This window comes from Clostridium sp., from assembly GCF_050717635.1.
In the GTDB taxonomy this organism is placed as follows: Bacteria; Bacillota; Clostridia; order Clostridiales; family Clostridiaceae; genus Clostridium_AD.
The window spans coordinates 173015-230685 of the sequence record NZ_JBOITO010000003.1 but is presented as its reverse complement, the minus strand read 5'-3'; the positions used below and the strand labels follow the sequence as shown (position 1 = coordinate 230685).

Genomic DNA, 57671 nt, shown 5'->3' with positions numbered 1-57671 from the left:
AGAGAGAAATGTGATAGCCCTAGCAACTTCCGATGCGAGATGGATTTACAAAGTTACTTAAAGCAAAATCATATTATAGGCCTTGAAGGAATTGATACTAGTGCTTTAACTAAAACACTTAGCATTAAGTCTTGGCGGAACCACCGAAAAATTGAAGTTTGGTCACAGAGGCTCAAATCACCCCGTAAAAGATATAGAAGAAAACAAAATATACATAACTCTACAAAATCACGGTTATGTAGTAAAAGATTTACCAATAAATACGATTAAAACTCATATTAGTGTGAATGAGTAAGTAAATAGTTAAGATAAAAAGTCTACTTTCCTTAAATATTTTTTAAGAAAGGTAGACTTTTTAATGTGTTATATTTAAATTTATTCTATTTCTAAAATAGTGTTTAAGGTAATATTATTCTGCTGATATAAGTAGGTCTTTCTTTAATATATGGTTAATCAACCAATCATTTAAAAAAGATAATATTCCCATTATAGCCTCATCTTGATTTTCATCCACTTTATTCAAATCAACTTCATCTAGTTTTTTAATAAAATATATATGGTCCATTTTTTGAGTAAATAATCTTTTGTAATTTATACTTTCCATATAGTCTTCTTCATCTTTAAAATGATAACTTGTATACTCTTTTAATTCCTCAATTACATCTACTATTTTATCATATTTATCAATTTCATATGAATTTTTAAGTAATTGATATGCTCTTTCACCTATTTCAAAAAGTTTTTCATGCTCTGCATCAATATGTTTAATTCCTGTTCTATATTTATCTATCATCTCAAACATTTATTAGTCTCCCCCTCGTTAAATCATACCATTTTATAATAACACTAAATTACAAAAACAAAAAGCCTGGAGATTTACATCTTTAGGCTTTTCGTTTTCTATTTAACTCAGTAAATTCTAATATAAGTTGCTATAAATAGCTATCATTTCATCTCTTGAAAGTGGAACGTAATTATTTGCAAGCAATCTTTGTTGTCCTACTATTACATTGTCTGTAAATGTCTCTTTTTCTTCTGATTTCATTCCATACTCTCTAAGTGGCTTTCTAGATAATAATTTGTCTAGAACAGTTGATAATGATTCATATACATTAGCAGTATCACAGCCTAATATATCTGATAATACTTTATTAATGTCTTTAATTTTACCATTTGGATTTTTCTTATAATACATTTTAAATACCTCAATAAACATTTGATAATTTGCTTCGCCATGAGGCACATGATATTTTCCTCCTAGAGGATAAGAAAGTGCATGTACAGCTCCTACTCCTGTATTTGCAAATGCAATGCCTGTGTAGTTACTTCCGACTACGAAATTTTCAATAATTTCTTTTCTATAGTCTTCACCTTTTTTAACTATTTCCATATATCCTTTTAGTATTAGTTCTATTCCTTTAACACTGAATAGTTCAGTATATATGTTAGATTTTGGCGATACATAAGATTCAATTCCATGAATTAATGCATCTATAGAACTTGTTACGAAGAATTTATAAGGTAGTCCTTTTACAAGTTCAGGGATAAGAACTGCATAGTCTGCATATAACTCATCCACAGCTAGACCCATCTTAGTTTGTTTTTCTTTTATTTCAGCTATAGATATATTTGTAACTTCAGAACCAGTTCCACAAGTTGTAGGAACTATAATAAGTTCTCTACCTTTCACAATAGGAATCCTCTTTTCAAATAAATCAAGAGCATTTTTTGCATCTTTTATAGAAAGTAATTTAGCTATATCAATAACAGTTCCGCCACCGATAGCAATTATTCTCTTATAGTTTTTGCCTTCCATATCTTTCATAATGGCATTTATCATTTCATCAGATGGTTCACCCGTTCCATATTTCTCTTGGAACAACACGTCTGCTTTTAAGTTAAGTTCTCCCATAGCTGGTGTGTATATAAAATCATTTGTTAAAACAAAATCGCCTTCTCCTATATTGAAGAACTCTGCAAACTCTTTGCAAGTTTCAAATTTATGAACCTGTGGCTTTACTTGAAGTAATTTCATAATTTACACTCTCCTATTTATTAGAATTATATTGCTTTAATAAATTCCATAGAGATTAATACCTCTATGGAATTTGTTATATATATATCTAAATTACAAACTTGTTTTATCCCCAGATTTCCGCATCTGTTGGAACTTTGGCATCTTTATTAAATAATCCAATTCTTGATACATTAATTAAATGTTCATAGTTCAAGTTTTCAGATATACTATTGTTTCCCCATGAACCGCATCCAAGTGTTGTAGATGGTGAGAATCCGTTAAAGAAACTTCCGCCTGCTCCTGTAGAACATGCTTGGTTTACTACTAGTCTGCTTATTGGTAGTATTTCTCCTGCATATTCAATGTGTTTTCTGTCGTTAGAATGAATAGCAACTGTATGTCCTGCACCTTCAAATAAAAGATTTGTCTTTGCAATATTCACAGCCTCTTCAAAAGTTTCATATTTAAGTGCAATCATACAAGGACACATTTTTTCTTTACAAAGAACATCTTCTGCACCCAGGCCTTTTGCCTTGAAAAGTATAACTTTTGTTTCCTTTGGAACAGCAACACCTGCAAGATCTGCTATAAATTGAACAGATTGACCTACAACTTTACCGTTAGTTACTCCATTTATAAATAATACGTTTCTGAATTTATCTAGTGTAGCTTCATCTTCAATATAGAATGCTCCATTAGTAACCATTGCTTTTATAACTTCATCATATTTTTCTGATGGTGCAATTACTGATTGTTCTCCAGAACAAATAATTCCATTGTCAAACTTTCTTCCTGCAATGATTTTTTTCGTTGCTTCAACATAATCAACGTCTCTATCAAGTATAACTTGAACGTTTCCTGGTCCAACACCATAAGCTGGTTTTCCACTTGCATAAGCAGCTTTAACCATACCCATACCGCCAGTAGCAAGAACAACATCTACTGCTCCCATAAGTAATTGGGTTAATTCAACAGATGGTTCTGCAATTATTTGAATTAAATTGTCTGGTCCACCTAATTTTTTTATTTCTGCATTCATTAAAGATACTGCATGTGCAGAACATTTTTTTGATCTTGGATGTGGTGCAACGATAACTGAATTTCTTCCTTTTATAGCAAACATTGAGTTACACATAGGTGTAACAATAGGATTTGTAGTTGGAGTAATTGTTGCAATAACACCCTTTGGTTTTGCAACAAAAATCAATCCTTTTTCTTTATCTTCGCCAATTATATCTACTGATTTTTTTCCTTTAAGGCTATTCCATATTGTTTTTGCTTTTCCCATGTTTTTTGCTACCTTATCTTCATAAACGCCCATTCTTGTTTCATCTACAGCTTCTCTAGCAAGTATTTCAGCATTGTCATGAATAACTTTTCCTATAGCCCTTACGAGTGCATCTACCTGTTCTTGTGAATACTCTGCTACCACTTGTTGTGCAGCTTTTGCTTTTGCCATTAAATCTTCTATAATTTGTTTGTTTTCCATTTGTAAATTCCTCCTAAAATATGTTGCTTTATTTGTTTGCTATTTTTTCTTTCATAGAGCCAGTAGCTAAAAATCTACTATGCCATCCCAAAGATTTCTCAAGGTTATGTGGTGTATGTTTTGCTCCAGTAAGCTGCGCATCTTCAAAATATTTCATAAGTTCTTCTTTATAATCTGGATGTGCACAATTATTAATAATTGCCACTGCTCTTTTTCTAGGGCATAATCCTCTTAAATCTGCTACACCTTGCTCTGTTACAATAACCATAACATCATGCTCTGTGTGATCTACATGAGATACCATTGGTACAATCGAAGATATATCTCCATTTTTAGCAATAGACTCTGTTGTGAATATTGTTAAATATGCATTTCTTGCAAAATCTCCAGATCCACCAATACCATTCATCATTTTACTACCCATTATGTGTGTTGAGTTTACATTACCATAAATATCTGCTTCTATAGCGGTATTCATAGCAATAACACCTATTCTTCTTGCAATCTCAGGATTATTACTTATATCCTGAGGTCTTAGAACAATTTTTTCTTTGTATAAATCTATTTCTTCTTTAAATTTAACCATTCTTTCTGGAGAAAGACTTATAGCCGTGGAAGATAACATTTCTGCCTTCCCACATTTTAATAAATCTAACATAGAATCTTGAATTACCTCTGTATAACAAGTTAAATTCTTAAAACTCGACTCACAAAGCCCTCCAAGTACAGCATTGGCAACACTACCTACACCAGATTGCAGTGGTAATAAATTCTCTGGAAGTCTACCTTTTTCTACTTCATTCTCTAAAAAGCTAATTAAATTTTTAGAAATTTTCTTTGAGGCTTCGTTAATTGCTGCAAATGGCCTTGTCTTATCCACTAAGTCTGTCATAACAATTGCTGCTATTTTTTCAATTCCACAGGGTATGCAGGTTGTTCCAATTCTATCTCTTGGATGCATTAGTGGAATTGGTTTTCTATTAGGTGGTTTTTCTAGCATATATATATCTGCCATTCCCTCTAATTGAATAGGTTGATTTTCATTAACTTCTACAATTACAAAATCTGCATTTTTTATATAAGATGCTGCATTTCCAATAGCGGTAGAAGGTACAATGCATCCATCTTCTGTAATTGCAACAGCTTCAATAATTGCTACATTTACTTTTGGAATCATTCCAAAGTCTACGTATTGACTACTATGACTTAAATGCATGTCTATATAATCAATATCACCTTTATTGATGCTATTCCTTAGTTCAGTGTTAGTTTGGTATGGCAGTCTTTTAGATATAATTCCTGCCTCAACCCATGCACCATCAATTTCAGGTCCAACGGAAGCACCGGAATATAAAGTTAATTTCATTTTCTCACCAGTAGCTTTTACTCTAGCGGCTAGTGCGAGTGGAACTGCCTTTGGATAACCAGATGGCGTAAAACCACTTACGCCAACAACCATTTTATCTTTTATAAGTTTTGCAGCTTCTTTCGCGCTCATTATTTTATTTTCTAAACAGGCATTTCTTATTCTCTCAGTATTCATTCTAGCACCTCCTATTTAAAATTGTTTTTTGAACCTAAATTCCCACTGTTTTATAAGTTCAGGTCTAAAATCCGGATGAGCAATCCCAATTAAGGCTCTGCCTCTATCACTTAGAGTTTTACCTTTAAGTTCTGCAATTCCATATTCTGTAACTACATAGTGTACATCATTTCTAAGTGTTGTAACGGCGGCTCCTTCATCAAGCATTGATGCTATTCTAGAAATCTTTCCTCTGCCTGCTGTAGAAGGCATAGCAATGATAGACTTACCATCCTTTGCCATTGATGCACCTCTAATAAAGTCAACTTGTCCACCAGTTCCACTAAACTGCGTTAATCCTATAGTTTCTGCGTTGACCTGGCCCATTAAATCTACTTGAATTGCTGAATTTATACAAACCATTTTATGATTTTTAGCAATTGTAATAGGATTATTTACATAATCTACAGAATACATTTCAACCATTGGATTATTATCAACAAAATCATAAAGTCTTTTAGTTCCCATAAGGAAAGTTACAACTATTTTTCCTGGATGAATTGTTTTTTCCTTATTTGTTATAACTCCTGATTCAACTAGGTCTATTACACCATCTGAAATCATTTCTGAATGAATACCTAAGTCCACTTTATCTTTCAAAAATAAAAGCACTGCATCTGGTATAGCTCCTATTCCAAGTTGAAGTGTAGAACCATTTTCAACTAAAGAGGCACAATGCTCTCCAATAGCTTTCTCAATATTTCCAATTTTAGGAGGTTGAAGCTCTATTATTTCATGATTTGCCTCTACAATATAATCTATATCAGAAATATGTATAAAGGCGTCTCCCATAGTTCTTGGCATTTTAGCATTTACTTCCGCAATTACAAGTTTTGCAGATTTTGCTGCTGGCTTTGTATAATCAACAGATACACCTAAACTACAATATCCATATTTATCAGGTGTGGAAACTTGAATAAGTGCTACATCTACTGGTAAACTTCCATTTTTAAATAGCTCTGGAACACCAGAAAAAAAACAAGGCGTAAAATCTGCTCTTCCTGAACTTATTGCTTCTCTTACACTTCCGCCTACAAATAATGAGTTGTGTCTAAAATGCTTTTCCATGCCGACCTTCGCATACTCACTACCACTCATTGCCACCATATGCACTATTTCAACATTTTCATAAGCTTCACTATTAGCTACCATTGCAGCTATAAGTTCTGATGGTTCTGCACAAGCATGTCCAGTAACTACTCTGTTTCCAGACTTTATTTTCGAAACAGCTTGCTTAGCTGTAATAACCTTTGATTTATAAATTTTATCTATATTAATGATTATCACTCCCCTAAGTTACAAATCTTTTATTTTGTCTATAATATTGAGCAATTTAATATAATCACTTTCACTACTTACAAATATCTTTTCATATTTGGCTTCAAGGTTATGGTGATTTGCACAAGCACTTGTACATCCGCTTAAAACAACAACTACATCGTAAATAATTTCTTGTTTTGCGGTTTCAATAGTGTGTCCATCACCAATATATTCTTTTAACTTTGAAACTAAATCAGCTCTATCATACCTTGGATTACATCCTCCACAATATTTAATACCGATTCTCACTATCTTTTACTTTTACTTAAAATTTTTCTTGCTTGATCTAATAGATCTTCACTTACTTCATTTTTAAGTATCACCTTTTTAATACCAGGTATTGCTTCTTTAAGTGGAGTTTCAACTAAATCTTCAACGGTATATTTTGCGGATATACATCCACTACATTCACCTAAAAGCTTAACTTGAACTATTCCATCATTATCAACGCTAACAAGTTCAATATTCCCATTGTGCTCTGCTAATTTTGGCCTAACAATCAATTCAAGGATTTTTTCAATCTCAGCAAATATAACGTTTTTAGCAATCATTTCACCACTCCATTCTTTTAAACATATGTGGGTTTCTATGCCCACATATGTTCTGGTATTTTTATATTGTGAAAAATATTAATTTGATAAACTATTCTTTTATTCTTGCAATAACTTTTGCTAAAGCTTTTTTATGACCTAAATTACTTTGTCTTGCTATCATTATTCTTTGAGCTTGTGGTGAACCTGCACCATGCATTGATTCTGTTCTATAACCAACTGCAGCTGTTCCAAGAGACATATTTTCTATTAATCTTAATACTCTCATTCTATTTTCAGTAGAAACAGATGCAACACCTTTTAAGTACTTTTCACAGTAAGGTCCAGTAAATTCTCCTGTAAAGTCTTTACCTGAAGGCATAGTTACCATAAGTCCTCCAGCAATATCTTCAGCAAGTCTTACAATTTCATATGGGAATCTTGTAACATTTTGCTTACATACATTAGCAAGTAACAAATCTATTATGAAGTTGCCGGCCTCTGTTTTATGACCTTCTGCAGAACATGCAATTCCACAAGCATATAGTGTTTCATTTAAATGTGTCATTTCTATTATCTTGTCTTTAATGTGTGATACTTTTGCAGTTCCATTATATTCTGCAGCAAGTGCTGTAGCTCCAATAAGCACATCACCTACACCAGTTTTACATCCACCATAACTTTGTCTATGATATCCAGCAAATCTCTCAACAAGCATTCCTGCAAATTCAGTTTCTCCGTTTAAGAATATTCTATCATTTGGTACGAATACATCATCAAATATAGTTAAGGCTTCTACTCCACCAAAATTATAATTTCCAACGTCTAGATCTGCTCCTTCTTCACTTTTTCTTGTATCGCAAGATTGACGTCCAAGAATCATAATAATACCTTTTGTATCTGTTGGTACTGAAAATGACACCGCATAGTCCTTATCTTCTGGTCTCATAGCCATAGTTGGCATAACTAATACTTCATGAGAATTACATATACCAGTTTGATGAGCCTTTGCTCCTCTAACTATAATACCATCAGCTCTTCTTTCAACTACGTGAAGAAACATATCTGGATCTTCTTGTTTTGATGGAGATAAACCTCTATCGCCTTTTGGATCTGTCATTGCTCCATCTACGATTAAATCATTATCATGAACATATGTTAAAAACTTTTTGAATCTCTCATGATAATTAGTTCCATGTTCTTTATCAGTTTCATAAGTAGTACTAAATTCAGAGTTAAACGCATCCATACCAACACATCTCTGAAAACATGAAGCAGTTTTTTGTCCACATAATCTTTGCATTTTAACTTTTTTAATTAGATCATCAGTGTTTTGGTGAAGATTACCAAATCTATTGATTTTTTTACCTGTAAGACTTGATGTAACAACCATTAAATCTTCGTATTCAGGCATTTGTGCCAAATCATAAGTCATTTTAACTGAGTTCATTGAAGGACGTATTATTGGGTTGTCCACTACGTTCTCTACCTTCTCACCAAACATATAAACATTTAATTTTAATTTTCTAAGACTTTCTTCATATTGTTCTCCAGTCATCATTCCCATTAAAAACAGCTCCTTTATATTTTAAATTTAGTTAATTTATTTTTTAGTTTCATAATTATACATAGCAATTTTCATGCCAACTTCATAAATTGCGTGTCTTCAGGTAGCGGCCGTTATGTACTGGCTAGAACATACATTAGTTAGGTGCAATTCTACACCACTATTAATGTATTTAATCAATGAAAAGCATTACTTACGCATTGATTGTAAATTGTTTAACTAGAAAACCTATACCAATAAAATTATAAATGTAATAGTGCAACGTGTTGCACTATTACAACACGTTGCGCTAATACAATTTAGTTAACAAATTATATGTTCTCTTTTACACTATTTCTGATATTTCTTTCTCTCTGTTTCATAAAGATTATTTCCTTTAGAATCTATTACAACTACAGCCGGAAAATCTTTTACTGTAAGTTTACGAACAGCTTCAGGTCCTAATTCTGTATAAGCAATAATTTCACATTCTGTTATTGAACTGGCAATGAGCGCTCCTGCGCCACCTGTTGCGGCAAAATATACAGCACCATTCTTTATCATTGAGTCTATTACTGTTTGACTTCTATATCCTTTTCCAATCATTCCAGTAAGTCCTAATTCAAGAAGTGGCACAGTCAAATCATCCATCCTGTAGCTTGTAGTAGGTCCAGCAGACCCTATGATATTCCCTGGTTTAGTTGGAGCAGGTCCTACATAGTATACAATGGAATCTTTTGGATCAAAGGGTAATGATTCGCCATTATTAATTGCATCTACTAGTTTCTGATGGGCTGCATCTCTTCCAGTGTACATGGTTCCTGATATTAAAACAGCATCTCCTGATTTTAAATCCTTAACTTTCTCCTGTGTTAAAGGAGTAGATATGTGTTTGATTTCCATCTTTTCCCCTCCTTATATTATTGTTACTGCATGTCTTGCCACATGACAGTTAATATTTACAGCTACAGGAAGTCCTGCAATATGTGTTGCAAAAGCTTCCACATTCACAGCAAGGGCTGTAGTATTTCCCCCTAGTCCTTGAGGTCCTATTCCTAGTGCATTAATTTTTTCTAGCAAAGTTAATTCAATTTCTTTTAAATGCTCTGTTTCATTATGGCTACCAATATTTCTTGTTAATGCTTTTTTCGCAAGATACATTGCTTTATCTGATGTACCGCCTATACCAACACCTACAACAATAGGTGGGCATGGATTTGGACCTGCAAGTGAAACTGCTTCTACAACAAAATCAAGTACTCCATTTAACCCATCTGATGGTTTAAGCATTTTTAATCTACTCATGTTTTCAGAACCAAAACCTTTTGGTGCTAGTGTTACTTTCACTTTATCACCTGGTACAATATCATAATAGATAACAGCAGGGGTATTATCCCCTGTATTTTTTCTAAGTAAAGGGTCTTCCACAACGGATTTTCTTAAATATCCTTCTTTATATCCACGTCGTACTCCTTCGTTAATGGCGTCTGTAATATTCCCCCCAATTAACTCAACTTCTTGACCTAGTTCTACAAATACCACCGCCATTCCTGTATCCTGACAAATTGGTACTTGGTCAGTTTTAGCAATATCCGCATTTTTAATTAAATTAGCTATAATCTCTTTTCCTACTGGTGATGTTTCTGTTTTTAGTGATTTATCAAAGGCACATAATACGTCTTCTCCCACATAAAAATTCGTCTTTATACTCATGTCACTTAAAGCATTTACTATTTCTTTTACATCTACTTTACGCATTAACCCATAACTCCTTCCATTTGTTTTCTATTTCTAACACTTCTTTATAATTATATTCTAGCTACTCCAGATTTTCTAGCAGCTTCTTTTACAGCTTCAGCCACAGTTTTCCCAACTCTTGGATCAAATGCAAATGGAATAACAAAATCTTCATTTAATTCTTCATCACTAACTAATGATGCCAAGGCTACTGCTGCAGCAATCTTCATCTCATTATTTATGTCGCTTGCTCTAACATCCAATGTTCCTCTGAATATTCCAGGGAATGCCAATACATTGTTGATTTGGTTTGGAAAATCTGATCTTCCAGTACCAACTACTCTTGCACCGGCTTCCTTAGCTAAAGACGGTAGAATTTCTGGGTTTGGATTTGCCATAGCGAATATAATAGCATCCTTTGCCATACTTCTTACCATATCTTGGCTTACTAGGTTAGCATCTGATACTCCTAAGAAAACGTCGGCTCCAACGATTACTTCCTTCAAACTCCCCTTAACCTTATCATGATTAGTATTTTTTGCCATTAAATCTTTTTCTCCACCAAGATTTTCTCTACCTTCATAGATGGCACCCTTTCTATCACACATAATGACTTCAGCTACTCCCATAGTCATTAGTAATTTTGTTACAGCAACCCCAGCAGCACCTGCACCATTTACTACTACCTTAATATCTTTAATATCTTTATTTACTATTTTGAGAGAGTTAATTATTCCCGCAAGAACTACAATAGCTGTTCCATGTTGATCATCGTGGAAAATTGGAATATCGCATACTTCTTTTAGTCTTCTTTCGATTTCAAAGCATCTAGGTCCACTTATATCCTCTAAATTAATTCCACCAAAGCTACCTTGAAGTAACTCAACTGTCCTTACAATTTCATCTACATCTTTAGAACGTATACATAGAGGGAAAGCATCAACATCACCAAAAGTTTTGAATAATACACATTTCCCTTCCATTACCGGCATCCCTGCCTCTGGTCCAATATCACCCAGGCCTAAAACAGCAGTACCATCTGTTACAACGGCTACAAGATTCCATCTTCTTGTAAGTTCATAAGATAAATTTATGTCTTTTTGAATTGCAAGACAAGGCTCTGCAACCCCCGGTGTATAAGCTATAGAAAGATCCTTACTATCTTTTACAGGTACTGTAGAAACTACTTCAATTTTACCTCTCCATTCTTTATGAGCTTGCATTGCTTGTTCTTTAATATCCATTTTTCTCATTCCCCTTTTTATTTTATTTTATTTTATTTTTATTATGTAAGTAACAAATTAATATTGTTACTTACATAATTTTGTACAATTTTATGAAGAATTATATTAATTATATACTATTATTAATAATACCATTAACTCTCAACCTATTGTGAAAGTTAATAGTATAAATATTAAAGTATAGTACTATTTATCATTTTCGCTTCCATGAGTATAATGAGGTAGTAACATAGGTGAAATTTTATCTGTAATTACATCATTTTCTTCTAGGCTCTTATGGTATGCTTTAACATGGTCTAGGCTTAGTTCTTTCACTTTAACATCTTTACAGTTTTCACCTGCATGGGATCCTGCCCTACGTCCGAAAACAATAATATCTAAAAGTGAATTACCCATGAGTCTGTTTCTACCATGAATTCCGCCTGAAGCTTCTCCTGCCACATAAAGGTTTTCTACCTTGGTTTTACCATTTTCATCTATTAGTAGTCCTCCATTTTGGTAATGAAGAGTTGGATAAACGATAATTGGGTCTATTCTCATATCAATACCAAATTTTAAATACATTCTCAGCATAGCAGGGAGTCTCTTCTCAAGAGTTCCTTCTCCATTAATAATATCAATTAAAGGAGTATCAAGCCATACACCCTTTTCACCATCAGCTGTGTCAATGCCGTTATTTCTTATATGACATTCTCTAATTAATGCAGATGTTTCTACATCTCTAGTTTCAAGATGATAAGTAAATTGCTCACCATGAATATTTAAAGGTGTTGCCCCTAAACTACGTACTTTCTCTGTAACAAGTGCTCCAAACATTTGAGGAGGAAATGCTACCCCAGTAGGGTGATACTGCACAGCATCTGCAAATGCAAGTTCTGCTCCGGCTCTGTAACCTAGTACTAGTCCATCTGCTGTAGCTCCATAATGATTAGATGTTGGAAAACCCTGATAATGAAGCCTTCCAGCACCACCTGTAGCAATTATAACAGTTTTAGCCCTTGCAATTAAATACTCCTCTGTTTCAAGATTGAATAATATCGCTCCAGCAGCTTTGCCATCCTTGTCCATGATTATTTCCACTGCAGGGGAAAATTCCACCACCTCAATTCCCTTGTTTAGTACCTCATCCCTAAGCACACGCATGATCTCAGCGCCTGAATAATCAGCTGCAGCGTGCATTCTTTTTCTTGCGGTTCCACCTCCGTGGGTAGTAACCATAGTACCATCTTCTTCTTTATCAAACATTACTCCAAGTTCATTTAGCCATTTGATTGACCCAGGAGCATCCATTACTAGAGCATTAACAAGTTCTGGTGAATTGGTGAAATGTCCACCGCCCATTACATCCAGATAATGTTTTGCGGGAGAATCATCAGGTTTATCTGCCGCCTGGATTCCTCCTTCAGCCATCATTGTATTTGCATCTCCAAAACGCAATTTAGTAGTAATCAATACGTTAGCACCTTTTTTATGAGCCTCTAGAGCTGCTGAAGCTCCAGATCCTCCTCCACCAATTATTAAAACATCAACGTCATAGTCTGGTTTAGTTAAATCCATATCCAAATTTTGAAGTCTACTTCTGCCTTCAAGAAGCTCTGCAAGTTCTAATGGAGCTTTTGATCCTTTATTGGGTCCTACTCTTAAGTTTTTAAATTGCTCCTCTTTATAATCAGGATAATTCTGTTCTAATATATCTACCTTCTCCTTGGCACTCATCCTTGGAAACTGAACTCCCAGTCTTTCGGGACGGGTAGCTTCTACTTTCTTTATTAGCTCCCTCATTTCTGCTGTATACATTTGAATACCTCCCTGATATTGCTATATTTTTATGTGATTTTGGGGTAATCCTTACTTTGTAATATCCCTTGTATTATACATTTCTTTTAATTCATCAATGCTTTTAATCATTAATTTTTTCATTGAATCGTCATACACGCCTTCCTCAATTTCTTTTACCCTTTGTGTTAAATCTAAAGTTTCATGAGCAATATATTTACCTGTAAGCCTACGTGCAAGTACACCTACTTGGTAATGAGTTATATTGGCAGGGCATCTTGAAGCACAGATTCCACACATAACACAGTCAAAGGATTCATGAGCACATTTCTCAATGTCTCCTCTTTGTGCATATGCAATATATTGCATAACATTAAGGTCTTGTGGGCACCCCTTTGTACAAGAATTACATCCAATGCAGCTATATATTTCAGGATAAAGTTTCATCATTGTATCAGCAGTTGGTTCTAATTCATTCATATCATATAATTTTTTATCACCAGGGAAGAATGGTAATTGTGTTAGATACATACCCTCTTCTACTTTGGTTTGGCATGCTAAGCATACCTTTAATTCTTTCTTACCTTTAATTCTATATATTGTAGCACAGGCACCGCAAAAACCACCCCTGCATCCACATCCTCTAACTAATTGGTACCCCGCATACTCCATGGAATCCATTATTGTAAGGCTTGAAGGTACAGTGTATTTTTTATTTAATATAAATATATCTACCATTTCTTTGCTTAACATTTTATATGCCTCCTTTATCCCTGATTTCTAAATTTTGTTTATATTAATATTCATCGGGAAGCTCATCAATTTCATCGCATCTAAATACTGGACCATCTTTACACACATATTTATCTCCTATGTTACAACGTCCACATTTACCTACCCCACATTTCATTTTTAATTCTAATGTAGTGTAAACTTGCTCCTTCTTAAATCCTATTTCCATTAATGTTTGAAGAGTATATTTAATCATAATTGGAGGACCACATAACAAAGCTACTTTATTTGTATCAAATCCAATTTCTTTAACATAAGAAGGAACAAATCCTACATGACCTTCCCATCCTTCAGCTTCTCTATCAACCGTTAAATGAACATCTGTATTAGGCTTTGAGGGCCAATTTTCAAATATATCGTTTTGAAATACAAGGTCTCCAGGAGTTCTTGATCCATATAGAATATCTACTTTCCCGTAATTTTCTCTATTATCCATTACATAGTTTATAACGGAACGAATAGGTGCTAGACCTATACCGCCACCAATAAAAAGAAGATCTTTACCTTTTAGTACACCATCTACAGGAAAGTTATTTCCATAGGGTCCTCTGATACCTATTTCACACCCTACTTCTAGGCTGTGTAAATATTCTGTCACCGCGCCACATCTTTTTACGCTAAATTCCATATAATCACTCTGAGTTGGAGAAGATGTTATTGAAAAAATAGCTTCTCCTAGTGGCGGTACAGAAATCATAGCACATTGTCCTGGCATATGTTCAAATGCTTTTCCACCGCCTGGTTTTGTAACTCTAAAAGTAGTTACATCCTCTGTATCTTTTCTTATCTCATTTATAACTACGATTTCAGGAATTAGTGGATTTACATGTTCATTACAGTCGCAACCCATTATTCTTCACCACCTAATTTTTTAATTACTTTGACAATATCCAAGTGAACTGGACACTTTTCGATGCATCTTCCACATCCAACGCAAGCATATTCGCCTTCATGATTGTTAGGATAATATACAAGTTTATGCATAAACCTCTGTCTAAATCTTTCCTTTTGAGTCTTTCTAATGTTTCCATGAGCCATCAGAGTGAAATCTGAAAACATACATGAATCCCAACAACGAAATCTTTCTCCAGATGAGTCGCCTTTAAAGTCAGAAATATCATAACAATGACAGGTAGGACATACATAAGTACATGATCCACAACCTAAACAGCGTTCGCTAAATTCCGCCCAAATTTCAGCTTCAAATAAATCATTAAGATCTCCAGTTATCTTTTTAGGGTTTATATTTACTAGAGGTAGTTCTTTAAATTTCTTCACTGCGGCCTCTTGTAATTTTTTTAGTTCCTTTGTGTCCTGCTGTGTTACATCTTCTAAAACATCTTTTAATTTGTCCGTTAAGTTTTCGCCCTTTTGGGTTTGAGATTGCCAAAGCACGCTATCCCCTATATCCCATGTTGCAACATCAACATCACGAGGAGCTGTTTCTGGCTCTATTCCAAATGATGTACAAAAGCAAGTTTCCTCTGGGTTAAAACAGGCCATAGAAACAATAGTTCCCATATCTCTTCTTTCCTCGTATAATCTATCTACAGGCTCTTCAAGAAATACATTATCAAGTAGGTGAAAGCTTTTTACATCACAGTGTCTTACACCAAAGAGAACATATTCCTCTTTTTTGCCGCCTACATTGTCAAGCTCAAGTTTCTTACCATCTCTTTTAAACTTTAAATAAGTTTCACTTTGGGGAAATATAAATTTTTTAGGTGAAATGCTGGTTTTTAGGTTTTGGACGTTAACTGTCTCACCTTCTTGCCACATATCGAAGTTTACTTTCCCATCCTTCTCAATTGGTAAAAATAGTTCATAGGACTTATCAATGGTACTAAAAAGCTGAGAAAACTTGCTTTTTAATATTTTCTTCATCATTTTTTTCCACCTCCGCGCTCAATAAATGAATCTCTATCATCTAATTTATAAGTACCAATAGGGGCTTCTATAGATATATCTATTCCTGCATCATATTCACCATAAAGTTCATTTATATCTTTTATGATTTTACTGTTTAGTTTATGAAGAGGTATCCCTGCTGGGCATACTCTGCTGCACTCTCCACATTCTACGCAACGTCCCGCTACATGGTAAGCTCTAATAATATGAAAAAACTGCTCTTCACTAGCTACATTTGCCTTGCCAGATACTTCTGCTTTATCATTATCAAAAATACATTTTACGCAACTGCATGCAGGGCATATGTTACGACAAGCATTACAGCGTATACATTTTGAAAATTGATCATCCCAGTAATCAGATCGTTCCTGTGTAGATAGAGCTTCAAGGTCGTCGACGTCTTTAAATCGCTCTAGAGGGTCTATTTCTCTAGTTACAAACTCAGACATTAACTGATCATATACTACTGGATTTGGATATCTACATTTAATGCATTTGTCATATTCAAAATCTCCTGCTAAAACTTTCTTTTCACCATCTTTTTTTACAAATATAAGGTCATCTCCAGATCTCTTTATACTTAAAAGACCTTTATGTAATGCCTCTTTTTTTACTTTCTCTGGGTCAATCATACCAGGACAACTTACTCCATAAACCACAACCTTATCACGGTCTATTCTGTTGTCCTTTACCATTTGGTTAAAAGCACGTGAATCGCATCCTTTTAAAAATACGCCAACTTTTTCATTGTCTTTCAATTGCTGAATCAAATATTTACTTAGGTTGTTAACACAAAAGCAGTCCCATATTAAAGAATCTGCATCCTTCACATCCGTAATAAATACTGGATATGAATCGTCAAAGGTATCTCCCTTTTTCCAACCTATTATTTTTTCTACTTCCCCATTTTCTAGGGCCAATTTTGCAGTAGCTCTCATTTTTTCAGTTATCTTTTCCATCTATCATCCCTCAACTTTCTGTTAGGACCAAGGTTATGAATTTTCTCTAATGCTTCATTCATAACGCTTGCAAATTTATGTCCTTCTGCTGCTGAAATCCAATCCACTGTAAGTCGCTCTTTTTCTATTCCCATATATTCAAGAAAATTTGTTAAAATCGAAAAACGTCTTCTTGTGTGATAATTTCCACTTGTATAATGACAATCCCCTGGATGACAACCAGCAATTACTACGCCGTCAGCCCCACGTTGAAAAGCACGGAGTATAAAGTTTTCACTTACCCTACATGAGCATGGAACCCTAATAATTTTCACATTAGCAGGATAAGTGAGTCTACTAGTCCCAGCTAAATCCGCTCCTGCATAACTGCACCAGTTACAACAAAATGCTACTATTAAAGGTTCAAATTTATCTTTATCTTTATTTATATTCTCTATTTCTTTAGCTTCTATTGACATAAGGCATCCACCTCCGCTAAAATCTGTCTATTTGTAAATCCTTTAAGGTCAATTGCACCAGGACGACAAGCCACAGTACATCCACCACATCCTTGGCAAAGTGCCTCATTTACACTTGCAACTATTTTCGTAATTGTTTTCCCATTCTCTTTAACCTCAATTGTTTTTGAAGAAATTGCATCATAAGGACATATATTTATGCACGCAAGACATCCACTACAAATCGATTCATCAACTTCTGAAACACAAGGACTGCTAATTAGTTTTGTCTTACTTAGCACATCAATTACTTTTGCGGCTGCTGCGCTTGCCTGTCCAACTGTTTCCGGAATATCCTTTGGCCCTTGGCAGGCTCCAGCTAGGTATATACCAGCAGAATGTGTTTCCACCGGACGAAGCTTTGCATGTGCTTCCGTAAAGAAATTGTTTGCATCCGTACTGATGCTTAATGTTCTTTTAATTATACTTGCATCATCTTGTGCCTTAGTAGCCGCTGCTAGTACTACTATATCTGCATCAATTACAACGGTATCTCCAGTCATTGTATCTACACCATGAACTTGAAGCTTTTCGCCATCTGGAAAAACTTTACCAACCATCCCTTTTATATAGTGAACACCATATTCTTCAACCGCTCTTCTTTGAAACTCTTCAAAGTTTTTTCCTGCGGTACGAACATCTATATAGAAAACATAGGCTTCCATATCAGGATAATGATCCTTAAGTAGCATAGCGTGTTTTGCTGTATACATACAACAAATTTTAGAACAATAAGTTTTACCCCTAGGCGACTTGTCCCTTGAACCCACACATTGTATAAACACTACTTTTTCAGGAACTCTGTGGTCTGATGGACATAAAAGCTTACCTGCTGTAGGGCCTGCTGCGTTTGTCAATCTTTCAAACTCAAGAGATGTTATTACATCAGGATGGTTTCCATACTGATATTCTCCAAATTTATCTAATTTTATAATATCGTAGCCTGTAGCCACTACTATAGTTCCATATTTTTTTGTTATGCTAGTGTCCTCCTGTGAAAACTCAATAGCACCGGATGGACATACTTTTTCACAAATACCACATTTTCCAGTTTTAAACTTGATACATTCTTCCCTGTCTATAACAGGTACATTTGGCACTGCTTGTGCGAAAGGTGAATATATAGCCGCTCTATTTGTTAGTCCTTCGTTAAATTCGCTTTTAGCTTTTTTTGAAGGACATTTTTCTGTACAAATACCACAGCCAGTACACTTTTCTAGGTTAACGCTTCGTGCCTTTTGTTTAATAATGGCTTCAAAGTTACCTACATACCCACTAACCGACGCTACTTCACTGTATGTGTATAGAGTAATATTAGGATGAGAAGAGGCCTCCACCATTTTAGGAGTTAATATACAAGCTGCGCAATCTAGCGTAGGAAATGTTTTATCTATTTGTGCCATTTTGCCACCAATACTTGGCGACTTCTCAACTATGTCTACTTCATAACCTGCATTAGCAATGTCAATAGCCGCTTGTATTCCTGCAATTCCTCCCCCAATAACAAGGGTTCTATGTGTAACACCTATTTCACCAGATATCAGCCCAGTATTTAATGCTACTTTAGCTACTGCAGCTCTAACAAGAGCGATGGCCTTAGGAGTTCCTTCCTCTTTGGTCTTATGTATCCATGAACAATGCTCGCGAATATTAGCAACTTCTAATAAATACGGATTCATTCCCGCTTCATTTGCTGCATTGCGAAATGTTGCCTCATGCATTCTAGGAGAGCATGACGCTACTACTACTCTATCTAGATTTTGTTCTTTTATTGCATCTTTAATTAAATTTTGGCCTACTTCTGAACACATATATTGATAGTCTTTAGCATGTACAACTCCAGGTATTTTTTTAGCTGCTTCTATAACTTTATCGATGTCTACAGTAGCTGCTATATTGCTTCCACACCAACAAACAAAAACTCCAATTCTCTGCAACACAATCCCTCCTTCAAAAATAACAGTATCTTTATCATTATTTAAAAATTATTTATTATACTTTCGAAATGCACTCACAATTGCTTGCTGAGGCATTTTATCATCTATTTTTCCAAAGATATCATCAGCCGTTAGCCTACTTTCACCTGTACGTCTAATGATGGTAAGTCTAACCGCCTCTAAAACCTTTGCAATATCTATATCCCTAGGACACCTCTGAGCACAAGTGAAACAAGAAGCACAGCTCCAAATGGTTTTGCTCTCTATAACCTTATCCAATTGTCCTGTCTGAAGTAATCTTATAACCTTATGAGGTAATATATCCATACCTTCACTTGCAGGACAACCTGCTGAACATTTCCCACATTGGATACAGTCCCGTATTCTTTGTCCACTTATTTCAGAAATTTGATCTATCTCTTTCGTTTTCTTACCAGAAAATATTTCAACTCTTTTCATTGCATTATACCTCCTAACTTATTTGACACCTAAAGCTTCAGCTAAAAGCTCGGTAAAATAACTAATAGATAGTTTATCTTCTGCTCCGCCGGAGCTACGTTCTAGATTATATTTGCAAAGTGGGCACGCTGTAACAATTTCCTCTGCATCATGTTGCACCGCTGATTCAACGATATTGTTTGTCATTTTATTTACAAGATCCTTTTGATCTAGGCAAAGATAGCCTCCACAACACTCAGTTCGATATGGATACTTTATAGGAGTAGCTCCAATAGCTTTTATAAAATCTTCTATAATCGAAGGATTCTCTGGATCATCAAAATTCATTGTTCCGCTAGGACGAAGAAGTAGACACCCATAATAAGCTCCAATTTTCCTGCCTGTAAGAGGATTTGTTACTTTTTTAGCTAGATTATCAAATCCTATTTCGTCTCTAAGTACTTCAAGATAGTGAAGAACCTGAGTCTCTCCTGAGTAATCTTTTTCTAACTCCAAATAGTTGTTAACCTTTGTTCTTATGTCATCTTTATTTTCCATATCGTCATTAACTCTTTTTATTACATGATGGCATGCAGCACATAAAGTTACTAGTTTTTCATTTTTGTCCCTTGCGCTAGCTAGGCTTCTTACAGCCGATAATTTAGTGGCTATCTCATCAGTGGCTAATGGGTATACAGCACCACAACATTGCCATTCCTTTTGCTCCACCAGTTCAAAACCCAAGACCTTTGCAGAATCTAGTGCATACTTTTCTAATTCCTGAGCTTTCGTCTTTAACGTACAACCTGGATAATAACTATATTTCATCTTTATTCATCTAGACTTTTTGAAAAACAAGTCTAGATTTACACCTCCCTTCGATTTGTTAATATTTTAACACTTATTTGTAAAAAATATCTCTTTATTCTTTTTAGTATTTATGTATTAAAAAACCAGTGGATATTTATTTAACTTGTTGGTAAAACTAACCACGGTTATTGATAAAATTATAACACATATTGTTATAAAATAAAAATGATATTTCCCTTAAATATAATCTCAAAAATTATATTTAAGGGGAATATGTCATAGAATTAGGCTGTTACAGTATTACGCCCTTATAAATTTTGTTAATATTTTAACATTTTTATTTTTTAATTATATGCAATTTTACGAATTTTCTAAAAATATAACATGTCTTTAGGTAATCATATGAAGTATGATTACAAATATAACAGTACATAAGAGCCCAAAGGGATAGGTTGCTCCATAACCAGCAGCAACTTCATCAGTCTTTGTAGCGTCAATTGCAGCTCCAAGACCTGGGGTGCTTGTCATACCTCCACATATAGCGCCTGCAATGATAATCCAGTTCATTTTAAATATATATCTTGCTACAAGGAATCCAGCTAATAATGCACCTAGACCGGCTCCAAAAGAAATTACTGCAAGTGCAGCACCACTTCCACCAAGCGCAGCTATGGTTTCATAGCCATATTGTAATCCTACTATAGCTAGAAACAGTGAGAGTGTTAAATCTCTTATTGCAGAAAGTACAGCAGTATTCATTCTAAAGGTGAGTGGTCCTATTTTACCAATATGACCAAGCAATAATGATATTATAAGTACTCCTCCAGTTGATCCTAAACTAAACCATTTTATAAGTGGTAGATAAATATTTATTAAACCAACAAAGTACCCAACCAAACACACTACAAGAAATGATACTATATCAAAACCCACTTCTTTGATGTGTTTTTCTTTTACTTCCTTGTTCTCAAAGGTTCCCATTTCTGCCCTATATCTTAATTTTTCTTTTTCCAAATCCATTTTAAATATAACCGGGAAAAAATTCATAGCAAGAATCACTACTAAAACTCCCGGTGCGTATCCAATAGCATGTCCAAGTCCAACTTGGGCTTGTGCCTCTATACCATATTTAGCAGTGGATTCTAAAGCTGCTGCAAGAGCTGGTGAGCTAGTTAGTGCTCCTGTATAAACCCCAGCAACAGCAAAATTGTTCTGCCCGGTAAATATAAGCGTTGCAAGATAAGTAAGTATTGCTGCGGTGCCAGTTATAACTGCACCAAGCACTATAAATTTAGCTCCGTATTTCCTAATAATTTTTCCTAAATCTTTTGCTGCTAGTAGTCCAACTGCTGCAATAAATAGAATTAGTGTAAATGTAAATAGTTCTTTACTAATCACTCCATTAGCTAGGTAATTAGCCGCATATTTGGGAGCCCCTTCAATTAAACCTTTTGTATGGTCACTAGGATCTAACATAAATGGGACACAGTATTTGGAATAAAGCAACCACCCCAACAATATTCCAGTAAATAAACCTCCTGATTGTCCCAAATTAAATTTTCCAATTCTAATCCTACCTATAAGTAGACCAGTAACTGTTGCTAAAAACAATGGCACAAACGGATTTGTTAAAAAAGCGATTAAATCAAATTTCATTTTTATTCCTCCTTAGTCTAAATAGTCTAAATGTTGATTGATCTATAAATACACAAATTACATGCTTATGCAATTTACGATTGTTAACTATTTAACAATTAAGATAAGTTTCGTTAACTTATCTTACCACATTTGTACTAATATAGTCTTGCTTAAGTAAAACTTTTTTAAAAATATTTTACGTTTTCACATTAGTGAGTATAAAATATTGCCCCAAACCACCTAAATAACTATGTTTACATAAATTAATATATCTAAAAAAAAGAGTAAGTTGCATTTTAGCAACTTACTCTTCATATACTCATTGTTAAATTCTTGACAAAACACACAAGTAATACTAAAAAGGTAATAATGCAGTTTTACACCATATTGCATCATTATATTTTTAAGAAGGTTTTGTATATTTTTGCCGTTTCCGTACAAAGGTAGAAGCGTCAATGCCTAGAGACTTGGCCGCCCCTCTAACATTTTTATATTTTGAAAAAGCTTCATTTAGCTTTTGTTCTTCTACCTGCTCTAAAACTTCCTTTAAAGTTTTCGTTTCATAATTATTAACACAACTTTGATCAGAAATATTTGCTATATCTTCTGGCAAATCATCAGTTGTTATTTTATCAGTTTGACTCATTATTATTACTCGTTCTATAATATTCTTAAGTTGCCTAACATTCCCGGGCCAATTGTATTCATACATTTTACAAATTGCTTCTTCACTAAAGATTTTATTGCAATTAAATCTTTTGTTTAATTCTTTTAAAAAATAAGTAATCAATGCTAATATATCTTGTTTCCTATACCTTAATGGTGGAATCGTTAAGGGCACCACATTTAATCTATAGTATAAATCTTCTCTAAATTGTTTATTTCTTACCATTTTTTCTAAATCTCTATTTGTAACAGCAATTACTCTAACATCAATTTTTATAGGCTTTATACCACCTATTCTTTCAATTTCTCTTTCTTGGAGGACTCCCAAGAGTTTAACTTGAATATCTAAGGGAAGTTCACCCACTTCGTCTAAAAAAATTGTCCCGCCTGATGCCAATTCAAAGAGTCCTATTTTCCCCTCTTTATTTGCACCAGTAAAAGCTCCTCGTTCATAACCAAATAATTCTGATTCTATTAGGTTAAGCGGAATGGCCCCACAATTAATTTTTATAAATTGTTTTTTGGCCCTAGAACTGTTTTTATGAATATACTTTGCGATTTCTTCTTTTCCAACCCCAGTTTCACCTAATATAAGTACAGTTGTATTCACTTCTGCAACACGTTTTGCAATTTGTATTGTGTTAAGCATATCCTCATCTGCTACAATCATATCCGATAAACCTAAAGATTGAGCCCTAAGTTCTGCAATCTCCGTATAGTATTTCTCAGCAAGAATTTTGTTTTTCTCTAGTTCTTCTTTAAATTCATAAAGTTGTGTAACATCCCTAACGTTTGTTACAACCATTATAATCTTTCCATCTTTGTTAAATATAGGACTTGATGATGACATTACCTTCATTCCACTTGGAAACCCCTGCACAATAGTTTCTGTTTTTTTGCTTTTTAAAACAAGTAAAGTAGCCGATTGAGAAATCTCTTGTTTTTTTACAAATTCCCTCATGTTTTTTCCTATCATGTCTTCTCGTTTTAATCCCGTTATTTTTTCATATGCCTTATTAATTTTTAATATATTGGCTTTTCCATCTGTAACAAAAATACCATCATAAGAATTTTCAATTACTAAATTTAATTCCGTTTCTTTAAGTAATATAATATCACCATTCAATTTTTTCAACTCCAATTTCTATAATATAAGCTAAACATACAATCATTTAGATTAAATCATCATCTGCGATACTATTATGTTTCCTGTATTATTGTATAAAAATTCATCTCCGAATTGGCGTTTTATTTCTTCAGCTGCTTTTTCTCCCGTACAATGGGATACCCCTATGATTTTTATATCTTTTTCCTTTAAAAAATCAATTGTTTTATTTAGTCTTTGCTCATCTGCTTCTACTAAATGTGTCCCACCAACTATACCATAGATTGGGAGACCTGTACGTTCTATAATGGTCTCTAAAATATTAACTATCCCTACATGTGAACATCCTACAACAACAAATAAACCACGCTTATCCTTTAATACTAATACTATTTCATCAGAAAAATCATCTAAAAGATACTTTTCATCTTGTTTAATTTGAAATCTTTTATTTGGCAATTCAAAATCATTATTCCTTTTAAAATTAGTAAATACCATTACATTTTCAGTAATATAAAATATATCTTGTTTAATATATTTTATTGCAATATTATTTTTATGAATATATCCCTCTTCAAAAGAATTACCAAGATACTTGTAATTATTTCCTTCTATTGCTCCATACTTTTTATTAAAAAAACCTTCTCCTACAATTAATTTATATAAATTTGAAGTTTTATCAACAAGCTTTCTAAATCCTCCACTATGGTCATAGTGTCCATGACTTATCATAACGTAATCTAATGTATTTAAATCCATATTTAATGTTTCAGCATTTTTAATAAAATCCCCACTCTTACCAGTATCAAATAAAATTTTTATCTCATCAATTTCTATATAAAGAGATAATCCATGTTCATTGTATAATCTTGCGTCATCACTTGGATTATCTTCAATTAGAGTTGTTATTTTTGTGTTCATTTTGTGCACCTACTTTTATATTATTTCAAAGATGACTTACCCTTTGTTGTTTCTACCATGCCTGTGTCTATGACAAATACAATTCTCACAACTTTCTCTGTCATCAAAATCACTGCATAGCTTATAATCACCCCCTTCAATCTTTAATATTTTACCATTTACTAAAGTATCTGCTATTTTTTTTCGAGCATCATCATATGTTCTTTGTAATGTAGAACGGGCAACTCCCATTACACTTGCACTTTGCTCTTGATTTAAACCTTCTAAATCTATTAGCCTTATAGTTTCATATTCCTCTACTGTCATAATTATTGATTCATTTACTGTTTCTACTAAATCAATAGGACCAAATTTAACAATTTCAGGCAATGTACAAACTCTTCTCCATTTTTTAGGTCTTGCCATTATTTAATCTCCTTCGTATTATTTTTTCTATTGTAAAAATCACATTCCTAAATGCTTGTGTTAGAAGTTGAATCTAATACAACCTTATCAATGAATAAAATACCATTAAGATGATCAATTTCATGACAAAAAGCCCTAGCTAAAAGTCCTGAAGCTTCAATTTCTACATTTTCACTATTTTCATTCATAGCTTTAACCTTTACTTTATATGGGCGATCAACAACCCCTTTTACTCCCGGAATGCTTAAACATCCTTCTGTATCTTGTTGTTCACCTTCTATTTCTACTATTTCAGGATTTATAAGTTTTATAGGTCCATCTCCTATGTCAACAACAATTATTCTTTTTAATATTCCTACCTGTGGTGCAGCAAGCCCAATGCCATTTTCTTTATACATCGTTTCAACCATATCACCTATTAATTGCAATATTTTTTTATCGATCTTTTCAACGTATTTTGATTTTTTCCTTAATATAACATCTTTTTTGTAATTAGTAATATTTCTTATTGCCATATTTCATTCTCCTTCTATAATAATATTTTGTAATTATTTATAAGTAGCTTATTTAGTATCAATAATATATAGGTAGTTAAACTCCACCCTTATAATTAGTATACTCTATTTTGGGTATATATTAATATCTATTACAAAAAATAAAAGCGCCGAAACTTTATTCTAAGCGCTTTAAATTCTTAAGTACAATCTTTGCACCATTTTTTACAAACCTTTGCTTTCTTGACACAAACAACTTTATCCGAACCACAATCTGGACAAACGTGTTTATCTTGTTCATAATTTATCTCATATAAGCTATGGCAATTAGAACATTTAAATTTACAAAATATGGTCCTGTAATTACCGCCACTTATCCTTATAGCTTTTCCTTCAGTTAACGCAATAGCCACCTTTTTTCTTGCACTATCTATAATGTTTTGAAACGTTTGCCTAGATACTTGCATTTTTTCTCCACATTCTTCTTGATTCAATTCTTCAATGTCCTTAAGCCTCATTGCCTCAAGTTCCTCTACTTTTAAAGATATTTCTTCGATCTGACATTTAGGCTTACCCCAGGGTACAAAATAAGTGTCCTCAGGAAAAAACTCTACTCTTCTAAATTTTATTGGTCTTGGCATTTTAATTCCTCCCGTATTTACTACTTTTATTTTAAACCATCTGAAGCATAAATAATTTTTAAAATTTCTTTTCCTTTTTATTATTTCTATAATATTGTAATGCAATAGCATATTCAACTCTTTTGCTTTGCATTTTACATCCAATTTCATAAGGTGTTTTTATATTACCAGTTGAATTAAAATTATTAGCTTGACAACCTCCACTACAATAAAATCTAGCCCAACATTTTTTACAGTCTGGTTTGTTGTATATATTAGCTCGTCTAAAAACGCTTGGCATTTCTTTGTTTTTAATACCCTCAAACACATTACCCATAAGATAGTTTGCATTACCTACAAACTGATGACAAGGATATAAATCTCCTTCAGGTGTTACTGCTATATATTCAAAACCAGCACCACAACCTGATATTCTTTTATAAATACATGCTCCTCCATTAATATCTATATTATAATGGTAAAATATTACATCATCATGTAATAATAGTTCATCAAAAATTTTATCATATTCATCATATATTTGTTCTAAATGTTCTTCTTTAATAGAAAGCACATCACCAGCTGGAAGTACTACTGGCTCTATTGAAATTTCTTTAAAACCAAGATCTATAAAATGTTTTATATCTTTAGAAAAATCCAAATTCTCTGCTGTAAAGGTTCCTCTTATATAATATTGTTTTTTAGATTTATGTCTCATTTTAACCATAGTTTTAATTTTAGGAAGAATATCATCATAAGTTCCATCGCCATTAATTTTCACCCTAATATTATCTTGTATTTCTTTTCTACCATCAATACTAAGTACAATATTTATCATGTTCTTATCTAAATATTCCATAATATCAGGAGTTAATAACGTTGCATTTGTTGTAATTGTAAATCTAAAGTTTTTATTATGTTGTTTTTCTAGTCCTCTTGCATAATCAACAGTTTTTTTAACAACATCCATATTTAAAAGAGGCTCTCCACCAAAAAAATCCACTTCAATATTCTTTCTTGGACCTGAATTTTGTATTAAAAAATCAATACTTCTTTTAGCAACGTCAAAGCTCATGAGTATCTTTTGCTTATCATAACCTTCCCCATCAGCAAAACAGTATTTACACCTTAAATTACAATCGTGAGCTATATTAAGACATACAGCTTTTATATAATCAGGTTCCTCTTCAAATTTTTTAGCAATAGACTCATATACATCCTCAGAGTACAATTTATCATCTTTTATAAGTTCTTCTATTTCATCATAACATTCGTTTAAATCATTCTCATCATATTTTCCGCTATACTTATTTATAACATCACTTCTACTTCCCACACCCTCATCAGCAAGTATATCATAAATAATATCATCTACCACATGGATAGAACCTGAACTTACATCTAAAATAAAATTATCACCTTTGCATTTAAATTTATGTATATTTCTCATTTGAATAATTCCTTCTTTCATTTACAATAATATTTATTAAAAATCAATAATAAATAAGAGGTAGATTACTACCTCTTATTTATTATTCGATTATTTTTTTTTACTATTAGGATTGTTTGTTTTACCTAGTCCCCTTTTAGTTCCAAGGCCCATTTTAAGTCCCAATCCTCCAACTACAGTTGCAACTTTAGCTACGTTGCATAATCCTAATCCTCTGCCTGTTTTAGGTCCCATTCCTGTTGGACCCGTACCGTCTCTTCTTGACATAACATCATCTCCTTTTGATCTTGAACATATGCCCTTTATAATTACCATTATACTCTATTTTGGGTATATGTCAATAACTATTATGATAATGTTATATAAGTTCTATTTTAGAATAATCGATATGACCCTTATCATCAACTACATTTCTGTCAGTATGCATATATTCAATTTTACCTACAAACATTTCATGTGAACCAGTAAGTATAGAATCTACTACCGTACATTCTATATTTATAGGACAATCTGCTAATAGTGGAGCATTGACCTTTACTGCTTCTTCAACACTTATATCAAGTTTTGCAAATTTATCTTCATCTCTACCACTAGTGCTACCCAAATAATCAAACATTTCTTTCTGATCTTTAGCAGCTATATTTACTACAAAACAACCTGTTTCTTTCACGATTTTATGAGAATATCTTGATGGAACAATACCTACCATAATCATTGGTGGATCGTAACTACAATTACAGCAATAAGCTACTACTAATGCATTATTTTTACCATCAAGTCCTCTACACGAAACTATTACTTTTGGCATTGGTTGTAGACAAGATTTCATATCCGCTTGAATTTTTACCATTTTAATTCCCCCATTTTGTATAATTTGTTTATAAAATTATCGGCACCTACTGTATATGTTCATGACAAACAGTACCCGTTGATGTTAATTCACCACTTATATATTTTTGTACTGCATCATCACTTAATCCCTGTGCACCAACTACTACCTCAATACCATTTTCATTGAATAAGTTTTGTGCTGTTTCTCCCATTCCACCTGCAATAATAATATTTACATTCAATTCCTTCAAGAATACTGGAAGATATCCAGGCTTATGTCCTGGATTTGCAGTAAAACTCTTACTTACTGTTTTACCTTCCTCTACTTCATATATTTTAAAACCATCACAATACCCAAAATGTCCACTTACTTTACTTTCTTCACTTGCCACTGCTATTCTCATTAATAATTCCTCCTTATATTTTAAATTAATTAATTTCATATATTTTTTTAAAGTTTAAATAAATCTTTAATATTACTCCACATATCTTCAATAGCTATTTCGGCTATACTATCTTTGTAACAAGTAATTGGTTTTAAATCATTTATAGATTTCATAACAACATCATCATATGGAATTTTACCAACTATTTCCAAGCCTTTATCATGAACAAAGTCTTCTATTTCTTTAGCTACTTCTTCATTGATGTCATATTTATTTATACAAACTATTGTAATAACTCCAAAATGTTCACATAATTCTACTACTCTCTTTAAATCTCCAAGACCTGATTTTGTAGGTTCTGTAACAGCGAGTACTGCATCACTTCCTGTTATTGATGCTATAACAGGACATCCAATACCTGGTGAGCCATCTAATATAGTTAATTTCTTATTGTCACTAAATTTTTTACCGTTTTTCCTAAGAAGCGTTACTAGAAGTCCTGAACCATCACTGCCTATATCCATTTCTGCTCTTGAAATTATACCTTTATCTAACTTAGTAATAAATGTTTCTGCTGTTTTTTCTGATTTTAATTTTATAGCATTATGTGGACATATAAGTGTGCAAGCTCCACACCCTTCGCAAGCAAATAAATTTATCTTGCAATTTTCTATAGCTTCAAATTTACACGCGATCTCACATTTACCACACTTAGTACAAAGAGATTCATCTATTACTGCTTTTTTACCACCTACAAAATCATTTTTGTAAATATTATGTCCTTTGTAAAACATATAAAGATTAGGTGCATCTACATCACAATCGATTCTTGTTACATCTTTAGCAAGTTCAGCTAATGCTGTTGCAATTGTAGTTTTACCCGTTCCACCTTTACCACTTAAAATTACTAGTTCCATGATATCACATCCTTTACTTCCTTTGAAAGTTCATCAAATAGTAGTTTATGATGTGGATCATCATATAATATTTCTCCCTTAGAATAAAGTACTGCTGTATTTTTGCTATAAGGAATAGTTCCTAATAACTTTATTTTTTCTTCCCTGCAATATCTTTTTATTATATTATCACTTTCATCGTCTTTATTTATAACAATACCAAAAGGTATATTATACATTTTTACAACTCCTACTGCCATTTTCAAATCATGAAGTCCAAATTCTGAAGGTTCTGTTACAAGTATTGCAGCATTTGCATATTTTAATGCATTTACTACACTACAAGAAGTACCTGGAGGACAATCAATTAAATTAACTCCCCCTGATATATTTTTAAGTAATTGCCTAATAACAGGAACTGCCATAGGTTCTTTTACATTTAAAATTCCTCTACTACAATCTATGTCTCTTACTTTTCCACTTTCAATTTTACCTGTCTGTCTTTTTTTATAAGTTATAGCATTATGTTTACATGCTATTTTACAAGCCCCACATCCATGACATAACTTTTCAAAAAGTAAAATTTCATCTTTCACTTTTGCAAGAGCATTAAATTGGCATGCATTTACACAATCTCCACATGAAACACAGTTAGCTTTATCTATAATTGGATACTCTACCATAACCTTTTCTGTTTTATCTACTTCAGGTTTTAAAAACAAGAATCCATTTGGTTCTTCAACATCACAATCAATATAATTCGCCTTTAATGCAAGAGCAAGATTAGTTGAAATCGTAGTTTTACCTGTTCCTCCTTTTCCACTAAGAACTGCTATATTCATTCCCATTTTATTTACCTCCACCATGATATGCAGGACCAGACATCTGTATTTGTTCTAGTTCGCCTTTATTATATTTTAAAAGTGCTGAGCTTATAACAATACTTTCACACTTATATGCTTTAATTTCTGCTTTTTCAATAAGTTCGAAAGCATTAGGACCAAGATTCCCTGTAATAATAACATCTATATTTTCATCAATTATTTGGTTTGATGCAAGAATCCCTGCTCCACCGCTGGCATTTTGACCCTTGTTTTCTATAACTTTAACTTCTCCACTTTCAGTATCATGAATTTGAAAATATCCACATCTTCCAAACCTAGTATTTAATAAATCTTCAGTAGTTTTACCTGTTGATGAAATCGCTATTCTCATTATTTTACCTCCAATATTTTTATTATATTCGTTAGTATACAGTTACAAATCAGTTTATTATATTTAAGAATCCGTGACTACATGTACATGTAGTCTACTTTATCATTAAACCGACCTATGTATATTGGCATTTGCCACTTTCATCTTTTATAATACCCCTAATATTAGTTATTGTCAAATGCCAATTGATTCTTTATAAAAAAAACAGTAAAGTTTAAAACAAATTTAAACTTTACCATTATATATAATTATATAATCTTATTATAATGTATGTGGCTTAACTTTCTTCTTTAGCAATTTAGATGACATAAAAAATATAATATAAGTACTCACTGCTACAATTATTATAGAAGCTCCAGAAGCAATATGAAGCTTATATGATATATAAAGTCCTAATAGCGAAAATACCACACCAAATAAAATTGAAAGAAGCATGATTTTTCTTAAATCAAAAGTAAATAATTTAGAAATAGCGGGTGGAACTGTTAAAAGTGCTATTATAAGTATTATTCCAACTACCCTTATAAGTACTACTACGCTAAATGCTATAAGTATAAATACCACATACTCCATTAGTTTAACATTAATGCCAACTACCTTAGAAAATTCCTCATCAAATAGATAAGCTTTTATATTATTAAAAAGTGCTATTACTATAAAAATAACAATAGCATCCAATCCAACCATTATATAAAGATCTAATTTTGAGATCGTAAGTATATCCCCAAAAAGATAAGATGATATATCTGGAGGATACCCAGGAGTAAGCGAGATAAATATAATCCCAAGTGCCATACCTAATGACCAAAACATACCTATAATAGTATCAGTATTCACTTTTGATTTTCTATTTATCTCAACTATTCCAAAAGAAGATATTACAGCAAATATTAGAGCACCTATTATAGGTTCTATGTTTAAAAAATAACCCATGCCTACTCCACCAAATGCAGCATGCGCAATACCTCCGCTCATCATCACAAGCTTTTTTTCAACAACTATTGTTCCGATAATACCACATATTATACTTGCAAGCACTGCTCCAATTATTGCATTCTGCAAAAACGTATATTTAAATATTGCATCTATCATTAATTCCCCTCCTTATGACTTCTAAGTACTCTATGAGGTATATTACCATGAGATATAGCATCTACTGGGCACCCATAAACACTGTCCATTGTATCTTTATCAAGTTCAGGTTCTCCATGATAAAATAGCTTCTGATTTAAACAAGCTATTTTATCTACATAAGAAAAAACAAACCCTGTATCATGAGTAACTACAACTATAGTCATATTCTTATTAATATTTTTAAGCAATGAATAAATACTAGTTTTTGATTGCACATCGAGACTTGCAGTTGGCTCATCCAAAAGTAAAAGTTTAGGTTCTGTACAAAGTGCCCTTGCAATTAATACCTTTTGCATCTGTCCACCAGAAAGTTGCCCTATCTGCCTGTTTCTAAGTTCATATATCTCTAACATATTCATTATATTTTCTGCATATTTCATATCTTCTTTAGAATATTTGCGTAAAAAATTCATACCAAATTTCAACCTTCCCATAAGTACTACATCAACCACATTTATCGGGAAGGTTTTTTCAAAACTAGAAAATTGTGGTACATACCCTATAGTATTTCTTTTATTATGTGGATTTTCACCATACACTTTTACCTGCCCTGACGTAGGTTTAATTAATCCTAATATCACTTTTAAAAGTGTTGACTTCCCTCCGCCATTAGGGCCTAAAATCGCAACAAATTCCTTATCTTTAATAGTTAAATTCACATCTTTTAGTGCATTTAAATTTTCATAATCCATACTTAAATTTTTTATTTCAACTGCATTCATTTTAATCCCTCTCCATTACTTCTTTAAAAGTTTTAGCCATTTTTTCTAAATTATTTATATAATCTGCAGAAAGTGGCTCTACCATTTCAGCCTTTCCATCTATTTCTAAAGCAAAAGTTTCAGATTGTTTGCTATCTATTTCTGCTTGATAAAATATAACATTTATATATTCTTTTTTAGCAAAATCTATTGTGTTTTGTAAATCCTGAATTGTTGCTTCTTTTCCTTCCTTTTCAAGTGATACCATCTCAAGTCCATATTCATCCGCAAAATATCCCAAAGCTGGATGGTAGCATATAAATGCCTTTTTCTTAAGTGACAACAATGAATCTTTTGTATCTATATCAAGTTTTTCAAGTTTTTTTATATAATTTTCACCGTTTGTTTCATAAAAACTCTTATTAGTAGGATCTTTTATTGAAAGTTCACTTACTATTTCCTTTACCATAACCATTGCTCTTTTAGGTGAAAGCCATATATGAGGATCTCTCTCCCCCGATTCAAATTTTCTATCAGGATAAACATTTGAAACTACTTCCGCCATATTAACTATCTTTATATCTTTATTAAAATCTTTTATTTTAGGCAGTACATTTGCGTTTTCAGTCGGAACACCTATAGTGAAATATATAGAAGCGGTACTGAGTCTTTCCATTATTTCAGGGTTAGGCGCAAAATTCTCAGGACTTTTCCCTGGTGGTATCATTGTAATTACATCGACCTTATCTCCACCGACTGCTTTTACAAAAGTTTCCTGTGGAACTATAGACACAGCAACATTAATTTTTTCTTTTATATTTGCATCATTAGTTGTTTTGTTAGCCCCACAGGCAGAAAAAAATAGAGCAGAAAAAACAATAGAAAATAGCAACATTTTTTTACTTGTTTTCAACATTTATATAGCCTCCTATACTATGTAAATACAAACTATTCGCATTTACATTTAACTATATTATAACATTTTGCTAAGATTAGTCAATATTAAAAACTTGATTTTACAAATATTTCAAAATTGACATTAACATTACAATATGCTAATAATATATTCAGACAAAGCAATTAAACATTTAGCGCATTAAAATTGAATATACCCATTACTTTAAAATCAATTAATGGAGGAAAAAAATATGAAAACAATATTAACTTTAGTAAGGCATGGCGAAACCAAGTGGAATGCTTTAGGAAAATTCCAAGGTTGTAAAGATATAATTCTATCAGAAGAAGGTGTCCTACAAGCTAATTATCTAAAAATAAGATTTGAAAATAAATATGATTATATCTATACAAGCCCTCTAAAAAGAGCTATTCAAACAGCAGAAATCATATCTGAGAACAATAAAATCAAACCTATAATTGAATTAAAATTAAGAGAAATAAATTTTGGTGATTGGGAAGGCCTTACTGTAAAAGAAATTGAAACTACTTATCCGGAAAAATTTATTCAATGGAAAACTGATGAACTTAACGCACCTATATGTGGTGGCGATTTGAGTCTTAAATTGGCAAGTATCCGCGCTACAGAAGCAATCTTAAAAATTGTAAAAAAGCATCAAGGAAAAAATATTATCATAGTAGCTCATGGAGGGATTATTAAAGCTGGTCTAATAGGTATGTTCAATTTGAAAATGACCATGTATCATAAGATGGTTTTAGGCAATACTGCTATTAGTAAAACAGCATTTGATCATAGTTTAAACCCTACATTAATTACATTAAATGATACAAGCCATCTTCCTAATAGCTATAATATAAAATCTTATGTTTAATCTATTTAATATCTTAAAAATATGTAAATTTATTATTATTTAAATAAAACAACAGACTGTACAATTATTTTTATAAAATAATTGTACAGTCTGCTCAGTATTAAACCATATGAATTTAAGTTATTTATTTGTCATCCTGAGTAGTATTCAATTGGTTATTTATTAAATTAAGTCTATTTTCAAGAATAGCTTTTTCCTCTGAAAGTAAATCACTTTGATTTACAGGACTCGTATTATTAAAACTATTCCATCCAAAACCTCCTCTGCAACCAAGTCCCATGCCACGTCCCATTCCTAAGCCTCTATTTACACCATTTACTCCTAAGCCGTTAGTAGTATTACAAAATCCCATTCCTCTTCCTGTGTTTGATCCCATTACCATTGGACCTGTTCCATCTCTTCTAGCCATGAAAACATCTCCTCTTTTTTATTTTGGTCATATGCCCCTTACAACTACTATTATACTCTATTTTGGGCATATGTCAATAACTTATGGTATAAATTTTATAAATAAGTAAACCATACTATTATTTATGCATATAACAGTATGGTTATTGTTAAAAATATGTACTTATATTAATTTTACTATTATTTATATAATTTATTTTTATATTAACCATTTTAAAAATACAACGCGCCAATAGGATTACACATAGCACAAGTATAAATTAGCTCACCTCAACCTTTCTTTTATAAAATATTAATCATAATTTTTCATTGTTTTTTCTGAGTCATAAAATAATTCTGGAGCAATGTCACTCATATTCATATCTTTCCAAAATGACATTTTTTCATGATCAGAAAAGTATTTCATAGGAATTGGATGTGTTCCAACTACAACTGATACCTTATAATGAGTCTCAATAAACTCTTTGAATTTTAAAATATATGGACATGGTGGATATCCAACTACAAGGCCTGTAGCTAAATGAATTACTTCCGCTCCATTTTTAATCATTTCTTCTGGAACATATTCTATATTCCCACCTGGGCATCCACCACAATATGAATATCCAACGACTTCAACTTGTTCCTCAGCATGGTATATAGAAAAGCCTCCTAGACGTTCTCTCAAAGCTCTAAAACATTTTCCCCCACCACAGTTCTGATAACGTCCACAAATAATAATTCCTATTTTTTTCATAATGATTACCCCCGTCAAATATTCGTTAGCATTTATATAGATTTTTAAATCTTGTTTAATTCTACATATAAACATTCATGAAAAACCATATTCAGTTCATTTTTTTTACCTTTATTTAAAACTTGTGGATCATAAGAACCCGGTTGAAACCATACATTTTCTATATTACATTCCATAATATCATCTAAAGCTTTTAAAGATAGTGTAGGATTCACAATAACATTTACTGCATCTACCTTCTCTGGCAATTCCTTTAATGAATGATAAATCTTAACTCCATTTATCTCATCATATTTAGGATTTATACCATATACTGTATACCCTTTTTCTTTAAGTTGCATTAATATTTTATATCCAAACTTACTTTCATTTGGCGATGCTCCGATTAACGCCCATTTCTTCATTTTAACCATTTCATCTCTTAATATTTTTATATCTTTCATATATAATTCCTCCTATATTTTTTTATTTACACCCAAGGCTCCAATCCCTGTTTAACTCTATAATTATTTATTGCAGCATGTATAACTTCCTCTGCTAAAACCGAGCAATGCATTTTAATTGCTGGAAGCCCGTCTAATGAATCCGCAACATTTTTATTCGTTATTTTCCAAGCTTCTTCAAGAGTTTCTCCCTTAATAATCTCCGTTGCCATGCTACTAGATGCTACAGCAGATCCACATCCAAAAATCATAAATTTTGCATCTACTATTAGATTATTTTCGACTTTAATAAATATTCTCATGATATCGCCACACTGTGCATTCCCAACTTCGCCTATACCATCAGCGTCTTTAATTACCCCAACATTTCTAGGGTTCATAAAATGTTCCATTACCTTATCACTATACATATTGCAGCCTCCATTATGTAAAAATTTCATATAATATAAGTTCATTTTCTGTTGTATATATTAGCATTTGATAATTTCATATTACTACCATACGCAGTTATTGTCAAATGCTAATATAGACGATGTCTACATTTCAGTATCCTCTTTTCTACAAACTATAAAATTACATACCTATGTTTTTTACTATAAAAATATTCACTCTACAATTATAAATGCATATATTCTGTTTTTATATCCATACTAGTATTGAAAATTATAATTTAGGAGGTATTCTTTATGCAAGGAAAAGCTAAACAAAATGTAGACCAAAGTATGTCGACTTTACAGAGCACAGTTACATCATTACAACAAGCACTTACTTCAGCAGAAAAAGCAGATAATAAAGCTAAGATTAAATCAGCTATTGATTCTCTTAATTCTGCATCTCAACAATTATCTAACTATAAAGATTAAATTGAAAAAGAAATCCTATGACTATTTAAATCATAGGATTTTTTTTTGTTATTTATGATTTTACTTTTGTATATATTATTGCATTGTATATTTGAAACTAGAATTACCTATTTTTCATCTAAATAATCTTCTTTTTTTAAATTACTATTCAGTTTTCCTATTATTTCATTAGCATTAAATTTATATTTTTCTACTATATATTCAATTGATTCAAATAAATTATTACACAGCACGCATTCTCCTGCAACAGTATCATATTCATGAAAAACAACGTCAGTTTCAGGATATTCTTCAACTATATCTAATAATATCATCTTTTGCGTAATCATTTGGTCACCTACCTTACTAAATCTAAACAAATCTGAACAAGTCAGTATATTGTTGATTTGTCGTTATACATTTAAACATTATTCATTCATGTTAATTCTACATTCTTTTTCAAATTTCTTTCACTAAATATTTTATTTGTTAATTTTACATACCATGCAGCTGATTGCACTTGTATTACGTATGCTAATGATATAATTATTACGGCTTCAGTTCCTTGTTCCTTGAAAGCAATCATAGCTATTGCTAAACAAACTGAAAGATTCCTCATAACTGTTCCATACACAAGTGCTATACCATCTTCTTTATTAAACATCATTCTTGCAACTAGTGTGCTAAAAACAAAATTAAATATATATAAAAGTGTTAATGGAAATAAAATTTTCAATATTAGCATTGGATTGCCCAATAAAACGTGCGCCTTTAATGCCATGGCAACAAATACTATTGCTACAACTCCTAATGTAGATATCAAAGGAAATTTTAATTTATAGTCTTTTTCATACTTTTCCTTACCAAATTTTTTTATAATAAACTGCTGAGTAATATAACCTGCCATCATAGGTAATAAAATAACCATTATGATTTGGTTGAATATATCAGCTAATGGTATAGCTATTGCAGTTCCCAAGAATAGCTTGAGGTAAATAGGTGTTAAAATTGCTCCTAATATCAATCCTATAACTGTCATTTTTATTGCTTCTTGCATATTACCTTTAGCCATTCCGGTCCATGAAATTGTCATACCAGAAGTTGGTAATAAAGAAGTTAATAGTAATCCTAATATAAGATATGGATTGTTTCCAAAGAAAAGTTTTGCTATTATATATCCAACAACCGGCATTACTATAAAATTGATTAGTTGAGTTACTATTTGTAATTTATTATTTGATCGTTTAAATAAATTTTTTATATTCAAAGTAACCATCATAGGGTATACCATAATGAATGTAAGAGGCATTATCCATTGTTTTAAAAATGCAACATTAAATATACTTCCTACTGTTATTCCAAGTATCATAAATATTGGTATACTTATTATTAATTTTTTTTGCATTAAACCTAGTAGTCTCCAAAATTGTTTCATTAATTTTCCTCCAAACTTATATAATATATATAACTATTTTATTTTTATTAAAGCATCTAATGCTGCTGCATTTATTGGATATGCCATAGGTGAAGCTGTAAGTAGTGGATGAGTTGCAACTTGAAAAGTATTAAGTTCATTTGCTGTTAAGCTTTTCTGTATTGCTAAACTTAATATATTAATCATTTCACCAACACTCTCCCCTCCAGATATTTGTGCGCCTATGAGTACTCCAGAAGTTTTTACAAATATTAAAGATAAGTCTATTTTACTTGTTCTCGGAAGTGAACCTGGATGCTTGTCCATAGTTGTAAACTTTCCTACAGTTACTTCAAACCCTTCATCTTTTGCTCTTCTTTCTGTAAGTCCAGCAGCAGCAAAAGATTTCTTGAATATTTTTGTTGAAAATGCACTAATTGTTCCTTTATTTTCTCTTACATATCTTAATCCATATAGATTAGAAGCTGCAACTTTTGCTTCCATAGCAGCAGTGGATGCTAGAAGTATTGGAACACTTTTATTGGTAAAGAAACATCTCTTTTCAGCACAATCTCCTACTGCAAACACATCTTTTTCGCTTGTCCTCATATATTCATCTACTAATATTGCACCTTTCTCATTTACTTTAATACCTGCTTCTTTTGCAATATTTGAATTAGGAACTACACCCATACCTAAAATAACTGCATCTGCCTTTACTTTTTCTCCATTTTCTAGTTCAACCTCTTCAACTTTTTCAGTTCCTAATATGCTTTTTACTTTAATTCCTGTTTTTAAATTAATACCATTTTCTTTCATTTCTTCTTCAGCAATTCCACAAATTTTATCATCAAAAGCCTGCCATAAACATTTTTCAGCTATTTCAATAATGGTTACATTTTTACCATCTATTCTTAGTTGTTCAGCAAATTCTACTCCAATAAAGCCTCCACCTATAACTACTATATCTTGCATTTTCTCTAATTTAATTAAAAAATTATTTAAATACTCTTCATCTTTTAAAGCTGTAAACACATTATCCAAATCATACCCCACAATAAATTTAGGTACAATTGGAAATGACCCTGTTGCAATTACGAGTTTATTATATTCTATCTCTTGATTATTTGCTAAAGTTGCAATTTTATGTTCCTTATCAATTTTTGTAACCTCATTTATTATAAGTTCCACCCCTGCATTTAAAAGCATTTCATCTGGTACTCTGTTTTTACTTGCATCTTTTAATGTACCAAATATGTAAGGTATTCCACAAGGAACCATAACTGTTTTTCTTTTTCTTACAAGTACCACTTTTTTATTTTCATACACCTGTTTTGCTGTTGTAGCAGTAAGTATTCCACCTGCACTACCACCAATTACTAATAAATCTGTTTTAATCATTATTATTCCTCCAATTTTTTTATTGTATTTTTTACTATTTAATAAATAATTACTATAAGACGTTCATTTACACTTTAAGATCCAAGGTTAATTAGATATATTATTTTAAATTTAAAACATATACCTATACCACCCTAAAGTATAATACCTATACCGCCTTTAGGTACATTATAGCATATGCTAATTACATGTCAATAGGAAATTCATTTTTGCAAATAAATACCAATGCATTATTCTAATCAAATAAAAAAAGCCTATCTCATAGATTTCTCTATTAAATAAGCATTTGCAGTTACCAATATTTATTTTTAATTAGTTTATATATCTAATATGATCAACACAATACAATAAGCCTATTACAAATATACTATATCTGCATTCAAATATTCTATTTCAGCTTTCACGTGTGTAACAATTACTATTAATTTTTCTTTTGATAGCTTAATTATTTGGTCCATTATCTGATTTTTAAGTTCTTCCTCGAGTCCTTTAAATGGTTCATCCATCAGCATAATTCTTTTCTCATAAGCTAGCGCCCTTGCAATTGCTACTCTACGCTTCATCCCACCACTTAACTCTGCTGGTCTCTTATTCTTAATATCAGTTAATTGCATATCATTCATATATTCTTTGGCCATCTTAAGTCCTAGTTGTCTATCCTTCAAAACCAAACTAATATTCTCAATTGCCGAAAGCCATGGAACCAACCTATCTTCCTGAAATACCATTGAAATATCCTCTGTAATTTTAACTTCACCTTCATCTGGGTAAGTAAGCCCCGCTATCAAATTAAAAACAGTAGTTTTCCCTATTCCTGATGGGCCAAATATACACACTATTCCCTTTTGCGGGAATTTTATAGTCTTCTTCTCGATAACTACTTCCCCATTAAAGCTTTTACTTACACCCTTAAAGATAATCATACATAATACCTGCCTTTTTAAACAAGAAATTAATTACTTTTACAAACCCCTTTTCAAATAATAGGCTAAGTATTATTACCACTACAGTCCAAGCGAAAATATCAACAGTTTCTAGATAGATTTTAGCATTGTATAGATTTCTTCCTATAGTTCCTTTAGACAGTCCGATTACCTCAGCCGCAATTCCGGCCTTCCAAGCAAAACCTATACCAACATTACAAGCCGCAGCAAAATATGGCATAATGCTTGGAATATAAACCGTCTTTAACACTCTTGTTTTAGGTATATTGAAAACCTTTGTCATTTCTAAAAGCTTGATATCAGTGTTTTTAATTCCTTCCGACACATTTTCCCATACCATAGGTAATACCATTAGAAATGCTATAAAAGCTGATATTCTATAAGATTTTAACCATATTAAAGCAAGTATAATAAATGATGCCACAGGCGTTGATTTTATAATATTTAACACTGGCTTAAAAAAATAATTAAGTATTTTAAACTTAGTTGTAATAACAGCTAGTATAGTTCCCGATACTAACGCCAGTATTAAGCCAACAAATATTCTCATAAATGATGTTCCTATTGATTGCCAAAATAATGTTGTAAAAGATAACTCAATTATACGTATAAAAATATTTATTGGAGATGATATTAAAAGCTCTTGATTGACAAACAGATAAACTAATTGCCATATAAGTAGCCAAATTGATAATACTCCTGCCTTCATTACAAATTCACTTGTTTTATTTTTTACCCTGGTAGTAAAAATCTTCATCAGGTAATTCTCCCCCTACAGATTTTGGATTTGCTTTAAATAGCACCTCTAAAAACCCACTAGTCATTGCCTTCATTTCACTTCCATCAACATAAGTAATACTAGATTTAGGAATAGCGATCTTTGCTGGTGCTGCTTTCATTATATCAAATTTTTCAATTAATGCGGCACTTTTATCAATATTATTATTAACATATTCTGTCGAAGTAGCGTACTCTTTTAAAAATGAATCTACAACAGCTTTATTCTTCTCTAAGAATTCTGTTCGAACAATAATGCTTCCCATTACTAGAGCACTTGAATTTTCACCAGATACATTTTCCCATTCCTTTGTCATATCTAATGCAATCGTAGCATTTTTATTTTGCATTAAAACAGATGTTACAAATGGTTGTGGGAGTAATGCGATTTCTATCTCTCCTGCTGCCATTAAAGTCGCAACTTCAGAATGCTCAGCTCTATATTCCACTTCTATATCCTTGCCAACTATTAGTCCATTTTGTTCCAATACGTAATTTAGAACATATTCTGGGGTTGTTCCGAGGCCCGTTGCATATATTTTTTTCCCTCTAAGATCAGAAGCCTTTGTAATTTCTACTCCATTAGTTACTATATATAAAACTCCTAAAGTATTATTAGCAATAATCTTTATTTTTCCTTCAGTTTTTTTATAAAGTGTTGCTGCTAAATTTGTAGGAACTGCAGCAATATCTACTTGACCTGTAGTAATCATCCCAACTACTTCATCAGGTGCACCTGACAAGCTAAAAGTATAATCATTAGTAGTTTTACCTAATTCGTCATCTTCCATAAGTTTTACCATTCCCATACCTGTAGGACCCTTTAAAGCTACTACATTTGCTTTACCCTCTGCTGCTTCCTTTTTACATCCTGTAAACCCTGTAACCCCAATAAATAATACAAGTAGTAACACCATAACTTTCTTCATAATAATCCCCCTTCTATAACTCGTTTATATTTTTTATAAATATTTGTTTGCCTTCTTTTTTTATAATCCCTTTTTCCTCAAGGCCACAAATAATTCTATATAAAGATGCTCTGCTTATATTTAACACCTTGGATAGCTCTGTAAAACCTATTTTAACATCTACTTCATATTGTCCTTCCCTCGTCATACATACATTATTACGTAAAAACATACTCAACTTCTCTTCTGCAGTATCCACAGTAAATCCATCTATCTTACTATTTAAAAAGTATATTTTATCTGTTAAAAATGATATATAATTTTTAACAAGCATAAAATCTAGTTGAAACATCTTTTCGATTACATTCTCATCAATAAATAATATTTTGCAATTATTTAACGAGCTGATTTTGCTTACATATATATTTTTTCTTGAAAATATAGTTGCTACTCCAAAAACATCTCCCTTATTTAATACTTTTAATACTAAATCACTATGGTTCCCTTTTGTTACTATGGCACTACCATTAATAATAACACCTAAACCATTAAAATAATTATCTCTATCATAAATTGTATAGTTTTTTTTATATTCAGAAATGCTTGCCGTATCCAATATTATCCTCTCAAGGATTGCTCTATTTGTCCCACTAAACAAATAACTTTTAAATACACTATCGATTTCTAAACTGCTTATGCTCACAATGCGCACCGCCTAATATGTCTTATATAAGACACTTTTAATTAATTGTATCTTCTAATAAATATATTGTCAATATTTTAATTAAAAAGAGCACTGAGATATGATCCGTTTATGATAATGTCTTGGTATACCGTTTTTGATTATGTCCCAAACAAACAAAAATATAGTGTAGCATAAACCTCATAAGAATGTATAAATGAGGTGTTCATAATCAGAAAGGTAGATTTAAATATGAAAGAAGAATTTAAATATCAAATTATTAAAAAAATTAGTAGAGACTAATGGAAATAAAAAGGCTGCTGCCCTTCGTATTGGGTGCACTGTTAGACATGTAAATCGCATGATTAAGGGCTACGGTTCTAATGGTAAAGAGTTCTTTATCCATGGCAATAAAGGCATCAAACCTATTCATACTATTTCAGATGATAGTAGACGTATGATTATCGATCTGTATAAAACTAAATATCATGAAGCAAACTTTACCCATTATGCTGAACTTCTCGATACTCATGAGGGCATTTCAGTCTCTCCTAGTACCGTTAACACAATTCTTATGGCTGAACACATTATGTCTCCTAAAGCCAGTTGTGTTACAAAGAAAAGGGTAAAAAAAGAATTGTTAGAGCAACTCAAAACTTCGTCTCTATCAACCTATAAAAAAGAATACATTCAAAAAAGTATTATAGCAATTGAAGATGCTCATCCAAGAAGGCCTCGTTGTGCTTATTTCGGCGAAATGCTTCAGATGGATGCGTCGCTACATCAATGGTTTGGAGATACAAAATCCCAACTACACGTAGCTATTGATGATTCAACCGGAGCTATTGTTGGTGCGTACTTTGATCGACAAGAAACTTTAAAAGGATACTATAATATATTTCATCAAATTCTTTTAGAATACGGTATTCCACATATGTTTTTTACAGATCGACGAACTGTATTTGAGTATAAACAAAAAAAAGCTCCAACCACAGAGAAGGATACCTTCACACAGTTTGGCTACGCCTGTAAGCAGTTAGGTGTTGAAATTAGAACTAGTAGCAAAAGGTCGTGTAGAGCGTCTTTTTCAGACATTACAATCACGCCTGCCCCTAGAACTTAGAATAGCAGGCGTAACAACAATCAAACAAGCAAATATATTCTTAAACCACTACGTAAAAAAATACAATGCTAAGTTTGCTCTTGATATCAATAATACCAAATCTGTATTTGAAACACAACCTACGGTTGAAAAAATTAATTTAACCCTTGCTGTTTTAACAGACCGAAAGGTCGATTGTAGACATTGTGTACGGTTTGAATCCAAATACTATAAGCCAATTGATACTGGTAGTAATCCTACTTATTTTAGAAAAGGTACAGCCGCTTTGGTTATCAAAGCTTTCGATGGTGAATTTTACGTTAGCATAGAAAATAAAATATATGGTTTAGAAGAAATACCAAAGCACAAAACTACCTCAAAGAACTTTGATTTTCCTAAAGATAATCCAGAAAAATGCAATCGGTACCTACCTCCGATGAGTCATCCTTGGAAACATGCATCATTTCAAGCATATCTGGACAAGCAAACACATAGGGCAAGCAAGACTTGTTAATTAAATATATTTATAAAATCTAACACATGTTTCTTTTAAAAAAAGTATAGCATGCAGTAGGTCTATTAAAGTTACCCAAAATCACGACTCTAGAAAAGCAAAGCACCAACAATTAGTTGGTGCTAATATTTCACTTATTTTGGGACATATTCAAAAATGCTTGACATATTTTAATTAAAAAGAGCACTGAGAATATTATCTCAGTGCTTTCATAAGGTAACAGGTACTTGTAAAAAATGTTATGTTTCGTGACTAATTGCAAAACTACCTATTTAATATTGCCCTTATTTGTTCTTCAGTTTGAACACTTGTTGTGGCTGCTACAACTTTCCCATTCTTGTAATACACTGTAAAAGGAAGCCCGCGAAATTTGCTACATTCAGGAAGTTTTTTGATTACATGAGCATGTATGGAATCAAAATCCATATCTCTAAACTCTACCTTTGGATAATCATCCTTTATCTGTTCCATCGCACTATACACAGGAAGACACATTGGTCCCATTCTACCACAGCATATCATTACGTTATCATTATCATTTATCAATGCGTTAAAATATTCTTCTGAGTCAACATGTTTTAAATTAGTATCTAACATTATATCCCTTCCTTCTTAATTATTAAAATAAACAGCAGACCTAGATAATTTTTAAAAAATATTACATATATTTATTTAATATTTGTTCAAAATCTGCTTTAGGTCTAAATCCGACTATATTTTCTACTGCTTTTTCACCTTTAAACACCATAATTGTAGGTATGCTTGCTATTCCAAATTTATTTGAAACCATAGGATTTTCATCTACATTTATTTTTACAAACTTTATCTTTCCAGAATATTGCTTATCTAATTCTTCCATAACAGGGCCAACCATTCTGCAAGGTCCACACCATGGTGCCCAAAAATCTACAACCACCGGTACATCATTTTCAATTACTTCTAAACTAAAAAGACTATCATTTATTTCTTTCATCATCATTACCTCCATTTTTAGACTATATATCTATCAATTTATAATATATTTTCTTATAGTGATATTTTTACTCTTCTACAAATTGTATTGCACCCATAGGACAATACTTTATACATTTACCACACTTAGTACACTTATCTTCTATAATACTAGGTGCGCCAAATCCCACTTGTTTAATAGCATTTACTGGACATACTCTCACTGATGGGCATGGATGATTTTGTGGGCATCTACTGTTAATTACTTTAACCTTAATAATCTTCACCTCTTTTCAATATATTCATTTAATGTATTGTTATACCATATGTTAACAACTAGTTAATATCTCATTGTTTTTTATACCCCCATAGGGTATCTAAAATTATAATAACATATTAAATTTTAACTGTCAATAACTAAATTTTTAAGTAATTCATCTTCTTCATGATAAGTAAACAAGCTCTTTTCTCTCTATAAAAAAACAAACTGTATCACGAGTTTTCTCCTCATCTACAGTTATGATAGCTCCCACTAATAGTAATCATAATTATTCTATAAAATTTTAGCTAGTCAAAGTTTATCTTTTGACTAGCTAAATTAATTATGATACTACATTTATTAATTCTAAATAATTATTCGTTACAATGTCCTTCATGTTCATGTTCTTTGCAAACACTCCCTGTTGATTTTAGTTCACCATTTATATATTTTTGTACTACTTCATCAGTTAAACCTTGTGCACCAACTACTACTTCAATACCTTTTTCATTAAATAACCTTTGTGCTGTTTCACCCATTCCACCTGCAATTATAGTATTTACATTCAATTCCTTTAAGAACACTGGAAGATACCCAGGTTTATGTCCTGGATTTTGAGTAAAATTCTTACTTAAGGTTTTTCCTTCCTCTACATCATATATTGTAAAACCTTCACAATATCCAAAATGTCCACTTACTTTCTTTTCTTCACTTGCAACTGCTATTTTCATTTATAATTCCTCCTTATATTTGGGTTTATTAAATTTGTATAAATTAGTGACGTGCAGGACCAGACATTTTTAATTGTTCCAGTTCACCCTTGCTATACTTTAAAAGAACTGAATTTATAACTATACTTTCACATTTATATGCTTTAATTTCTGATTTTTCAATAATTTCAAAAGCATTAGGCCCAAGGTTACCTGTAATTATAACATTTACATTTTCATCAACTAATTGATTAGATGCAACAATCCCTGCTCCACCACTAGCTGTTTTACCTTTATTCTCTATAACTTTAATATCTCCAGTTTCTGTATCATGAATTTGAAAATATTCACATCTTCCAAACACTGTATCTAACAAATCTTCACTAGTTTTACCCGCTGACGAAATAGCTATTTTCATTATTTCTCCTCCAAATCCTTTATTATATTTGTTACTATAGGATTAAAAATAAGTTCAAGACTCTCATTTACACTTTCATATCCACGCTCTGCTAAATTGCTTATGCTACTCAACATAGGGAGTTCTGCTAAAAGCTTTAAATCCATTTCCTTTAAAAATTTATCCGTACCTTCACCATTATAAAGTTTTATTTCTTTACCACAATCAGGGCAAGTTATATAACTCATGTTTTCAATAACACCTAAAACATTAATATTCATCTTTCTTGCCATATTAACAGCTTTTGATACTATCATAGAAACAAGATCCTGTGGTATAGATACCATAACTATACCATTTATTGGAATGGTTTGCATTACTGTTAATGCAATATCACTTGTTCCTGGTGGCATATCAATTACTAAATAATCAAGATCCTCCCAAATAACATCTGTCCAAAACTGCTTAACTACATTTGAAAGCATAGGACCTCTCCAAATTACAGCATCTTCTTCGTTTTCAGTCAAAAAGTTTAATGACATAACTTTCATACCATCACTAGTTAAAACAGGTAACATACCTTGTTCATTGTTAGTAGCTCTTTTACCTTTTAATCCAAGAAGTCTAGGAACACTTGGTCCTGTTATATCTGCATCTAATACTCCTACACTATAACCAAGAGCTTTTAATTGTTTTGCTATAAGAACAGAAATTGAAGATTTGCCCACTCCTCCTTTACCACTCATTACACCAATAATTTTTTTAACATTATTTAATGGATTATTTTCAATCATACACTTTTCCTTATCCTTTGAACATCCATCACTTGATGGACATGTATTACATTCTGCCACAAAATCATCTCCTATATGCATATTATCATTTATTATTTATCATTTAACATTTAACATTTTTATAGTACTCTTGATATGAATTATTGTCAAACGCTAACAAACTTAATTAACTTTTACTCTTTTAGATTTTCCCCATCTTTACATTTTATTTCTTTCCTACATTTACTGCATAATCCTACAAATATAATATTCGAATCATATATTTCTAAATCTTTTTCTTTTTCCATTTTTTTATTTAGCTTTAAATAGTCAAGATTCAAGCTTTGACTATCTAAATCAATTATACTATTGCATTTACAGCATTTAAAATGAATATGCAGAGGTTTCCCACTAAATATTTTCATTTCGTAATAACTTATGCCATTAATATTTATTTCCTTCACTATTCCTAAATCATTAAACACCTTTAAAGCTCTATAAATCGTAGCAAGACCTATACTTTTTTCTCTTACTTTTCCATATATTTCTTTTGCATTTAGATGGGTTTTATAGTTCATTATAGTTTTAAGTATTATTTGTTTTTGCGCCGTAAATTCATAACCATTATTTTTTAATAATTTTTTAAAATGCATTAAATCTTCATTTATAAAATCATCCTTTTTCATTACCCTAATTATATCCCTCCTTATATTTTAATTTAATAAATTTATTCGATCATCCTTTGGATGTATATTAGCATTTGCTATTTATAATTATTATACTACTCCTTTTATTGGTTATTGTCAAATGCCAATAAACCTCAAATAATTAAATATATGAGGCATTGGAAAAACTATGAAATTATTTTTTTTTGCTATTTAATTGCTCTGCTAAAATTCTTGATAAATACTTACCAGTATTTTTCACCTCTCCAATATCATTGGTATATGTTCCTACTTCAATTAGTACTGCATTATCACTTTTATTCTGGTTATAAAATCCAAGTCCATAATGATAAGGATAGATTGGGTTGTCTCTCAAAAGATCCGGATATAATTTATTTGATATTCCTATCATGGAATTTATTAATTTTTTCTGCTTAGCATATCTAGGGTTTTTATCAGTTACTACAAACTGAATTTGAGCAACATTTACCCCATTTATTTTAGTCATTACTGAATTCTTATTCTTTACACTATCTCTGTGTATATCTATAATTAAATCAAAATCTTTATATTCTTTTAAATACTTATCTAAAGTAACTCCAGATTTTTTATAGGCATTATCATAATCTCCTTTATCATGCACAGTCTTATCATGTATGACCGCAATTCCATATTTACTTTCCAGTTCTTCGGTTATTACATCTCCTACAGCACATACGCTTCTTGTTGGATCCAAACTATTGGTAGTTTTAAATGTTTCTTTATCTGAAGTGAGGTAAGCTTCGCATGTATGAGTATGATATATAAGTACTCTTGGTTTTGCTTTGTTTAGAACTTGTTTTAAATTAGGATTATAGAGGTCTGCAATCACATTAGCAGCCTTAACTTTATCATCAGATTTATTTACCTGTTTATCATCTAAATTAAAAGGGGTAAGAATAAATTCTTTTATTTTTTCCACACCGTTGCTTTCATCAGCTACACTTACATCAGTACTGCCTTCATTATTATCCAAATATGCAATTTCTTTTGTTATTATTGATATAGGATTATAAATGTCTATTCCTAAAAATGATAAAGCTGCTAATTTCATGCTATTTTCACTTTTTGTAGACTGATCCACTTTATTTGAACACCCAGCTACGGGTAATACATTATTAATAACATTAACATAAAAATAATTTCGATATTTCCCTTCATTATTTGCCTTAACACTTTTAGGTAAAATTATGCCTAATAAAAAAATGATGAGTAATGTAAAAATACTTGCAAATATTTTCATATTACTACCTTTTTTAATATTGTGTTTTGAAAAAAATTCTTTTTCATTTAGTTCATTCTTATTCTTGTCTTTAAAATTTAAACCTTCGTAACTCATCTTTATACCCCCTGTTTATACCATATATATGATGTCATATATAACATTATTACTAGCATTTAAGTAAACTAACTCCTAACAATGATATCCTTTTATCTGAACTAAACAAATATTCTTCATGTTGTATAAACTTGAAAAATGCACCTTAAATTAAAAGCTTAGAACTATTTTCACAATTCTAAGCTTTATTATTATTAATTTTTATATCCGATAGCTTTAGCTGGGCATTTATCTATGGCTGTTTTTATATTTTTATTTTCCTCTGACTTAACTAACTTCTTAAGCACCTTCGCTTTTCTATTTTCTATAATAAAATTATCCGGCGATATTTTATTACATATTCCACAACCAATACAGCATTGCTCATTTATGGTAAGTATACTTTCTTCATTAATCAAAATATCATCACTAGGTATATCCTCTTTTTTTACCAACCTTGATATAATATATGCCATAATAAAAATTGAAATAGTAGTTAAAAACCATCTTATAGCCATGAATTTAGGTCCTAAAAATTTAGCTTCGTTAGCAAGCATTGGTATTTTAATTACAGCCCAGGTGCTGAGCATAATTACTATACTTGAAACACTTGCTCCTTTTTTCAAAAGCATTTTGCACACTGGAAAAGCTGCATATATAGGGCCTGCTGAAAAACTTCCAAGTAAGAAAGAAAATATAGAGCCTTTAAAACCCGAACCTTCACCTAAGGCACTTTCTATTGATTTTTTTGGAACCCAAGCTTCAATAAGCGATGTCAATAGCAATATAACTGGCATAATTATAAGCATTTCTTTTATATAATATAAGCTGTTATTTAAAGACTGAATGGCTTTACTGGGCATCAGAATTCCTATCACTATATATATTGTAACTATTAAAGTTAAGAACAAATTATTTTTAAGTTTTTTTACAATTGAACTCACATTACTACCCCCATTAATATAGCAATTATAATGGCAAATATAAAACTGAAAGAATTCCTTGCTATAGTAAACCTTAAGCCAAACTCTCTTTTTTCAAGAGGAAAAGTTACAACACCTACCATAGTAAGCGTTGTTAAAAATGCAACTACTGGTACTATGTTAGCTCCAGCCTTTACAAGAGAACCCACTAGTGGAAAAGCAACAAAAGCAGGTATTAGCGTTATACTTCCTACAAAAGCTGATACAATTGTAGATATAAAAGCGTTGGAATTACCCATATATTGCTTTATTGTATCAGGAGGAATAAACGTTAATATTAAACCAATAAGAAAAAGTATACCGATTATTTCACCCATCATGTTTCCCATAAGGCCTTTTGACATCTTAATAGAATCTATCGTTCTCTTTTTATCTTTAATTATTGACCAAATAAACCAAGATCCAGTAATAACCCAAAGTGTGATAGTAAATATATCCATGCTAATTACCCCCATAATTTTTTTCTGTTATTTTAATTTCCCCTTTCAAAATATCTCTACCTGTATTATAATTTAATCTAGAATATAAATCAGTTACCACGGTTACTAATTTCAGAATAGGAGAGAATTATTATATGCTAACTTATATACCACTACTTAAGAAGTTCGATTTATTTAAAGACCTTTCTTTTGAAGATCTAAATCATTTGTTCACCAAAGATTTATATGAAATTAAAAACTATAAAAAAAATTCTGTCATTTATTTTCAAAATGAAAAGTGTACACGCTTTGACATAATACTAAAAGGCACTATATTAGTGCAAAAGATTGATTCAAATGGCAATGCATTAACTATTAGTGACTTTACTATTGGTGATGTTTTAGGTGGAAATTTGCTTTTTTCACATAAAAATTTTTATCCTATGACAATTATAGCGAAAACTGATACCATAATACTTCATATAAAAAAGGATTTAATTTTAAAGCTATGCCAAACAAATGTGGTTTTTTTAAATAATTTACTTGAATCAATTTCAGACAAAACTTTAATTTTGACAGATAAAATCAAATCATTATCTATGAAAACTATAAGACAATGCATCATTGATTTTTTAATATATGAAAGTTTTTCCCAAAGCAGTAACACAATTAAATTAAAATACACAAAAAAAGAACTCGCTGAAAAATTTGGAATTCAAAGGCCTTCACTTTCTCGTGAATTAAACAAAATGAAGAAAGACGGATTAATAAAATATGATACTCATTCTATTACAATAATTGATATAGAGTAAAAAATGAAAGGAGAATAAAACTATGATTACAAATATTTTAAGAATGCTTCTTACCAGATCATTTAAGCCTTTAATGTTTACAAATAAAGTTGATAACGAAATGAATTTTGATTCAGAAGAAATAGGAATATATGTGCATATACCCTTTTGCATATACCCTTTTGTAAAACTTTATGTTCTTTCTGTCCTTACAATAAGATTAAATATGAAGAAAGTTTAGTGAAATCTTATAAAGATGCATTAATTAATGAAATAAATATGGAATGTATAAATAATGGTAAAATACCTACAGCAATGACAATGGTGTTTAGTGAGAGAAACCGTGCTCTTTACTGGTTATTTTGGAATGCATATACACTAAAATTTAATAATGATGAATTTAAAAAGTTATTTGGAGTAAATTTAAATAAAATCTTCAATACAGAATTGAAAATTGCTAGAAGATTAGGTTTACTGAATAAAAATAAAGACAACTATGAGTTAACAAACAAAGGAACTTATTTCTATCATTTATTGGAGCAGCGATATACAAATAGATATATAGATAAATCATGGGGAGTAGCAAGAGAATCCATGGCCAAAGAAAATAAAACTTTATTGACACAATTAAAAAAGGGCCATTTTATTGACCCTTTTTATCAACATCTTCATCTTGCTCCTCAACTTCCAAATCCTCAAGTGCCTCCTCCATTGCACTACCAACATCACCCATGGGCTCATTATCTTTGTTTTTTAAGGTTTGCTTAATTTCGTCTCTCTTTATATTTACTTCTTCGTCAATATCTTCATCAATATCTTTAGCATTATTAATAATAATATGTGTTATTTCACTACAACACCTTTGATACAATAAACCCAAAACAGTCCCTCCAATTGCAATACCTAATCCTGCAAATATTGCAACCCGTTTAATAGAGTTACTGTTATGTTTCTTTTGTCTATGTTTAATGTTCTTTGTTAATTTATCTAAACTACTCATATGTACCCTCCTAGAAATAATTATTATCTTTTTATTCTTATATTATCTCCCAACTTTTATAAAAAATTCAGTTTTGTAGTATGTCTTTATAATAACAATCTAAATAATAAATTTTAGCATAAATACACAGAATAGTATGGTATTATATTATAAATTGGTTATAAAATAAATTAAGAGTTTTAAAATAATTTGAACTTAAGGGGTGAATTCATGAAAAAAGTACTTACCACTTGCGGTTATTGTGGATGTGGTTGTAATTATTACTTAAATGTAGAAAATAATGAAATAGTCGGTGTCACTCCTAAAAATAATGATATTGTAAGCAAGGGTAAACTATGCGTTAAAGGCTGGCAAGGCTATAGTTTTGTTAATCATAACGATAGGTTAAAACAGCCATTAATGAAAACTGTGGATGGGAGTTTTAAAGAGGTTACTTGGGAGACTGCATTTGAATTTATAAGTTCATCGCTTAATAATATCATCAAAAAAAACGGTCCTTCAGCTGTTGGCATGCTATCCTCTGCTAGGTGCACAAACGAAGAAAATTATCTTATGGTAAAGCTAGCAAGAGCAGTACTCCATACAAATAATATAGATCATTGTGCCCGCCTCTGACATAGCCCTACAGTGGCTAGTTTAGCCGCTGCATTCGGAAGTGGAGCTATGACTAATTCAATTGAAGAGCTTGAAAATACTGAGGTTATCTTTGTTATTGGCTCTAACACTACCCAGCAGCATCCCCTAGTCGCCATGAGAATAATAGACGCGGTTAAAAGAAACGGTGCAAAATTAATTGTAGCGGATCCAAGGAAGATACCTCTAGCTGAAAATGCAGCTATTTATGCCCCTCTTGCCCCTGGAACTAATTTAGCATTTATAAATGGATTATTAAATGTTATTGTAAATGAAAACCTAGTGAATAGTGATTTCGTAGAGAACAGCACTGAAGGCTTTGAAGAATTTAAAGATTCCATTCAAAAATATACACCAAAGCTCGTTTCAACTATTACCGGAGTATCTGAAAATACTATTAAAGAGATTGCAAGGCTATACGCTAAGGCAAAAACAGCTTCAATTATATATGCTATGGGCATAACACAACATATAAGTGGCACAAAAAATGTAGCAGCCCTTGCAAACCTCGCTCTAATAACTGGTCAAATAGGTCGAGAATTCACAGGAGTAAATCCACTTAGAGGACAAAATAATGTTCAAGGTGCCTGTGATATGGGAGCATTACCAGATGTACTCCCTGGCTATCAAAGCTTAAAAGATGAAAATATCAAGGAAAAGTTTGCTAATGTTTGGGGTAAGGACTATGCCAGTGGAAATGGAATGACCTTAGGCGAAATGATGGATGGCTCAGCTAGCGGTAGCGTTAAATCTCTTTTTATAATGGCCGAAAACCCAATGCTTTCAGATCCAAATCTTAATCACGTAAAAGAAGCCTTAGAGAATTTAGAACTTCTTGTGGTTCAGGATATTTTTATGACAGAAACCTCAAAGCTAGCACATGTAATCCTACCAGGAGCCAGTTTTATTGAAAAAGATGGAACTTTCACAAATACAGAAAGAAGAGTTCAAAGGGTAAGAAAAGCCATAGAACCTGTGGGAAGCAGTAAATCGGATTGGCAGATACTATGCGGTTTAATAAAATCTCTTGGCGGTGCTGCAGATTACTCTTCCCCTTCTGACATAATGGAAGAGATTAGTACATTAGTACCTAGCCACAGGGGAATAACTTACGAAAGGCTTAATGATGGAGGACTTCAATGGCCCTGCACAGATATTAACCATTCAGGAACGAAATTTTTGCACAGAGGAAAATTTACCCGTGGACTTGGAAAGTTTAGCGTAAACGAGTACACAGAGTCAACTGAACTAGCAACTAGTGAATACCCTTTTATTTTAACGACTGGACGAATGAACCATCACTATCATACTGGGACTATGACTAGAAGATCTTGGGCACTAGACAGAGAATATCCACATGGATTCATGGAGATTAACCCACAAGACGCTGAAAAACTTGGGTTAAAAGAGCGTAACAAAGTGAAAGTAACTTCAAAAATAGGTGAAGTTATAACAGAGGCTCATATTACAGATAAAATATCGGTAGGAGTTGTATTTATGACCTTTCACTTTGGTGAACAATCAGTAAATAAACTTATTGGGGGAAATTCAGATCCAATTGTACAAATACCAGAGTTTAAGGTTTGTGCTGTAAAAATAGAGGTGGTGAAGTAAATGTATACTCTTAAAAAGGAAGACTTAAAAGAACTTCTTAATACTTGGTCTAAGTCATCATTCGATGTTTATGCCCCTCAAAAAAATGAAGGGCAGGTTATGCTCCTTCCCTATGATGATGAATTATGCCTAGACTATATTAACTTCCCCTTTCCTGTAAAAGAATTTCTTTTTAAGCAAAAGGAGAAACTTTTTCAATGGAAAATTAACAATAGTAAAGTAGAAGTTCATGAAGATGAACCTCTCAGAGACAAAAGCATACTTTTTGGAATTAGGTCCTGTGATGCATACGGTGTTGCTTATATGGATAAATTTTTTCTAGAGGATTATGAGGATGAATTATACAAAAAAAATAGAGAAGCCACATGGATAGTTGCTGTAAACTGCGTTAGAGTAGGTGAGGATTGCTTTTGTAGTTCAATGGGAACTGGTCCCTTTGCTGGCGAAGGCTATGATATTCTTTTTACTCCACTTGAACATGAATATTTAATAGAAGTTGGAAGCCCTAAAGGCCAAGATTTAATTCTCTTAGGAGAAAATTTGTTTACTGCGACTGACAATAAGCTGTTAATTGAGAAAGACAAACTTACAGAGGCTACTTTGTATAAATTTAAAACCAAGATTAAAGTAAATAATATTGCCAAAGTTCTCCAAGATAATTTTAATGATCCACTTTGGAATCAGCTTTCAAAGGAGTGTGTTTTATGTACTGGTTGCACAAATCTTTGTCCCACCTGCACCTGTTTTAATGTGCTAGAGGAAAATATAAGTTGTGACAGTGGATGTAGAGTTCGGTGTTATGACTCCTGTCAAAGTGATTCCTTTACTAGAAATGCTGGTGAACACAATCCAAGAAATGATGTATCTAGGGTAAGATATAGATTGTTTGATAAATTTAAATATATCGAAGAAAAATTTAATATGAAGGGTTGCAGTGGATGTGGACGATGTATAGCTGTTTGTCCAGCCTCCATAAATGTGGTTAATGTAATCAATGAATTAGGTGAGAGAGATATCGTAAAAGAAGGCAACAATTTAGTAGAAACAAATATCTCCATAGATCTCGCCCATAAAGATATTTTACATGATCACCCTAAGGAAAACTGCGAAAGTAATTATGTCCCTCAAATAGCTGTAATTACAGATATTATTCAGGAAACAAAAAGTATCAAACGTTTTTTTATTCAGTATGAAGATAAGTCTCTTCATGAAAACTTTAAATTATCGGGCCAATTTTTCGAAATAACAGTATTTGGTGTTGGCGAGATAGCTATATCTATTCCTTTTTCCCCAAATCAAAAGCATGTTTTTGACTTTTGCATAAAAAAAGCTGGTAAAGTAACCAGTGTAATGCATCAAATGAAAATTGGAGATAAGGTTGGACTTAGAGGACCTTTTGGAAAAGGATTCCCCTACGAAGAACTTAAAGGTAGAAATGTTCTTATTATTGGAAGTGGAGTTGGTATTGCCCCAGTAAGGACTTTCATAACACATGCTCTTGAAAACACTAAGGATTTTGATAAGATTGTGATTATAGGTAGTTCAATGACCTATGAGGATATAATATACAAGGATGATTTAATATCATGGAGTAATACCATAGGTGTAAAGGTTTTGTATGCACTTAGTTCTCCAACCACTAAAGTTAATGCCCATGTTGGTTATATAAATGATTTGTTACCCAATTTAGAATTAGACTTCAAAAATACTTCAGCAATAATATGTGCTTCTCCAAGAAGGATAAAAGCCCTAGCAGTGGATTTAATAAAACTTGGAATGAAAGGTATTGATATATATACCTCCCTAGAAACTCATATGCGCTGTGGAATAGGAAAATGTGGACATTGCAAGGTAGGCAATAAATACATGTGCATAGATGGACCAGTATTTAATTATGAGGAAATGCTGACACTGCCACCAGAATTTTAGAGAGGTGAAACTATTGGATGACTTTGGATCATCAGTTATTTTATGTGGTGGGAAAAGCACTAGAATGGGCTTTGATAAGTGTAATATTAAAACCAATAATAAGTTTTTAATAGAAATTATTGCAGAGGAACTTTCACATATTTTTACAAATATAATACTGATATCAAATGATATTGAAAAATTTAAAG

At 31.9% G+C, this 57671-nt stretch carries 66 protein-coding genes and 2 pseudogenes (2 of these 68 running past the window's edge); 10 read left to right on the top strand and 58 right to left on the bottom strand.

What is annotated here, in order from left to right; genetic code table 11:
- Window positions 1-292, top strand: a pseudogene (locus tag ACREWB_RS02660) (carbamoyl-phosphate synthase domain-containing protein); its annotated part reaches 240 nt to the left of the window's first position; the annotation flags it as partial.
- 117 nt (window positions 293-409) lie between these two features.
- Here the strand turns inward: ACREWB_RS02660 and ACREWB_RS02655 are convergent.
- The 36 genes and pseudogenes from ACREWB_RS02655 to ACREWB_RS02480 form a co-directional block, all read right to left on the bottom strand.
- Complete coding sequence (locus ACREWB_RS02655) at window positions 410-802, bottom strand: bacteriohemerythrin (protein ID WP_431545932.1); 393 nt, start codon at window positions 800-802, stop codon at window positions 410-412.
- A 117-nt stretch (window positions 803-919) separates the two neighbouring features.
- The gene (locus ACREWB_RS02650; RefSeq protein WP_431545931.1) at window positions 920-2035 is read right to left on the bottom strand and encodes a 4-hydroxybutyrate dehydrogenase; all 1116 of its coding nucleotides are present in this window, start codon (window positions 2033-2035) and stop codon (window positions 920-922) included.
- A 106-nt stretch (window positions 2036-2141) separates the two neighbouring features.
- A complete protein-coding gene (locus ACREWB_RS02645) occupies window positions 2142-3506 on the bottom strand; it encodes an aldehyde dehydrogenase family protein (RefSeq protein WP_431545930.1) in 1365 nt (454 codons plus the stop codon).
- Window positions 3507-3534: 28 nt separating this feature from the next.
- Window positions 3535-5055 (bottom strand): annotated as a pseudogene (scpC, locus tag ACREWB_RS02640) (succinyl-CoA:acetate CoA-transferase ScpC); the annotation flags it as partial.
- A gap of 9 nt (window positions 5056-5064) precedes the next feature.
- Window positions 5065-6366, bottom strand: a complete 1302-nt coding sequence (locus ACREWB_RS02635) for an acetyl-CoA hydrolase/transferase family protein (protein WP_431545966.1) — start codon at window positions 6364-6366, stop codon at window positions 5065-5067.
- An 18-nt stretch (window positions 6367-6384) separates the two neighbouring features.
- On the bottom strand, window positions 6385-6657 hold the full coding sequence (locus ACREWB_RS02630) for a hypothetical protein (protein ID WP_431545928.1): 273 nt from the start codon (window positions 6655-6657) through the stop codon (window positions 6385-6387).
- Entirely contained in the window at window positions 6657-6959 is a 303-nt protein-coding gene (locus ACREWB_RS02625; RefSeq protein WP_431545927.1) for a NifU family protein, read from the bottom strand. The genes ACREWB_RS02630 and ACREWB_RS02625 overlap by 1 nt, the downstream gene beginning before the upstream one ends.
- A gap of 91 nt (window positions 6960-7050) precedes the next feature.
- Window positions 7051-8505 carry a 4-hydroxyphenylacetate 3-hydroxylase family protein gene (locus tag ACREWB_RS02620; protein WP_431545926.1) on the bottom strand — a complete coding sequence of 485 codons (1455 nt, stop codon included), beginning with the start codon at window positions 8503-8505 and terminating at the stop codon, window positions 7051-7053.
- Window positions 8506-8835: 330 nt separating this feature from the next.
- Window positions 8836-9387: a Fe-S-containing hydro-lyase gene (locus ACREWB_RS02615; protein ID WP_431545925.1), complete on the bottom strand. Its 552-nt coding sequence runs from the start codon at window positions 9385-9387 to the stop codon at window positions 8836-8838.
- A 12-nt stretch (window positions 9388-9399) separates the two neighbouring features.
- Window positions 9400-10242: a fumarate hydratase gene (locus ACREWB_RS02610; protein WP_431545924.1), complete on the bottom strand. Its 843-nt coding sequence runs from the start codon at window positions 10240-10242 to the stop codon at window positions 9400-9402.
- Window positions 10243-10292: 50 nt separating this feature from the next.
- Entirely contained in the window at window positions 10293-11465 is a 1173-nt protein-coding gene (locus tag ACREWB_RS02605; protein WP_431545923.1) for an NAD(P)-dependent malic enzyme, read from the bottom strand.
- Between the two features lie 186 nt (window positions 11466-11651).
- Complete coding sequence (locus tag ACREWB_RS02600; RefSeq protein ID WP_431545922.1) at window positions 11652-13262, bottom strand: FAD-dependent oxidoreductase; 1611 nt, start codon at window positions 13260-13262, stop codon at window positions 11652-11654.
- Window positions 13263-13313: 51 nt separating this feature from the next.
- The gene (locus ACREWB_RS02595) at window positions 13314-13994 is read right to left on the bottom strand and encodes a 4Fe-4S dicluster domain-containing protein (RefSeq protein WP_431545921.1); all 681 of its coding nucleotides are present in this window, start codon (window positions 13992-13994) and stop codon (window positions 13314-13316) included.
- 43 nt (window positions 13995-14037) lie between these two features.
- The gene (locus tag ACREWB_RS02590) at window positions 14038-14883 is read right to left on the bottom strand and encodes an FAD/NAD(P)-binding protein (protein WP_431545920.1); all 846 of its coding nucleotides are present in this window, start codon (window positions 14881-14883) and stop codon (window positions 14038-14040) included.
- Entirely contained in the window at window positions 14883-15920 is a 1038-nt protein-coding gene (locus tag ACREWB_RS02585; RefSeq protein WP_431545919.1) for a 4Fe-4S dicluster domain-containing protein, read from the bottom strand. Before ACREWB_RS02585 ends, ACREWB_RS02590 begins: the two co-directional genes overlap by 1 nt.
- Window positions 15917-16900 (bottom strand): 4Fe-4S dicluster domain-containing protein, encoded by a 984-nt coding sequence (locus ACREWB_RS02580; RefSeq protein ID WP_431545918.1) that lies wholly within the window; start codon window positions 16898-16900, stop codon window positions 15917-15919. Before ACREWB_RS02580 ends, ACREWB_RS02585 begins: the two co-directional genes overlap by 4 nt.
- Window positions 16888-17358, bottom strand: coding sequence for a hydrogenase iron-sulfur subunit (locus tag ACREWB_RS02575; protein ID WP_431545917.1), 471 nt, complete (start codon window positions 17356-17358; stop codon window positions 16888-16890). Before ACREWB_RS02575 ends, ACREWB_RS02580 begins: the two co-directional genes overlap by 13 nt.
- Window positions 17349-19334 carry a 4Fe-4S binding protein gene (locus tag ACREWB_RS02570; protein WP_431545916.1) on the bottom strand — a complete coding sequence of 662 codons (1986 nt, stop codon included), beginning with the start codon at window positions 19332-19334 and terminating at the stop codon, window positions 17349-17351. The genes ACREWB_RS02575 and ACREWB_RS02570 overlap by 10 nt, the downstream gene beginning before the upstream one ends.
- Before the next feature lie 48 nt (window positions 19335-19382).
- Window positions 19383-19793, bottom strand: a complete 411-nt coding sequence (locus ACREWB_RS02565) for a 4Fe-4S dicluster domain-containing protein (protein ID WP_431545915.1) — start codon at window positions 19791-19793, stop codon at window positions 19383-19385.
- 18 nt (window positions 19794-19811) lie between these two features.
- Window positions 19812-20600, bottom strand: a complete 789-nt coding sequence (locus ACREWB_RS02560) for a CoB--CoM heterodisulfide reductase iron-sulfur subunit B family protein (RefSeq protein WP_431545914.1) — start codon at window positions 20598-20600, stop codon at window positions 19812-19814.
- 372 nt (window positions 20601-20972) lie between these two features.
- Window positions 20973-22238 carry an aspartate-alanine antiporter-like transporter gene (locus ACREWB_RS02555; RefSeq protein ID WP_431545913.1) on the bottom strand — a complete coding sequence of 422 codons (1266 nt, stop codon included), beginning with the start codon at window positions 22236-22238 and terminating at the stop codon, window positions 20973-20975.
- A gap of 385 nt (window positions 22239-22623) precedes the next feature.
- Window positions 22624-24012 carry a sigma-54 interaction domain-containing protein gene (locus ACREWB_RS02550; RefSeq protein WP_431545912.1) on the bottom strand — a complete coding sequence of 463 codons (1389 nt, stop codon included), beginning with the start codon at window positions 24010-24012 and terminating at the stop codon, window positions 22624-22626.
- 51 nt (window positions 24013-24063) lie between these two features.
- The gene (locus tag ACREWB_RS02545; RefSeq protein ID WP_431545911.1) at window positions 24064-24912 is read right to left on the bottom strand and encodes an MBL fold metallo-hydrolase; all 849 of its coding nucleotides are present in this window, start codon (window positions 24910-24912) and stop codon (window positions 24064-24066) included.
- Between the two features lie 36 nt (window positions 24913-24948).
- Complete coding sequence (locus ACREWB_RS02540) at window positions 24949-25317, bottom strand: DUF134 domain-containing protein (RefSeq protein WP_431545910.1); 369 nt, start codon at window positions 25315-25317, stop codon at window positions 24949-24951.
- 47 nt (window positions 25318-25364) lie between these two features.
- Window positions 25365-25832, bottom strand: coding sequence for a peptide deformylase (gene def, locus ACREWB_RS02535; RefSeq protein ID WP_431545909.1), 468 nt, complete (start codon window positions 25830-25832; stop codon window positions 25365-25367).
- 179 nt (window positions 25833-26011) lie between these two features.
- A complete protein-coding gene (locus tag ACREWB_RS02530; protein ID WP_431545908.1) occupies window positions 26012-26452 on the bottom strand; it encodes a DUF134 domain-containing protein in 441 nt (146 codons plus the stop codon).
- A 58-nt stretch (window positions 26453-26510) separates the two neighbouring features.
- A complete protein-coding gene (gene scfB, locus ACREWB_RS02525; protein WP_431545907.1) occupies window positions 26511-27881 on the bottom strand; it encodes a thioether cross-link-forming SCIFF peptide maturase in 1371 nt (456 codons plus the stop codon).
- Between the two features lie 90 nt (window positions 27882-27971).
- Window positions 27972-28148, bottom strand: a complete 177-nt coding sequence (locus ACREWB_RS02520) for a DUF5320 domain-containing protein (RefSeq protein ID WP_431545906.1) — start codon at window positions 28146-28148, stop codon at window positions 27972-27974.
- Between the two features lie 91 nt (window positions 28149-28239).
- Window positions 28240-28731, bottom strand: a complete 492-nt coding sequence (locus ACREWB_RS02515; RefSeq protein ID WP_431545905.1) for a flavin reductase family protein — start codon at window positions 28729-28731, stop codon at window positions 28240-28242.
- Window positions 28732-28777: 46 nt separating this feature from the next.
- Window positions 28778-29116 (bottom strand): NifB/NifX family molybdenum-iron cluster-binding protein, encoded by a 339-nt coding sequence (locus ACREWB_RS02510; RefSeq protein WP_431545904.1) that lies wholly within the window; start codon window positions 29114-29116, stop codon window positions 28778-28780.
- 47 nt (window positions 29117-29163) lie between these two features.
- Window positions 29164-30015 carry an ATP-binding protein gene (locus ACREWB_RS02505; RefSeq protein ID WP_431545903.1) on the bottom strand — a complete coding sequence of 284 codons (852 nt, stop codon included), beginning with the start codon at window positions 30013-30015 and terminating at the stop codon, window positions 29164-29166.
- Window positions 30006-30836 carry an ATP-binding protein gene (locus ACREWB_RS02500; RefSeq protein ID WP_431545965.1) on the bottom strand — a complete coding sequence of 277 codons (831 nt, stop codon included), beginning with the start codon at window positions 30834-30836 and terminating at the stop codon, window positions 30006-30008. The genes ACREWB_RS02505 and ACREWB_RS02500 overlap by 10 nt, the downstream gene beginning before the upstream one ends.
- Window positions 30837-30843: 7 nt before the next feature.
- Complete coding sequence (locus tag ACREWB_RS02495) at window positions 30844-31209, bottom strand: NifB/NifX family molybdenum-iron cluster-binding protein (RefSeq protein WP_431545902.1); 366 nt, start codon at window positions 31207-31209, stop codon at window positions 30844-30846.
- Between the two features lie 261 nt (window positions 31210-31470).
- Complete coding sequence (locus tag ACREWB_RS02490) at window positions 31471-32301, bottom strand: metal ABC transporter permease (protein ID WP_431545901.1); 831 nt, start codon at window positions 32299-32301, stop codon at window positions 31471-31473.
- Window positions 32301-33065 (bottom strand): metal ABC transporter ATP-binding protein, encoded by a 765-nt coding sequence (locus ACREWB_RS02485; RefSeq protein ID WP_431545900.1) that lies wholly within the window; start codon window positions 33063-33065, stop codon window positions 32301-32303. The genes ACREWB_RS02490 and ACREWB_RS02485 overlap by 1 nt, the downstream gene beginning before the upstream one ends.
- 1 nt (window position 33066) lies before the next feature.
- Window positions 33067-33960 carry a metal ABC transporter solute-binding protein, Zn/Mn family gene (locus ACREWB_RS02480; RefSeq protein ID WP_431545899.1) on the bottom strand — a complete coding sequence of 298 codons (894 nt, stop codon included), beginning with the start codon at window positions 33958-33960 and terminating at the stop codon, window positions 33067-33069.
- Between the two features lie 232 nt (window positions 33961-34192).
- On the opposite strand from ACREWB_RS02480, the gene ACREWB_RS02475 reads away from it, so the two are divergent.
- A complete protein-coding gene (locus ACREWB_RS02475; protein WP_431545898.1) occupies window positions 34193-34831 on the top strand; it encodes a histidine phosphatase family protein in 639 nt (212 codons plus the stop codon).
- 124 nt (window positions 34832-34955) lie between these two features.
- On the opposite strand, the gene ACREWB_RS02470 is transcribed toward ACREWB_RS02475, so the two are convergent.
- The 4 genes from ACREWB_RS02470 to nifU all read right to left on the bottom strand — a co-directional run bounded on the left by ACREWB_RS02470 (window position 34956) and on the right by nifU (window position 36828).
- Window positions 34956-35240, bottom strand: coding sequence for a DUF5320 domain-containing protein (locus ACREWB_RS02470; RefSeq protein ID WP_431545897.1), 285 nt, complete (start codon window positions 35238-35240; stop codon window positions 34956-34958).
- Between the two features lie 291 nt (window positions 35241-35531).
- Complete coding sequence (locus ACREWB_RS02465) at window positions 35532-35975, bottom strand: CGGC domain-containing protein (protein ID WP_431545896.1); 444 nt, start codon at window positions 35973-35975, stop codon at window positions 35532-35534.
- Window positions 35976-36019: 44 nt separating this feature from the next.
- On the bottom strand, window positions 36020-36418 hold the full coding sequence (locus tag ACREWB_RS02460; protein WP_431545895.1) for a CoA-binding protein: 399 nt from the start codon (window positions 36416-36418) through the stop codon (window positions 36020-36022).
- Between the two features lie 26 nt (window positions 36419-36444).
- Entirely contained in the window at window positions 36445-36828 is a 384-nt protein-coding gene (gene nifU / locus ACREWB_RS02455; RefSeq protein WP_431545894.1) for a Fe-S cluster assembly scaffold protein NifU, read from the bottom strand.
- Between the two features lie 276 nt (window positions 36829-37104).
- Here nifU and ACREWB_RS02450 point away from each other — a divergent pair, with 276 nt between their 5' ends.
- Window positions 37105-37281 (top strand): hypothetical protein, encoded by a 177-nt coding sequence (locus ACREWB_RS02450; protein WP_431545893.1) that lies wholly within the window; start codon window positions 37105-37107, stop codon window positions 37279-37281.
- A 107-nt stretch (window positions 37282-37388) separates the two neighbouring features.
- Here the strand turns inward: ACREWB_RS02450 and ACREWB_RS02445 are convergent, their stop codons facing one another.
- From ACREWB_RS02445 to ACREWB_RS02415, 7 genes are all read right to left on the bottom strand, one after another.
- On the bottom strand, window positions 37389-37610 hold the full coding sequence (locus ACREWB_RS02445) for a hypothetical protein (protein ID WP_431545892.1): 222 nt from the start codon (window positions 37608-37610) through the stop codon (window positions 37389-37391).
- Between the two features lie 86 nt (window positions 37611-37696).
- Complete coding sequence (locus ACREWB_RS02440; protein WP_431545891.1) at window positions 37697-38695, bottom strand: arsenic resistance protein; 999 nt, start codon at window positions 38693-38695, stop codon at window positions 37697-37699.
- A 33-nt stretch (window positions 38696-38728) separates the two neighbouring features.
- Window positions 38729-40075 (bottom strand): FAD-dependent oxidoreductase, encoded by a 1347-nt coding sequence (locus ACREWB_RS02435; RefSeq protein WP_431545890.1) that lies wholly within the window; start codon window positions 40073-40075, stop codon window positions 38729-38731.
- Window positions 40076-40431: 356 nt separating this feature from the next.
- Complete coding sequence (locus ACREWB_RS02430) at window positions 40432-40998, bottom strand: ATP-binding cassette domain-containing protein (RefSeq protein ID WP_431545889.1); 567 nt, start codon at window positions 40996-40998, stop codon at window positions 40432-40434.
- The gene (locus ACREWB_RS02425; protein ID WP_431545888.1) at window positions 40985-41776 is read right to left on the bottom strand and encodes an ABC transporter permease; all 792 of its coding nucleotides are present in this window, start codon (window positions 41774-41776) and stop codon (window positions 40985-40987) included. The genes ACREWB_RS02430 and ACREWB_RS02425 overlap by 14 nt, the downstream gene beginning before the upstream one ends.
- Window positions 41745-42725: an ABC transporter substrate-binding protein gene (locus tag ACREWB_RS02420; protein ID WP_431545887.1), complete on the bottom strand. Its 981-nt coding sequence runs from the start codon at window positions 42723-42725 to the stop codon at window positions 41745-41747. Before ACREWB_RS02420 ends, ACREWB_RS02425 begins: the two co-directional genes overlap by 32 nt.
- A 13-nt stretch (window positions 42726-42738) precedes the next feature.
- Window positions 42739-43407, bottom strand: a complete 669-nt coding sequence (locus ACREWB_RS02415) for a Crp/Fnr family transcriptional regulator (RefSeq protein ID WP_431545886.1) — start codon at window positions 43405-43407, stop codon at window positions 42739-42741.
- Window positions 43408-43657: 250 nt separating this feature from the next.
- Between ACREWB_RS02415 and ACREWB_RS02410 the strand changes: the two genes are divergently transcribed.
- A complete protein-coding gene (locus tag ACREWB_RS02410) occupies window positions 43658-44509 on the top strand; it encodes an ISNCY family transposase (RefSeq protein ID WP_431545964.1) in 852 nt (283 codons plus the stop codon).
- Entirely contained in the window at window positions 44430-45002 is a 573-nt protein-coding gene (locus tag ACREWB_RS02405; protein WP_431545885.1) for a hypothetical protein, read from the top strand. Before ACREWB_RS02410 ends, ACREWB_RS02405 begins: the two co-directional genes overlap by 80 nt.
- A 264-nt stretch (window positions 45003-45266) precedes the next feature.
- Here the strand turns inward: ACREWB_RS02405 and ACREWB_RS02400 are convergent, their stop codons facing one another.
- The 10 genes from ACREWB_RS02400 to ACREWB_RS02355 all read right to left on the bottom strand — a co-directional run bounded on the left by ACREWB_RS02400 (window position 45267) and on the right by ACREWB_RS02355 (window position 51537).
- A complete protein-coding gene (locus ACREWB_RS02400; protein WP_431545884.1) occupies window positions 45267-45599 on the bottom strand; it encodes a YbbN family protein in 333 nt (110 codons plus the stop codon).
- Between the two features lie 61 nt (window positions 45600-45660).
- Entirely contained in the window at window positions 45661-45978 is a 318-nt protein-coding gene (gene trxA, locus ACREWB_RS02395; RefSeq protein ID WP_431545883.1) for a thioredoxin, read from the bottom strand.
- Window positions 45979-46042: 64 nt separating this feature from the next.
- Window positions 46043-46240: a 4Fe-4S binding protein gene (locus ACREWB_RS02390; protein ID WP_431545882.1), complete on the bottom strand. Its 198-nt coding sequence runs from the start codon at window positions 46238-46240 to the stop codon at window positions 46043-46045.
- A 346-nt stretch (window positions 46241-46586) separates the two neighbouring features.
- The gene (locus ACREWB_RS02385; RefSeq protein ID WP_431545881.1) at window positions 46587-46943 is read right to left on the bottom strand and encodes a NifB/NifX family molybdenum-iron cluster-binding protein; all 357 of its coding nucleotides are present in this window, start codon (window positions 46941-46943) and stop codon (window positions 46587-46589) included.
- A 43-nt stretch (window positions 46944-46986) separates the two neighbouring features.
- A complete protein-coding gene (locus ACREWB_RS02380; protein WP_431545880.1) occupies window positions 46987-47340 on the bottom strand; it encodes a NifB/NifX family molybdenum-iron cluster-binding protein in 354 nt (117 codons plus the stop codon).
- The gene (locus tag ACREWB_RS02375; protein WP_431545879.1) at window positions 47340-48173 is read right to left on the bottom strand and encodes an Mrp/NBP35 family ATP-binding protein; all 834 of its coding nucleotides are present in this window, start codon (window positions 48171-48173) and stop codon (window positions 47340-47342) included. Before ACREWB_RS02375 ends, ACREWB_RS02380 begins: the two co-directional genes overlap by 1 nt.
- A gap of 113 nt (window positions 48174-48286) precedes the next feature.
- On the bottom strand, window positions 48287-48760 hold the full coding sequence (locus ACREWB_RS02370) for a Fur family transcriptional regulator (protein WP_431545963.1): 474 nt from the start codon (window positions 48758-48760) through the stop codon (window positions 48287-48289).
- 193 nt (window positions 48761-48953) lie between these two features.
- Window positions 48954-50135, bottom strand: a complete 1182-nt coding sequence (locus ACREWB_RS02365) for a stage II sporulation protein P (protein ID WP_431545878.1) — start codon at window positions 50133-50135, stop codon at window positions 48954-48956.
- A gap of 194 nt (window positions 50136-50329) precedes the next feature.
- Entirely contained in the window at window positions 50330-51058 is a 729-nt protein-coding gene (locus ACREWB_RS02360) for a permease (protein WP_431545877.1), read from the bottom strand.
- On the bottom strand, window positions 51055-51537 hold the full coding sequence (locus ACREWB_RS02355; RefSeq protein ID WP_431545876.1) for a permease: 483 nt from the start codon (window positions 51535-51537) through the stop codon (window positions 51055-51057). The genes ACREWB_RS02360 and ACREWB_RS02355 overlap by 4 nt, the downstream gene beginning before the upstream one ends.
- 134 nt (window positions 51538-51671) lie before the next feature.
- On the opposite strand from ACREWB_RS02355, the gene ACREWB_RS02350 reads away from it, so the two are divergent.
- Window positions 51672-52328: a Crp/Fnr family transcriptional regulator gene (locus ACREWB_RS02350; protein ID WP_431545875.1), complete on the top strand. Its 657-nt coding sequence runs from the start codon at window positions 51672-51674 to the stop codon at window positions 52326-52328.
- A 22-nt stretch (window positions 52329-52350) separates the two neighbouring features.
- On the top strand, window positions 52351-52548 hold the full coding sequence (locus ACREWB_RS02345) for a hypothetical protein (RefSeq protein WP_431545874.1): 198 nt from the start codon (window positions 52351-52353) through the stop codon (window positions 52546-52548).
- Window positions 52549-52950: 402 nt separating this feature from the next.
- Here ACREWB_RS02345 and ACREWB_RS02340 read toward each other — a convergent pair whose 3' ends face one another.
- Complete coding sequence (locus ACREWB_RS02340) at window positions 52951-53307, bottom strand: hypothetical protein (RefSeq protein ID WP_431545873.1); 357 nt, start codon at window positions 53305-53307, stop codon at window positions 52951-52953.
- A 210-nt stretch (window positions 53308-53517) separates the two neighbouring features.
- Here ACREWB_RS02340 and fdhF point away from each other — a divergent pair, with 210 nt between their 5' ends.
- The 3 genes in view from fdhF to ACREWB_RS02325 are tightly spaced (at most 13 nt apart) and all read left to right on the top strand, a layout consistent with a single transcriptional unit that may run on beyond the window.
- A complete protein-coding gene (fdhF, locus tag ACREWB_RS02335; RefSeq protein WP_431545962.1) occupies window positions 53518-55554 on the top strand; it encodes a formate dehydrogenase subunit alpha in 2037 nt (678 codons plus the stop codon).
- The gene (locus tag ACREWB_RS02330; RefSeq protein WP_431545872.1) at window positions 55555-57483 is read left to right on the top strand and encodes a 4Fe-4S dicluster domain-containing protein; all 1929 of its coding nucleotides are present in this window, start codon (window positions 55555-55557) and stop codon (window positions 57481-57483) included. It begins immediately after the preceding gene.
- 13 nt (window positions 57484-57496) lie between these two features.
- Window positions 57497-57671: the 5' end (the start) of a molybdenum cofactor guanylyltransferase gene (locus ACREWB_RS02325; protein WP_431545871.1), read on the top strand. 431 nt of this gene lie beyond the right edge of the window; the window shows 175 of its 606 coding nt (coding positions 1-175); its start codon is at window positions 57497-57499; its stop codon lies off the right edge, out of view.

Excerpts from the sequence above, each read along its gene's own strand:
- ACREWB_RS02655 (WP_431545932.1), bottom strand. The coding sequence starts at position 802 with ATGTTTGAGATGATAGATAAATATAGAACAGGAATTAAACATATTGAT.
- ACREWB_RS02650 (WP_431545931.1), bottom strand. The coding sequence starts at position 2,035 with ATGAAATTACTTCAAGTAAAGCCACAGGTTCATAAATTTGAAACTTGC.
- ACREWB_RS02645 (WP_431545930.1), bottom strand. The coding sequence starts at position 3,506 with ATGGAAAACAAACAAATTATAGAAGATTTAATGGCAAAAGCAAAAGCT.
- ACREWB_RS02625 (WP_431545927.1), bottom strand. The coding sequence starts at position 6,959 with ATGATTGCTAAAAACGTTATATTTGCTGAGATTGAAAAAATCCTTGAA.
- ACREWB_RS02620 (WP_431545926.1), bottom strand. The coding sequence starts at position 8,505 with ATGGGAATGATGACTGGAGAACAATATGAAGAAAGTCTTAGAAAATTA.
- ACREWB_RS02615 (WP_431545925.1), bottom strand. The coding sequence starts at position 9,387 with ATGGAAATCAAACACATATCTACTCCTTTAACACAGGAGAAAGTTAAG.
- ACREWB_RS02610 (WP_431545924.1), bottom strand. The coding sequence starts at position 10,242 with ATGCGTAAAGTAGATGTAAAAGAAATAGTAAATGCTTTAAGTGACATG.
- ACREWB_RS02605 (WP_431545923.1), bottom strand. The coding sequence starts at position 11,465 with ATGGATATTAAAGAACAAGCAATGCAAGCTCATAAAGAATGGAGAGGT.
- ACREWB_RS02600 (WP_431545922.1), bottom strand. The coding sequence starts at position 13,262 with ATGTATACAGCAGAAATGAGGGAGCTAATAAAGAAAGTAGAAGCTACC.
- ACREWB_RS02595 (WP_431545921.1), bottom strand. The coding sequence starts at position 13,994 with ATGTTAAGCAAAGAAATGGTAGATATATTTATATTAAATAAAAAATAC.
- ACREWB_RS02590 (WP_431545920.1), bottom strand. The coding sequence starts at position 14,883 with ATGGGTTGCGACTGTAATGAACATGTAAATCCACTAATTCCTGAAATC.
- ACREWB_RS02585 (WP_431545919.1), bottom strand. The coding sequence starts at position 15,920 with ATGATGAAGAAAATATTAAAAAGCAAGTTTTCTCAGCTTTTTAGTACC.
- ACREWB_RS02580 (WP_431545918.1), bottom strand. The coding sequence starts at position 16,900 with ATGGAAAAGATAACTGAAAAAATGAGAGCTACTGCAAAATTGGCCCTA.
- ACREWB_RS02575 (WP_431545917.1), bottom strand. The coding sequence starts at position 17,358 with ATGTCAATAGAAGCTAAAGAAATAGAGAATATAAATAAAGATAAAGAT.
- ACREWB_RS02565 (WP_431545915.1), bottom strand. The coding sequence starts at position 19,793 with ATGAAAAGAGTTGAAATATTTTCTGGTAAGAAAACGAAAGAGATAGAT.
- ACREWB_RS02560 (WP_431545914.1), bottom strand. The coding sequence starts at position 20,600 with ATGAAATATAGTTATTATCCAGGTTGTACGTTAAAGACGAAAGCTCAG.
- ACREWB_RS02555 (WP_431545913.1), bottom strand. The coding sequence starts at position 22,238 with ATGAAATTTGATTTAATCGCTTTTTTAACAAATCCGTTTGTGCCATTG.
- ACREWB_RS02545 (WP_431545911.1), bottom strand. The coding sequence starts at position 24,912 with ATGAACACAAAAATAACAACTCTAATTGAAGATAATCCAAGTGATGAC.
- ACREWB_RS02540 (WP_431545910.1), bottom strand. The coding sequence starts at position 25,317 with ATGGCAAGACCTAAAAAATGGAGAAGAGTTTGTACATTGCCTGAAATT.
- def (WP_431545909.1), bottom strand. The coding sequence starts at position 25,832 with ATGGCAATAAGAAATATTACTAATTACAAAAAAGATGTTATATTAAGG.
- ACREWB_RS02530 (WP_431545908.1), bottom strand. The coding sequence starts at position 26,452 with ATGCCAAGACCAATAAAATTTAGAAGAGTAGAGTTTTTTCCTGAGGAC.
- scfB (WP_431545907.1), bottom strand. The coding sequence starts at position 27,881 with ATGAGAAATATACATAAATTTAAATGCAAAGGTGATAATTTTATTTTA.
- ACREWB_RS02520 (WP_431545906.1), bottom strand. The coding sequence starts at position 28,148 with ATGTCAAGAAGAGACGGTACGGGTCCAACAGGAATGGGACCTAAAACA.
- ACREWB_RS02515 (WP_431545905.1), bottom strand. The coding sequence starts at position 28,731 with ATGGTAAAAATTCAAGCGGATATGAAATCTTGTCTACAACCAATGCCA.
- ACREWB_RS02510 (WP_431545904.1), bottom strand. The coding sequence starts at position 29,116 with ATGAGAATAGCAGTGGCAAGTGAAGAAAGTAAAGTAAGTGGACATTTT.
- ACREWB_RS02505 (WP_431545903.1), bottom strand. The coding sequence starts at position 30,015 with ATGGAACTAGTAATTTTAAGTGGTAAAGGTGGAACGGGTAAAACTACA.
- ACREWB_RS02500 (WP_431545965.1), bottom strand. The coding sequence starts at position 30,836 with ATGAATATAGCAGTTCTTAGTGGAAAAGGAGGAACAGGTAAAACTACG.
- ACREWB_RS02495 (WP_431545902.1), bottom strand. The coding sequence starts at position 31,209 with ATGAGAATAGCGATTTCATCAACAGGTAAAACTACTGAAGATTTATTA.
- ACREWB_RS02490 (WP_431545901.1), bottom strand. The coding sequence starts at position 32,301 with ATGATAGATGCAATATTTAAATATACGTTTTTGCAGAATGCAATAATT.
- ACREWB_RS02485 (WP_431545900.1), bottom strand. The coding sequence starts at position 33,065 with ATGAATGCAGTTGAAATAAAAAATTTAAGTATGGATTATGAAAATTTA.
- ACREWB_RS02480 (WP_431545899.1), bottom strand. The coding sequence starts at position 33,960 with ATGTTGAAAACAAGTAAAAAAATGTTGCTATTTTCTATTGTTTTTTCT.
- ACREWB_RS02475 (WP_431545898.1), top strand. The coding sequence starts at position 34,193 with ATGAAAACAATATTAACTTTAGTAAGGCATGGCGAAACCAAGTGGAAT.
- ACREWB_RS02470 (WP_431545897.1), bottom strand. The coding sequence starts at position 35,240 with ATGGCTAGAAGAGATGGAACAGGTCCAATGGTAATGGGATCAAACACA.
- ACREWB_RS02465 (WP_431545896.1), bottom strand. The coding sequence starts at position 35,975 with ATGAAAAAAATAGGAATTATTATTTGTGGACGTTATCAGAACTGTGGT.
- ACREWB_RS02460 (WP_431545895.1), bottom strand. The coding sequence starts at position 36,418 with ATGAAAGATATAAAAATATTAAGAGATGAAATGGTTAAAATGAAGAAA.
- nifU (WP_431545894.1), bottom strand. The coding sequence starts at position 36,828 with ATGTATAGTGATAAGGTAATGGAACATTTTATGAACCCTAGAAATGTT.
- ACREWB_RS02450 (WP_431545893.1), top strand. The coding sequence starts at position 37,105 with ATGCAAGGAAAAGCTAAACAAAATGTAGACCAAAGTATGTCGACTTTA.
- ACREWB_RS02445 (WP_431545892.1), bottom strand. The coding sequence starts at position 37,610 with ATGATTACGCAAAAGATGATATTATTAGATATAGTTGAAGAATATCCT.
- ACREWB_RS02440 (WP_431545891.1), bottom strand. The coding sequence starts at position 38,695 with ATGAAACAATTTTGGAGACTACTAGGTTTAATGCAAAAAAAATTAATA.
- ACREWB_RS02435 (WP_431545890.1), bottom strand. The coding sequence starts at position 40,075 with ATGATTAAAACAGATTTATTAGTAATTGGTGGTAGTGCAGGTGGAATA.
- ACREWB_RS02430 (WP_431545889.1), bottom strand. The coding sequence starts at position 40,998 with ATGATTATCTTTAAGGGTGTAAGTAAAAGCTTTAATGGGGAAGTAGTT.
- ACREWB_RS02425 (WP_431545888.1), bottom strand. The coding sequence starts at position 41,776 with ATGAAGATTTTTACTACCAGGGTAAAAAATAAAACAAGTGAATTTGTA.
- ACREWB_RS02420 (WP_431545887.1), bottom strand. The coding sequence starts at position 42,725 with ATGAAGAAAGTTATGGTGTTACTACTTGTATTATTTATTGGGGTTACA.
- ACREWB_RS02400 (WP_431545884.1), bottom strand. The coding sequence starts at position 45,599 with ATGTTAGATACTAATTTAAAACATGTTGACTCAGAAGAATATTTTAAC.
- trxA (WP_431545883.1), bottom strand. The coding sequence starts at position 45,978 with ATGATGAAAGAAATAAATGATAGTCTTTTTAGTTTAGAAGTAATTGAA.
- ACREWB_RS02385 (WP_431545881.1), bottom strand. The coding sequence starts at position 46,943 with ATGAAAATAGCAGTTGCAAGTGAAGAAAAGAAAGTAAGTGGACATTTT.
- ACREWB_RS02380 (WP_431545880.1), bottom strand. The coding sequence starts at position 47,340 with ATGAAAATAGCTATTTCGTCAGCGGGTAAAACTAGTGAAGATTTGTTA.
- ACREWB_RS02365 (WP_431545878.1), bottom strand. The coding sequence starts at position 50,135 with ATGAGTTACGAAGGTTTAAATTTTAAAGACAAGAATAAGAATGAACTA.
- ACREWB_RS02355 (WP_431545876.1), bottom strand. The coding sequence starts at position 51,537 with ATGGATATATTTACTATCACACTTTGGGTTATTACTGGATCTTGGTTT.
- ACREWB_RS02350 (WP_431545875.1), top strand. The coding sequence starts at position 51,672 with ATGCTAACTTATATACCACTACTTAAGAAGTTCGATTTATTTAAAGAC.
- ACREWB_RS02345 (WP_431545874.1), top strand. The coding sequence starts at position 52,351 with ATGATTACAAATATTTTAAGAATGCTTCTTACCAGATCATTTAAGCCT.
- ACREWB_RS02340 (WP_431545873.1), bottom strand. The coding sequence starts at position 53,307 with ATGAGTAGTTTAGATAAATTAACAAAGAACATTAAACATAGACAAAAG.
- ACREWB_RS02330 (WP_431545872.1), top strand. The coding sequence starts at position 55,555 with ATGTATACTCTTAAAAAGGAAGACTTAAAAGAACTTCTTAATACTTGG.